At 70.8% G+C, this 55,912-nt stretch carries 54 protein-coding genes and 1 riboswitch (1 of these 55 running past the window's edge); of the genes, 20 read left to right on the top strand and 34 right to left on the bottom strand.

All coding sequences use genetic code 11. The features are described from left to right. From ACFY0P_RS39275 to ACFY0P_RS39255, 5 genes are all read right to left on the bottom strand, one after another. Window positions 1–1,824, bottom strand: the 5' portion of a protein-coding gene (locus ACFY0P_RS39275; protein ID WP_388924722.1) for an AAA family ATPase. 1,212 nt of this gene lie to the left of the window's left edge; the window shows 1,824 of its 3,036 coding nt (coding positions 1–1,824); its start codon is at window positions 1,822–1,824; the stop codon falls past the left edge of the window. Window positions 1,825–1,985: 161 nt separating this feature from the next. Then, on the bottom strand, window positions 1,986–2,189 hold the full coding sequence (locus tag ACFY0P_RS39270; RefSeq protein WP_388924719.1) for a hypothetical protein: 204 nt from the start codon (window positions 2,187–2,189) through the stop codon (window positions 1,986–1,988). A 207-nt stretch (window positions 2,190–2,396) separates the two neighbouring features. After that, window positions 2,397–3,053, bottom strand: coding sequence for a hypothetical protein (locus tag ACFY0P_RS39265; RefSeq protein WP_388924715.1), 657 nt, complete (start codon window positions 3,051–3,053; stop codon window positions 2,397–2,399). 35 nt (window positions 3,054–3,088) lie between these two features. After that, window positions 3,089–3,664: a GNAT family N-acetyltransferase gene (locus ACFY0P_RS39260; RefSeq protein WP_388924712.1), complete on the bottom strand. Its 576-nt coding sequence runs from the start codon at window positions 3,662–3,664 to the stop codon at window positions 3,089–3,091. A gap of 101 nt (window positions 3,665–3,765) precedes the next feature. Then, window positions 3,766–4,092 carry a hypothetical protein gene (locus tag ACFY0P_RS39255; RefSeq protein ID WP_388924709.1) on the bottom strand — a complete coding sequence of 109 codons (327 nt, stop codon included), beginning with the start codon at window positions 4,090–4,092 and terminating at the stop codon, window positions 3,766–3,768. Window positions 4,093–4,278: 186 nt separating this feature from the next. Here ACFY0P_RS39255 and ACFY0P_RS39250 point away from each other — a divergent pair, with 186 nt between their 5' ends. Beyond that, entirely contained in the window at window positions 4,279–5,088 is an 810-nt protein-coding gene (locus tag ACFY0P_RS39250) for a methyltransferase domain-containing protein (protein ID WP_388924707.1), read from the top strand. Between the two features lie 56 nt (window positions 5,089–5,144). Here ACFY0P_RS39250 and gatB read toward each other — a convergent pair whose 3' ends face one another. The 6 genes from gatB to ACFY0P_RS39220 form a co-directional block, all read right to left on the bottom strand. Next, entirely contained in the window at window positions 5,145–6,659 is a 1,515-nt protein-coding gene (gene gatB, locus ACFY0P_RS39245) for an Asp-tRNA(Asn)/Glu-tRNA(Gln) amidotransferase subunit GatB (protein WP_388924704.1), read from the bottom strand. A 15-nt stretch (window positions 6,660–6,674) separates the two neighbouring features. After that, the gene (locus ACFY0P_RS39240; protein WP_123973960.1) at window positions 6,675–6,917 is read right to left on the bottom strand and encodes a hypothetical protein; all 243 of its coding nucleotides are present in this window, start codon (window positions 6,915–6,917) and stop codon (window positions 6,675–6,677) included. Further along, the gene (gatA, locus tag ACFY0P_RS39235) at window positions 6,914–8,407 is read right to left on the bottom strand and encodes an Asp-tRNA(Asn)/Glu-tRNA(Gln) amidotransferase subunit GatA (protein ID WP_388924701.1); all 1,494 of its coding nucleotides are present in this window, start codon (window positions 8,405–8,407) and stop codon (window positions 6,914–6,916) included. Before gatA ends, ACFY0P_RS39240 begins: the two co-directional genes overlap by 4 nt. A 6-nt stretch (window positions 8,408–8,413) precedes the next feature. Continuing rightward, window positions 8,414–8,710 carry an Asp-tRNA(Asn)/Glu-tRNA(Gln) amidotransferase subunit GatC gene (gatC, locus tag ACFY0P_RS39230; RefSeq protein WP_007384860.1) on the bottom strand — a complete coding sequence of 99 codons (297 nt, stop codon included), beginning with the start codon at window positions 8,708–8,710 and terminating at the stop codon, window positions 8,414–8,416. Between the two features lie 253 nt (window positions 8,711–8,963). Next, on the bottom strand, window positions 8,964–9,455 hold the full coding sequence (locus ACFY0P_RS39225; RefSeq protein ID WP_388924698.1) for a cupin domain-containing protein: 492 nt from the start codon (window positions 9,453–9,455) through the stop codon (window positions 8,964–8,966). 38 nt (window positions 9,456–9,493) lie between these two features. Then, complete coding sequence (locus ACFY0P_RS39220; protein WP_388924695.1) at window positions 9,494–9,865, bottom strand: DUF4267 domain-containing protein; 372 nt, start codon at window positions 9,863–9,865, stop codon at window positions 9,494–9,496. Between the two features lie 96 nt (window positions 9,866–9,961). On the opposite strand from ACFY0P_RS39220, the gene ACFY0P_RS39215 reads away from it, so the two are divergent. Next, complete coding sequence (locus tag ACFY0P_RS39215; protein ID WP_388924692.1) at window positions 9,962–10,540, top strand: TetR/AcrR family transcriptional regulator; 579 nt, start codon at window positions 9,962–9,964, stop codon at window positions 10,538–10,540. A 177-nt stretch (window positions 10,541–10,717) separates the two neighbouring features. On the opposite strand, the gene ACFY0P_RS39210 is transcribed toward ACFY0P_RS39215, so the two are convergent. The 5 genes from ACFY0P_RS39210 to ACFY0P_RS39190 form a co-directional block, all read right to left on the bottom strand. After that, a complete protein-coding gene (locus ACFY0P_RS39210) occupies window positions 10,718–12,949 on the bottom strand; it encodes a putative bifunctional diguanylate cyclase/phosphodiesterase (RefSeq protein WP_388924689.1) in 2,232 nt (743 codons plus the stop codon). Between the two features lie 212 nt (window positions 12,950–13,161). Continuing rightward, complete coding sequence (ligA, locus tag ACFY0P_RS39205; protein WP_388924686.1) at window positions 13,162–15,357, bottom strand: NAD-dependent DNA ligase LigA; 2,196 nt, start codon at window positions 15,355–15,357, stop codon at window positions 13,162–13,164. Between the two features lie 13 nt (window positions 15,358–15,370). Next, the gene (locus ACFY0P_RS39200) at window positions 15,371–16,372 is read right to left on the bottom strand and encodes a methionine synthase (RefSeq protein WP_388924683.1); all 1,002 of its coding nucleotides are present in this window, start codon (window positions 16,370–16,372) and stop codon (window positions 15,371–15,373) included. Between the two features lie 9 nt (window positions 16,373–16,381). Continuing rightward, entirely contained in the window at window positions 16,382–18,925 is a 2,544-nt protein-coding gene (locus ACFY0P_RS39195) for an ATP-binding protein (RefSeq protein ID WP_388924938.1), read from the bottom strand. Continuing rightward, window positions 18,849–19,337, bottom strand: coding sequence for a winged helix-turn-helix domain-containing protein (locus ACFY0P_RS39190; protein WP_388924680.1), 489 nt, complete (start codon window positions 19,335–19,337; stop codon window positions 18,849–18,851). Before ACFY0P_RS39190 ends, ACFY0P_RS39195 begins: the two co-directional genes overlap by 77 nt. A 229-nt stretch (window positions 19,338–19,566) precedes the next feature. Between ACFY0P_RS39190 and ACFY0P_RS39185 the strand changes: the two genes are divergently transcribed. The 3 genes from ACFY0P_RS39185 to ACFY0P_RS39175 all read left to right on the top strand — a co-directional run bounded on the left by ACFY0P_RS39185 (window position 19,567) and on the right by ACFY0P_RS39175 (window position 23,042). Further along, complete coding sequence (locus ACFY0P_RS39185; RefSeq protein WP_388924677.1) at window positions 19,567–20,364, top strand: helix-turn-helix domain-containing protein; 798 nt, start codon at window positions 19,567–19,569, stop codon at window positions 20,362–20,364. A 130-nt stretch (window positions 20,365–20,494) separates the two neighbouring features. Continuing rightward, window positions 20,495–21,661: a cytochrome P450 gene (locus ACFY0P_RS39180; protein WP_388924674.1), complete on the top strand. Its 1,167-nt coding sequence runs from the start codon at window positions 20,495–20,497 to the stop codon at window positions 21,659–21,661. Window positions 21,662–21,818: 157 nt separating this feature from the next. Then, window positions 21,819–23,042, top strand: a complete 1,224-nt coding sequence (locus ACFY0P_RS39175; RefSeq protein ID WP_388924671.1) for a cytochrome P450 — start codon at window positions 21,819–21,821, stop codon at window positions 23,040–23,042. Between the two features lie 15 nt (window positions 23,043–23,057). Here the strand turns inward: ACFY0P_RS39175 and ACFY0P_RS39170 are convergent, their stop codons facing one another. Continuing rightward, window positions 23,058–23,756, bottom strand: a complete 699-nt coding sequence (locus ACFY0P_RS39170; RefSeq protein ID WP_388924668.1) for an SDR family oxidoreductase — start codon at window positions 23,754–23,756, stop codon at window positions 23,058–23,060. A gap of 16 nt (window positions 23,757–23,772) precedes the next feature. After that, entirely contained in the window at window positions 23,773–24,312 is a 540-nt protein-coding gene (locus tag ACFY0P_RS39165) for a TIGR00730 family Rossman fold protein (protein WP_388924665.1), read from the bottom strand. A 159-nt stretch (window positions 24,313–24,471) separates the two neighbouring features. Here ACFY0P_RS39165 and ACFY0P_RS39160 point away from each other — a divergent pair, with 159 nt between their 5' ends. Continuing rightward, the gene (locus ACFY0P_RS39160; protein ID WP_388924662.1) at window positions 24,472–24,798 is read left to right on the top strand and encodes a DUF427 domain-containing protein; all 327 of its coding nucleotides are present in this window, start codon (window positions 24,472–24,474) and stop codon (window positions 24,796–24,798) included. Here ACFY0P_RS39160 and mnmA read toward each other — a convergent pair. Next, entirely contained in the window at window positions 24,774–25,910 is a 1,137-nt protein-coding gene (gene mnmA, locus ACFY0P_RS39155) for a tRNA 2-thiouridine(34) synthase MnmA (RefSeq protein ID WP_388924659.1), read from the bottom strand. The two genes, ACFY0P_RS39160 and mnmA, sit on opposite strands and share 25 nt — an antisense overlap. Before the next feature lie 60 nt (window positions 25,911–25,970). Between mnmA and ACFY0P_RS39150 the strand changes: the two genes are divergently transcribed. Then, window positions 25,971–26,633: an N-acetylmuramoyl-L-alanine amidase gene (locus tag ACFY0P_RS39150; RefSeq protein ID WP_388924656.1), complete on the top strand. Its 663-nt coding sequence runs from the start codon at window positions 25,971–25,973 to the stop codon at window positions 26,631–26,633. Window positions 26,634–26,856: 223 nt separating this feature from the next. Next, window positions 26,857–28,488, top strand: a complete 1,632-nt coding sequence (locus ACFY0P_RS39145) for a multicopper oxidase family protein (RefSeq protein WP_388924653.1) — start codon at window positions 26,857–26,859, stop codon at window positions 28,486–28,488. Between the two features lie 282 nt (window positions 28,489–28,770). Here ACFY0P_RS39145 and ACFY0P_RS39140 read toward each other — a convergent pair whose 3' ends face one another. The 3 genes from ACFY0P_RS39140 to ACFY0P_RS39130 form a co-directional block, all read right to left on the bottom strand. Beyond that, window positions 28,771–29,934 (bottom strand): cysteine desulfurase family protein, encoded by a 1,164-nt coding sequence (locus ACFY0P_RS39140; protein ID WP_388924650.1) that lies wholly within the window; start codon window positions 29,932–29,934, stop codon window positions 28,771–28,773. 140 nt (window positions 29,935–30,074) lie between these two features. After that, window positions 30,075–30,347, bottom strand: coding sequence for a DUF4190 domain-containing protein (locus ACFY0P_RS39135; RefSeq protein ID WP_388924935.1), 273 nt, complete (start codon window positions 30,345–30,347; stop codon window positions 30,075–30,077). A gap of 35 nt (window positions 30,348–30,382) precedes the next feature. Beyond that, complete coding sequence (locus tag ACFY0P_RS39130) at window positions 30,383–30,550, bottom strand: hypothetical protein (RefSeq protein ID WP_388924648.1); 168 nt, start codon at window positions 30,548–30,550, stop codon at window positions 30,383–30,385. Between the two features lie 120 nt (window positions 30,551–30,670). On the opposite strand from ACFY0P_RS39130, the gene ACFY0P_RS39125 reads away from it, so the two are divergent. After that, on the top strand, window positions 30,671–31,300 hold the full coding sequence (locus tag ACFY0P_RS39125) for a TetR family transcriptional regulator (protein ID WP_388924645.1): 630 nt from the start codon (window positions 30,671–30,673) through the stop codon (window positions 31,298–31,300). Window positions 31,301–31,370: 70 nt separating this feature from the next. Here the strand turns inward: ACFY0P_RS39125 and ACFY0P_RS39120 are convergent, their stop codons facing one another. Beyond that, window positions 31,371–31,742, bottom strand: coding sequence for a hypothetical protein (locus ACFY0P_RS39120; protein WP_388924642.1), 372 nt, complete (start codon window positions 31,740–31,742; stop codon window positions 31,371–31,373). 234 nt (window positions 31,743–31,976) lie between these two features. Then, window positions 31,977–32,828: a thioesterase family protein gene (locus tag ACFY0P_RS39115; RefSeq protein WP_388924639.1), complete on the bottom strand. Its 852-nt coding sequence runs from the start codon at window positions 32,826–32,828 to the stop codon at window positions 31,977–31,979. Between the two features lie 165 nt (window positions 32,829–32,993). Between ACFY0P_RS39115 and ACFY0P_RS39110 the strand changes: the two genes are divergently transcribed. Beyond that, complete coding sequence (locus ACFY0P_RS39110) at window positions 32,994–34,217, top strand: alpha/beta hydrolase (protein WP_388924637.1); 1,224 nt, start codon at window positions 32,994–32,996, stop codon at window positions 34,215–34,217. Here ACFY0P_RS39110 and ACFY0P_RS39105 read toward each other — a convergent pair. The 10 genes from ACFY0P_RS39105 to ACFY0P_RS39060 form a co-directional block, all read right to left on the bottom strand. Then, a complete protein-coding gene (locus tag ACFY0P_RS39105) occupies window positions 34,126–34,785 on the bottom strand; it encodes a trimeric intracellular cation channel family protein (RefSeq protein ID WP_388924634.1) in 660 nt (219 codons plus the stop codon). The two genes, ACFY0P_RS39110 and ACFY0P_RS39105, sit on opposite strands and share 92 nt — an antisense overlap. 47 nt (window positions 34,786–34,832) lie before the next feature. Beyond that, window positions 34,833–36,224, bottom strand: a complete 1,392-nt coding sequence (locus ACFY0P_RS39100; protein WP_388924631.1) for a M1 family metallopeptidase — start codon at window positions 36,222–36,224, stop codon at window positions 34,833–34,835. Window positions 36,225–36,324: 100 nt separating this feature from the next. After that, entirely contained in the window at window positions 36,325–37,740 is a 1,416-nt protein-coding gene (locus tag ACFY0P_RS39095; RefSeq protein ID WP_388924627.1) for an ABC transporter ATP-binding protein, read from the bottom strand. Then, window positions 37,737–38,828 (bottom strand): ABC transporter ATP-binding protein, encoded by a 1,092-nt coding sequence (locus ACFY0P_RS39090; protein ID WP_388924624.1) that lies wholly within the window; start codon window positions 38,826–38,828, stop codon window positions 37,737–37,739. Before ACFY0P_RS39090 ends, ACFY0P_RS39095 begins: the two co-directional genes overlap by 4 nt. Then, complete coding sequence (locus ACFY0P_RS39085) at window positions 38,825–39,832, bottom strand: ABC transporter permease (protein WP_388924621.1); 1,008 nt, start codon at window positions 39,830–39,832, stop codon at window positions 38,825–38,827. Before ACFY0P_RS39085 ends, ACFY0P_RS39090 begins: the two co-directional genes overlap by 4 nt. Window positions 39,833–39,904: 72 nt before the next feature. Then, entirely contained in the window at window positions 39,905–41,680 is a 1,776-nt protein-coding gene (locus tag ACFY0P_RS39080; RefSeq protein ID WP_388924618.1) for an ABC transporter substrate-binding protein, read from the bottom strand. A gap of 37 nt (window positions 41,681–41,717) precedes the next feature. Then, window positions 41,718–42,716 carry an ABC transporter permease gene (locus ACFY0P_RS39075; protein ID WP_388924615.1) on the bottom strand — a complete coding sequence of 333 codons (999 nt, stop codon included), beginning with the start codon at window positions 42,714–42,716 and terminating at the stop codon, window positions 41,718–41,720. Between the two features lie 357 nt (window positions 42,717–43,073). Next, window positions 43,074–43,871 (bottom strand): enhanced serine sensitivity protein SseB C-terminal domain-containing protein, encoded by a 798-nt coding sequence (locus ACFY0P_RS39070; protein ID WP_388924612.1) that lies wholly within the window; start codon window positions 43,869–43,871, stop codon window positions 43,074–43,076. Window positions 43,872–44,068: 197 nt separating this feature from the next. After that, complete coding sequence (locus ACFY0P_RS39065; protein ID WP_388924609.1) at window positions 44,069–44,860, bottom strand: enhanced serine sensitivity protein SseB; 792 nt, start codon at window positions 44,858–44,860, stop codon at window positions 44,069–44,071. A gap of 131 nt (window positions 44,861–44,991) precedes the next feature. Next, complete coding sequence (locus ACFY0P_RS39060) at window positions 44,992–45,666, bottom strand: AAA family ATPase (RefSeq protein ID WP_388924932.1); 675 nt, start codon at window positions 45,664–45,666, stop codon at window positions 44,992–44,994. A gap of 183 nt (window positions 45,667–45,849) precedes the next feature. Continuing rightward, a riboswitch (glycine riboswitch) is annotated at window positions 45,850–45,947 on the top strand. A 158-nt stretch (window positions 45,948–46,105) separates the two neighbouring features. Between ACFY0P_RS39060 and gcvT the strand changes: the two genes are divergently transcribed. The 10 genes from gcvT to ACFY0P_RS39010 all read left to right on the top strand — a co-directional run bounded on the left by gcvT (window position 46,106) and on the right by ACFY0P_RS39010 (window position 55,395). Continuing rightward, window positions 46,106–47,233, top strand: coding sequence for a glycine cleavage system aminomethyltransferase GcvT (gene gcvT / locus ACFY0P_RS39055; RefSeq protein WP_388924606.1), 1,128 nt, complete (start codon window positions 46,106–46,108; stop codon window positions 47,231–47,233). Window positions 47,234–47,356: 123 nt separating this feature from the next. Beyond that, window positions 47,357–47,734 carry a glycine cleavage system protein GcvH gene (gene gcvH, locus ACFY0P_RS39050; RefSeq protein WP_388924603.1) on the top strand — a complete coding sequence of 126 codons (378 nt, stop codon included), beginning with the start codon at window positions 47,357–47,359 and terminating at the stop codon, window positions 47,732–47,734. A gap of 39 nt (window positions 47,735–47,773) precedes the next feature. Further along, complete coding sequence (glyA, locus tag ACFY0P_RS39045) at window positions 47,774–49,036, top strand: serine hydroxymethyltransferase (RefSeq protein ID WP_388924600.1); 1,263 nt, start codon at window positions 47,774–47,776, stop codon at window positions 49,034–49,036. 56 nt (window positions 49,037–49,092) lie between these two features. Further along, window positions 49,093–50,460 (top strand): L-serine ammonia-lyase, encoded by a 1,368-nt coding sequence (locus ACFY0P_RS39040; protein ID WP_388924597.1) that lies wholly within the window; start codon window positions 49,093–49,095, stop codon window positions 50,458–50,460. 387 nt (window positions 50,461–50,847) lie between these two features. Continuing rightward, complete coding sequence (locus ACFY0P_RS39035; protein ID WP_388924594.1) at window positions 50,848–51,336, top strand: hypothetical protein; 489 nt, start codon at window positions 50,848–50,850, stop codon at window positions 51,334–51,336. After that, window positions 51,270–51,557 carry a nucleotidyl transferase AbiEii/AbiGii toxin family protein gene (locus ACFY0P_RS39030; protein ID WP_388924929.1) on the top strand — a complete coding sequence of 96 codons (288 nt, stop codon included), beginning with the start codon at window positions 51,270–51,272 and terminating at the stop codon, window positions 51,555–51,557. The genes ACFY0P_RS39035 and ACFY0P_RS39030 overlap by 67 nt, the downstream gene beginning before the upstream one ends. Before the next feature lie 37 nt (window positions 51,558–51,594). After that, window positions 51,595–51,837, top strand: a complete 243-nt coding sequence (locus ACFY0P_RS39025) for a type II toxin-antitoxin system VapB family antitoxin (protein WP_293996899.1) — start codon at window positions 51,595–51,597, stop codon at window positions 51,835–51,837. Then, entirely contained in the window at window positions 51,837–52,256 is a 420-nt protein-coding gene (locus tag ACFY0P_RS39020; protein WP_388924590.1) for a PIN domain nuclease, read from the top strand. The genes ACFY0P_RS39025 and ACFY0P_RS39020 overlap by 1 nt, the downstream gene beginning before the upstream one ends. A gap of 497 nt (window positions 52,257–52,753) precedes the next feature. Continuing rightward, window positions 52,754–54,550: an SGNH/GDSL hydrolase family protein gene (locus ACFY0P_RS39015; RefSeq protein ID WP_388924587.1), complete on the top strand. Its 1,797-nt coding sequence runs from the start codon at window positions 52,754–52,756 to the stop codon at window positions 54,548–54,550. A gap of 152 nt (window positions 54,551–54,702) precedes the next feature. Continuing rightward, window positions 54,703–55,395 (top strand): hypothetical protein, encoded by a 693-nt coding sequence (locus ACFY0P_RS39010; RefSeq protein ID WP_388924584.1) that lies wholly within the window; start codon window positions 54,703–54,705, stop codon window positions 55,393–55,395. The last annotated feature ends 517 nt before the right edge of the window (window positions 55,396–55,912 follow it).

Below are 55,912 nucleotides of genomic sequence, written 5' to 3'. Positions count from 1 at the left end.
CTCCGCGAGGCCGTTCTCGACGTCACCCGCGTCGACCGTGAGGCAGCCGAGGGTGACGCGCGCGTTGAGCTCGATCTCCCGGGCACCCACCATCCGCGCGTACTGCACGGCCCGTTCGGCGGCGGCGAAGGCCTCGGGGCCCGGTCGGTGCAGCATCGACCAGGTGGCGGCGTTGGCCAGCACGTCGGCGTGCACCTCGGAGGGCGGCAGGCCGTGCACCAGGTCCTGGGCGGTGGCGAGCTCCTGCCAGCCGTCGCCGCGGGCGAGACCCTGGACCAGCCGGGAGCGCTGCACCCAGAACCAGGCGGCACGCTGCGGGTCGTGCTCGTCCTGGAGGATCCGCAGCGCCTTCTTGGTGATCTTCAGGGCGCGTTCGCGCTCCCCGCAGAAACGGCCGGCGACGGCCGCCTCCGCCATCAGGTCGAGATAGCGCAGCGGGGTGGTGGCGGGATCGCAGCCGCAGGGAGGGTAGACGTCGGTGTAGTCGACGGGGCGCAGGGCCGCGCGGACCTCCTCGGGGGCGGTGTCCCACAGCTCCATCGCCCGCTCCAGGAGCCGCAGTTGCTCGCTGTAGGCGTGCCGGCGGCGGGCCACGACGGAGGCGTCGAGGACGGCCGGCAGGGCCTTGGCCGGGTCGTGGGCCTGGTACCAGTAGCTGGCCAGACGGGTCACGCGCGCGTCGGCCGACACCAGCTGGGGGTCGGCCTCCAGCGCCTCGGCGTAGCGGCGGTTGAGCCGGGAACGCTCGCCGGGCAGCAGGTCGTCGGCGACGGCCTCGCGGACCAGGGAGTGCCGGAAGCGGTAGCCGTCGCCGGCGGGAGTGGCGGTGAGGAGGTTGGCGCCGACGGCGGCCCGCAGCGCCTCGATGAGGTCGTCCTCGGCGAGCTGGGCGACGGCGGCGAGCAGCCGGTACTCGACGGTGGAGCCGCCCTCTGCGACGATCCGGGCCACCCGCTGGGCGCTCTCGGGCAGCGCCTCGACCCGGACCAGGAGCAGGTCGCGCAGTGAGTCCGTGAGCCCGGTGCAGCAGCCCTCGGCTGCGGCCACCGCGAGTTCCTCGACGAAGAAGGCGTTGCCGTCGGAGCGTTCGAAGATCTCGTCGACCTGGGCGGGATCGGGTTCGGCGGCGAGGATGCCGGCGATCTGGCGGCCGACCTCCTCGTGGCTGAATCGGGCGAGTTCGAGGCGGCGGACGGTGCGCAGCCGGTCGAGTTCGGCGAGCAGGGGGCGCAGCGGATGGCGACGGTGGATGTCGTCGGAGCGGTAGGTGGCGAGGACGACGAGCCTGCCGGTGCGCAGGGTGCGCAGCAGGTAGGCGAGGAGGTGGCGGGTGGAGGCGTCGGCCCAGTGCAGGTCCTCCAGGGCGACGACCACCGTGCGCTCGGCGGCGACCCGCTCGAGGAGACGGGCGGTGAGTTCGAAGAGGCGGGCCATGCCCTGTTCGTCGTGGCGGCCGGAGGTGGCCTCGCCGAGTTCGGGCAGCAGCCGGGCCAGCTCGTCCTCCTGGCCGGCGGCGGCCGCGGCCAGCTCGTCGGGCAGGGCGGCCCGCAGCGCGCGCAGGGCGGTGGAGAAGGGGGCGAACGGCAGCCCGTCGGCGCCGATCTCCACGCAGCCGCCCAGGGCGACGACCGCGCCTCGGCGGCAGGCGGCCGTGGCGAACTCCTCGACCAGCCGGGTCTTGCCGACGCCGGCCTCGCCGCCGAGCAGCAGCGCCTGCGGCTCGGCGGCCGAGGCACGCTCGAGCGCGTCGTCGAGTGTGTCCAACTCGTCGCTGCGGCCTACGAACACGGGACTCACGGACCTGGTTTCCACAGGCCAGAGCATCGCATGGGGCCCGGAGCCCACGGCAGCGGTTTTCCACAGCTCCGGTGCGCTTGTCGTACCGGTGGACGGCAGCGCGGGAAGCCGGTGGCCCACCCCCGTAGGGCCACCGGCTTCCCCGTTCCCGGTCGCCGGGCGGTCGGTGCCGCCCGGCCGCCTCGTGTTCACGCGGCGCGCGGGAGCCGGCGCCGGCCACGGCGGCCGGTATGGGCCTCCTGTGCCGTCGTGGCGTCTCCCGTCACCGCGCCGTCCCGGGCGTCGCGGCGTGCGGCCCGGCGGGAGCGGACGGCCTCGCGGACGAGACGGGCGTCCTCGGCCTGCCGGCGCAGTTCGGCGGAACGGATCCGGTGGAGTTCGTACTCGAACATGTCGGGTTCCCTTGTGAGAGTGGGTGGTTGGGCTTCGCTTTCCGCGATGCCTCCACCTTCGTCTCCCAGGGGGGTGCGCCACATCGGGAGAGTTCCGCATCTTCGCGGGGCCGCCCGGCCCCGGACGCGCGTAAGGGGCCTCAGACCGCCCGTAAGGTGCTTACGGACGCCCTAAGGCCCCTTCTGACCTGGGCCGTCGCAGTCGGCTCAGCTGGTCGACGGCAGTCCGAGGAGTGCGTCGGAGTACTTGAGGACGGCCAGCAGCAGGCCGATGACGCCGAGCGCGACACCCGCCCAGGCGACCGACTTGATCCACGGCGCCTGCGGCTTGCCGGGGGCACCGAAGGCGGGCCGGGCCAGCACCACGACGCCGGTGAGCAGCGCGGCCAGCGCGAACAGACCCGCCCACAGCGCGGTGGTCGCCCACGCGTCGCCGTACACCTCCTTGACCTGCTTGGCGACGCTCGCGGTCGACGACGTCTGGAGCTGGCCGACGAGGGTCTCGCGGGCGGCGGCCACCGTACCGATCCAGCCGCCCGTGAGGGAGACCAGGCCGAGCGCGACGGAGACGACGGCACCGGCACCCTGGCCGACGCCGGACGGCCCCTCGGCCTCGGCCAGGTCCCCGGCGAGGTCGGCGTCGTCCACCAAGTCCTCAGCGTCCTGCGCGTCCTCCGCGTCGAGGTCGGCGTCCGTGCTGTCGGCGGCCTCGGTACCGGCGGCCGCCGCCTCCGGCTCGGCCCCGGCCTCGGTGGCGGACTCCGACACGTCGTCGGCGCTCTTGGTGACGCTCACCTTCTCCTCGTCGGTCGTGGCTTCGGCGCCCGTCTCGGCACCGGTCTCGTCAGCTGTCTTGGTTCCCATGTCCGGCACCGTACGGATCCTGTCTGAGAGGCGTCTTAATGATCGTTCTCTACGGCACGCGCGCGTGCTTCACGCCATTCCGGGGCGAGGATCGACCACACCTCCAGGTCGTGCCGTAGGCCACCATAGGGGTGCGCCTGCCGGCGTACGCCATCGCGGGTCATCCCCAGCCGCCGGGCGACGTTCAGGCTGGGCTCGTTGCCCGAGGCGGCGACCCACTCGATCCGGTGGATGCCGCGCTGCTCGACCGCGAAGTCGAGCAGTACCCGCATCGCGCGCGTGACGAGTCCGCGCCCGGTGCCGGCCGGCTCCAGCCAGCAGCCGACCTCGGCGTTCCCGTGTTCGGCGTCGAAGTTCAGGAAGAGCACCCCGCCGACGAGCGTGCCCTCCAGCCACAGGCCGTGCAGGGAGCCGGTGTCGGCGGCGCGCATGTCGGCGTACCGCTGGAGCATGGCCCGCGCGGCGGGCACGTCCGTCTCCTTGGAGCCGAAGGAGATGAACTGACCGATGAACTCCCGCCCGCGTTCCAGGTGGGCCAGGAACTCCTCGGCGTGCCAGGGCTCCAGTGGGCGCAGTTCGGCGCCGTCGTCACCCAGGGATATCGCGTACATCGTGTCTCTCCACTTCCACCGCGTTCTCGGCCGGGCCCGTCGACCCTCTCATGCGCGGCGCGCCACTCGGCGCGGCTCGATACCGGTCCGGGGCGGGCGCGTCAGTCGAACTGGTCTCCGAGAGCCATGACCATGACCCCCAGGATCATCAGCCAGAGAGCCCAGCGGGTACGGCCCCGGGACCCGAGCGCCGCCGCGAACACGCACACGGCGGATCCGGAGCCGTAGGCGGACGGCACCAGGGCGGGCACGCCCCCGCCCACTCTCATCAGCGAGGCGGTGAGCCCCATCAGGGCCAGCAGCACCCCGGTCACGGTGGCGGTCCAGCGGGCCCGACGGGCGTCCTCGTAGAGGTCCTCGTCCTCGTCGTCCGCGGACTCCACCCCGGTTATCTCGGGTTCGGCGTCGGATTCGGCGTGTGCGGTCATGGCGGGCGAGCGTAGTACCCGCACCTGAGGAAATCGGCTGCGGACCAGGTGGACAACTGCTAGCTTCCGCTGGTCAGCCCTGACCGGCCCCTCGCCGGCGACCGAAGCGGGTGCATTGTTTGACGGTCCGAATGAGCTCCTACGCATCGCCCTTCACTACGAAGATCACAAGGAGCCCGTTCAGCCATGTCCGACGCCATCTCTCCCGCACCGTCGAAGGACGCCTCTCTCACTGACCGCCTGACCCTCCCCCGGTACCCGCTCAGCAGCGCCTACGACGCCCGCTGGGCCGTCGAGAACCAGATGGGCCCGCACGCCCTGTGGCTGCTGGAATGGCTGGTCCCCGCCCTCGGCCTGGACACCCTGCGCCCCTGCGCGCGCGTGCTCGACCTGGGCTGCGGCCGGGCGATGACCTCGATCTTCCTGGCCAGGGAGTTCCACGCGCAGGTCACCGCCGCGGACCTGTGGATCAGGCCCGACGACAACGCCCGGCGCATCGCCGAGGCGGGGTTCGCCGACCGGGTGCAGCCCGTGCACGTCGAAGCGCACGACCTGCCCTTCGCCGAGGGCGGCTTCGACGCGATCGTCTCGGTCGACGCGTACCAGTACTTCGGCACCGCCGACCTCTATCTGCCCACGCTCACCCGGCTGCTGAAGCCCGGCGGGCGGATCGGGATCGTCGTGCCCGCGGTGCGCGAGGAGCTGGACGGCGCCGAGCCGCCCGAGCACCTGAAGGCGCACTGGGACCCCGGTTTCTGGGCGTTCCACTCCGTCGGCTGGTGGCACCGCCACTGGACCCGCAGCGGGGCCGTGCAGGTCGAGGCCGCCGACTGGCTGGAGGACGGCTGGCGCGACTGGCTGCTGTGGAGCGAGGTGTGCGCCGCGGAGAGCCCGGACCCGGAGATGGCCCGGATGGCCCGGGAGTCGGTGGAGCTGGTGAAGGCGGACCAGGGGCAGCTGCTCGGCTTCGCCCGGATCGTGGGCCGCCGCCGCTGACGCGGTACGGCCCCGGAGGCGCTGCCTCCGGGGCCGTACCAGGTGCGTGCTGCCGCTCAGCCCTCGCTGACGCCCAGCTTCTCCAGGATCAGCTCCTTGACGCGGGCCGCGTCGGCCTGGCCGCGGGTCGCCTTCATGACCGCGCCGACCAGGGCACCGGCCGCGGCCACCTTGCCGCCGCGGATCTTGTCGGCGACGCCCGGGTTGCCGGCGATGGCCTCCTCGACGGCGGCGGTCAGCGCGCCCTCGTCGGAGACGACCTTCAGACCGCGCTTGTCGACGACCTCGTCCGGGGTGCCCTCGCCCGCGAGGACGCCCTCGATGACCTGCCGGGCCAGCTTGTCGTTCAGGTCGCCCTTCGAGACCAGCTCGGTGACCCGGGCGACCTGCGCCGGGGTGATCGCCAGCTCGTCCAGCGAGGTGCCCGACTCGTTGGCGCTGCGCGCCAGTTCGCCCATCCACCACTTGCGGGCGGAGGCCGCGTCGGCCCCGGCGTCGATGGTGGCGACGATCAGGTCCAGCGCGCCGGCGTTGATGATCGCCTGCATCTCCACCGCGGAGACGCCCCACTCGGCGAGCAGCCGGTTGCGGCGCGCCAGCGGCATCTCCGGCAGCGCGGCGCGGATCTCCTCGACCCATTCGCGCGAGGGCGCCACGGGGACCAGGTCGGGCTCCGGGAAGTACCGGTAGTCCTCGGCCTCCTCCTTCACGCGGCCCGAGGTCGTCGACCCGGTGTCCTCGTGGAAGTGCCGGGTCTCCTGGACGATCGTGCCGCCGGAGGACAGCACCGCCGCGTGCCGCATGATCTCGAAGCGGGCCGCACGCTCCACGGACCGCAGCGAGTTCACGTTCTTGGTCTCGGAACGCGTGCCGAACTTGTCCGTGCCGTTCGGGCGCAGCGACAGGTTCACGTCGCAGCGCATCTGCCCCATCTCCATGCGGGCTTCCGACACGCCCAGCGCCCGGATGAGCTCGCGCAGCTCACGGACGTACGCCCGCGCGACCTCGGGGGCCCGCTCGCCCGCGCCCTCGATCGGCTTGGTGACGATCTCGATGAGCGGGATGCCCGCGCGGTTGTAGTCGAGCAGGGAGTGGGACGCGCCGTGGATACGGCCGGTGGCGCCGCCGACGTGCGTCGACTTGCCGGTGTCCTCCTCCATGTGGGCGCGCTCGATCTCCACGCGGAAGGACTCCCCGTCCTCCAGCTGCACGTCGAGGTAGCCGTTGAAGGCGATCGGCTCGTCGTACTGGGAGGTCTGGAAGTTCTTCGGCATGTCCGGATAGAAGTAGTTCTTCCGGGCGAAGCGGCACCACTCGGCGATCTCGCAGTTCAGCGCGAGGCCGATCTTGATCGCGGACTCGACGCCGGTCGCGTTGACGACCGGGAGCGCGCCGGGCAGGCCGAGGCAGGTCGGGCAGGTCTGCGAGTTGGGCTCGGCGCCCAGCTCGGTCGAACAGCCGCAGAACATCTTGGTCCTGGTGCCGAGTTCGACATGGACCTCGAGGCCCATGACGGGGTCGTAGGACGCCAGCGCGTCCTCGTACGACACCAGGTCGATCGTGGTGGTCACGGTGAAACTTCCCTCTCAGCCCAGCAGGACGTCGTCGTCGCCCAGCCGCTTCAGCTCGCGGTAGAGGATGGCGAGGCCGGTGACGATCGCGACGGCGGACACGGTGGCGTCGATGAGCCGGAGCGTGTCGTGCTCGGCGCGGGCCTTCTTGATCTGCTTGGCGACACCGACCGCGCCGAACGCGGTGGTGGCCATGGACAGGTACGTACCGGACTTCGACTTCTTGAAGCCCTTGGCCTTCGACAGTGCGTTGCTCACAGCGACGGTGCCTCCTCAAGGAGCGGGTGGCCCCACTTTTCCACGAAGGCGGCCTCGACGGCGGCGCCGACCTTGTAAAGGCGGTCGTCCTTCAGCGCCGGCGCGATGATCTGCAGGCCCACCGGGAGGTTGTCCTCCGGGGCGAGACCACAGGGCAGCGACATCGCCGCGTTGCCCGCGAGGTTCGTCGGGATGGTGCACAGGTCGGCCAGGTACATCGCCATCGGGTCGTCGGCGCGCTCGCCGATCGGGAAGGCGGTGGTCGGCGTCGTCGGGGAGACGATCACGTCGACCTGCTCGAAGGCCTTCTCGAAGTCGCGCGTGATGAGCGTGCGGACCTTCTGGGCGGAGCCGTAGTACGCGTCGTAGTAGCCGCTGGACAGCGCGTAGGTGCCGAGCATGATGCGGCGCTTGACCTCGGGCCCGAAGCCCGCCTCACGGGTGATCGACGTGACCTCCTCGGCCGAGTGCGAGCCGTCGTCACCCGTCCGCAGGCCGTAGCGCAGGCCGTCGAAGCGGGCGAGGTTGCTCGAGCACTCGCTGGGCGCGATGAGGTAGTACGCCGACAGCGCGAGGTCGAAGGACGGGCAGTCCAGCTCGACGATCTCGGCGCCCAGCTCCTTCAGCAGCGCGACGGACTCGTCGAACCGCTGGATGACACCGGCCTGGTAGCCCTCGCCGCGGAACTGCTTGACCACGCCGACGCGCATGCCCTCGACGCTGCCGTTGCGGGCGGCCTCGACGACCGGCGGCACGGGCGCGTCGATGGACGTGGAGTCCATCGGGTCGTGCCCGGCGATGACCTCGTGCAGGAGGGCCGCGTCCAGGACCGTGCGGGCGCACGGCCCGCCCTGGTCCAGGGAGCTGGAGAAGGCGACCATGCCGTACCGGGACACCGCGCCGTACGTCGGCTTCACGCCGACCGTGCCGGTGACGGCGGCCGGCTGACGGATGGAGCCGCCGGTGTCGGTGCCGATGGCGAGCGGCGCCTGGAAGGAGGCGAGGGCTGCGGACGAGCCGCCTCCGGAGCCACCGGGGATCTTGGTCAGGTCCCACGGGTTGCCGGTGGGCCCGTACGCGCTGTTCTCCGTGCTCGACCCCATGGCGAACTCGTCCATGTTGGTCTTGCCGAGGATGACCACGTCGGCGGCCTTCAGCCGCTTGGTGAGGGTGGCGTCGTACGGCGGGATCCACCCCTCCAGGATCTTCGAACCGACGGTCGTGGGAATGCCCTCGGTGGTGAAGATGTCCTTGAGCGCGAGCGGTACGCCGGCGAGCGGGCCGAGCTTCTCGCCCCGGGCCCTCTTCTCGTCGACGGCACGGGCCTGCGCCAGGGCGCCCTCACGGTCGACGTGCAGGAAGGCGTGCACCTTCTCGTCGACGGCCTCGATCCGGGCCAGGTGGGCCTCGGTGACCTCGACGGCCGTGAGCTCGCCGGCGGCGATCTTCTCGGCGATCTCGGCGGCGCCGAGCTTGATGATGTCCGTCATGGCTGTCTAGTCCTCCCCCAGGATCTGCGGCACCTTGAAACGCTGCTGCTCCTGGGCCGGGGCGCCGGAGAGCGCCTGCTCGGGGGTGAGCGAGGGACGGACCTCGTCCGCGCGCATGACGTTCGTCAGCGGCAGCGGGTGCGAGGTCGGCGGTACGTCTTGGTCGGCGACCTCGCTGACGCGGGCGACCGCGCCGATGATGTCGTCCAGCTGGCCGGCGAAGTGTTCGAGTTCTTCGGGCTTCAGCTCCAGACGCGCCAGCCGGGCGAGGTGGGCGACCTCCTCGCGCGTGATGCCAGGCATGCAGCGTTCCTCTGGGGTGAGTGTGGGTGGTTTGGAGCGGGGTGCTGGCGTCACCTTTCCGCCGTCCGCCCGACGGGCGGGCCTCGCGGCGTCTGGTGCGTGCGATCGCAAGGCGCCGGAGCACCCTCGTGGCGGAGCCACGTGGGCGATTCGGCAACGCGGCGAGCGCGCGTGCCAGGCGTCGCGAGGCAGGCGGAAAGGTGACGCCAGTGCCCAATCCTATGGGGCGGGGCCGCGTACCCGTTAAACGGTTTCAGTGGCGGGTGTCCCAGGCCTCGCTCCGCAGGTAGTGGTTGTCGTACAGCTCCTGCACCTCCAGGAGGCTCTCCAGGGTGGCCTCGCCCAGTCGCAGGCGCTGCAGGTGGCGGAAGTACTCGAAGCGCTCCACGCCGGGTGTGATGACGATGAGTATGTCGGCGGTACTGCCGGGGACCGCCGCGAAGGCGTGCGGTCTGCCGGGCGGGACGACGACCAGGTCACCGGGTCCGGCGGTGACGACGTCGTCGCCGGAGAGCACGTCGGCGGCTCCGCCGAGCAGGTAGAACATCTCGGCGGAGTTGCGGTGCAGATGCGGCACGGCGCCGTCGGCGCCCTCCCCCAGCGTGACGCGCACGGTGGAGAGCGCACCGCCGGTGGCACTGCTGTCGGCGAGCAGCCTGACGCCGACCGGGTCACCGCCGACGACCTCGGCGTCGGCCTCCCGCACGATCACGGACTCGTCGAACTTCGGCACGAACAACGACATTTCAGTACCCCCTGTTGATGACGACGTGTCGCGGGCGGTCAGACGAGGAACAGCAGGGCGGCGCTGATCAGTACAACGATCGCGGTGGCGAAGTGGATCCCGTAGGCGACCGCCTTCGCCCCGCCGTTCCGGAGCACGGTCACCGTGTCCCCGAACGGTATGAGTGCCACGCACAGCATGAACCAGGCCTCGGCGTGCGCACCGGCGAAGGCCAGCAGCGCGAGCCCCACGACCCCGAACGTGCCGTCCCTGAGGCCCTTGACCGTGAGGTAGGCGCCGGCGTCGCCCGTCGGGTCGGCGGGGACGCCGTAGCCGGCGGCGGCGGGCCGCGGCTGGAACAGGAACCGGTAGCCGAGGAACAGGCAGAACAGGTCGAGCAGGACGGCGAGCGTGTAGGCGGTGACGGTCATCGTGGCCCCCTGTTGATTGTTTTCTAGCAGCGCTAGTACTGATAGCGAAGCTAGCAGAGCATCGACAGATTGGCTAGCACTGCTAGAATCCGGAGCATGTCGATTCAGAACCGCCGGGAACGCGAACGGGCAGAGCGCGAGCAGCTGATCGTCTCGGCCGCCCGCGAACTCGCCGAGACGGAGGGCTGGGACGCGGTGACGACCCGTCGCCTGGCCGCCGAGATCGAGTACAGCCAGCCGGTCCTCTACAGCCACTTCAAGGGCAAGGACGCGATCATGGCGGCGGTGGCCGTCCAGGGCTGCGCGGACCTGGCGGAGGAGCTACGGGCGGCACACGCGTCGGCGACGGGCACCCGGGAGGCACTGGCCGCGGTGGCGACCACGTACACGTCGTTCGCGCGCCGCCGCCCGGCCCTCTACGACGCGATGTTCACCCACCTGGTGGACCTCCCGTTCGCCACCCCCGAGGCCCCTGAGCCGCTGCAGGCGGCCTTCGGCGAGATCCTGCGGGCGGTCGAGCCGATCACCGGCGACGGCGAGAACGCGGGCGCCCTGACCGAGACCTTCTGGGCAGCCCTGCACGGCCTGGTGACCCTGATGCGCAGCGGCCGCCTCCCGGAAGAGGCCCACGAAACGAGGCTGGCGCTACTGGTCGCCCACTTCGTCACTCCGTGAGGGGCCAGCCCCCTGCTTCTGCTTTTTGCTTTCAGGGGCGCTGGGGGTACCCCCGGCCGAAGGCTGGGCGAGGAACTGCGCGACCAGCCACAACGCACCCGCAGCCGCCATACGACCGCACCCCCACGGCAGACGCTCACCTCTTGAGAAGCGGTGAACGGGCGGCCGGGTGGGCGGCTATTCGGCGGCCGGCAACGCCGCCCGCGGCCGCTGCCACCCCCGCGACCCCCGCGCCAGCAGCCACGCCGTGGTCTCCTCCGGCGGCATCGCCGCCGCCACCAGCCACCCCTGCACGGCGTCACACCCGAGGTCCCGCAGCCGCTCCCACGTCTCGTCGTCCTCCACGCCCTCCGCGACCACCAGCAGCCCGAGCGAATGCGCGAGGTCGACCGTGCAGCGCACGATCTCCGCGTCCTCGTTGTCGACCGCCAGCCGGGCCACGAAGGACCGGTCGATCTTGAGCTCGCTCACCGGCAGCCGCCGCAGGTGCACGAGCGACGAGTACCCGGTGCCGAAGTCGTCGAGCGACATCTTCACGCCGTGCCCGTTCAGCCCCGCGAGGGTGTCGGCGGCCCGCTGCGGGTCCTCGAGGAGCACATGCTCGGTTATCTCCAGCTGCAGCGCCCCGGCCGGCACCCCGTGCCGCGCCAGCCGCGCCGCCACCAGGCCGGCGAACCCCGGCGTGTGGACGTCCCGCGGCGAGACGTTGACCGCCACCGGCACCCGCAACCCCTGCGCCCGCCACTCGGCGACCTGCCCGAGCGCGGTCTCCAGCACGTACTCCGTCAGATGGGGCATCAGCCCGGAGGACTCGGCGATCGCTATGAACTCGTCCGGCGGCACCTTCCCCCGCTCGGGGTGCACCCACCGCACCAGCGCCTCAAGACCGGCCACCTGGCCGTCGAAGCGCACCTTCGGCTGGTAGTGCAGCTGCACCTCGTGGGCGTCCAGGGCGCGCCGCAGATCGCCCAGCAGGCCCAGCCGGTCGGGAGTGTTGGAGTCCCGCTTGGACTCGTACACCTCGACGCCGGTACGGTCCCGTTTGGCCTGGTACATCGCCACGTCCGCCCGGCGCAGCAGCCCCTCCGCGTCGAGCGCGTGGTCGGGGAAGACGGCGACACCCGCGCTGGCCTCCAGGACGAGGGTGAGCCCGTCGAGGTCGAGCGGGGAGGAGAGGGCCGTGACGAGGCCGCGGGCCACCCGGGTGGCCGAGGTCGTGGAATCGGCGACCGGGAGTAAGACCGCGAACTCGTCCCCGCCGAGCCGGGCCGCCTCCGCACCGCGCGGCAGCGCGGCCCGCAGCCGGTCGGCTATCTGGAGGAGCAGCCGGTCACCGGCGAGATGACCGAGTGTGTCATTGACCGAACGGAACCGGTCGAGGTCGATCAGCATGAGGGCGGAGCGGGCGCCGATGCGTTCGGCGTCGTCGAGGGCGGTCCAGATCCGCTCGAGCAGCCACTGCCGGTTGGGCAGTCCGGTCAGCGGGTCGCGCAGCTGCTCCTCGGCGCGGGCCCGGGCTATCCACAGGGTGGAGTCGAGGGCGACCAGCGGGATGGAGAACAGCGGGAGCAGCAGCGGCTGGGCGACGGCGACCACGCAGATCAGCGGGGCGATGCCGAGCAGGGCGACGGCGACCAGGCCCTGGCGCATCAGGGCGGTGCGGGCGACGGTGGGCAGGCCGCCGCCGCGCGGTGCGTGCAGGTACCAGAGCAGGGCCCGGGTGACGAGGAGGTAGGCGACCGCGACGAGCACGACCTCTGGGGCGGTGGCGACGCTCCAGCTGCCCGGGTTCCAGGGCGACTCGACGGTCGGGACACGTCCGAACACGAGAAGTACCAGCGCACCGGCCCCGATGCCGAGGATGTCCACCGCGCCGTGCAGGACACCCTGCCGCCAGCGGTGGCGCCTGGCTATGCCGACCAGGACGACGACGGTGAGGCTGACCATGCCGGCCGGCACCCAGCCGTACAGCAGGAGGACGGCGAGGGTGAGGGCGGCGCCGGAACCGGTGCCGCCCCACCAGCGGGCGCGGCCGAGCAGGACGAGGTGGCCGACGATGATGCCGGTCAGCACCGCCATCGACCAGCCGACCGTGCCGGACGGGAAGAGGGCGTGGTCGTCGGAGAACGCGCGGTAGAAACCGGCGCCGAGGACGAACGCGGCGGCCGCGACGACTCCGGCGGGCAGCGCGGGCCAGGACAGGTGCCGTTCGTGATCGGTGCCGGCCAGGTCGGGTGGTGGTTCGACGGCGGCCAGCGGCAGCGGGTCACGCGCGTCCGCCGCGACGCTCACCGCCGGCACGCCGGGGCGCCGCTCGCCTCGCACCGTCCACCGGCTCCCCCGCCACGCGCCCGCCCGGCGGCGCAGCGGCAGCCGCGCGCCCGTGGCGGCGCTCTCGGTCGGTTCCATTCCCGTCCCTCTCACAGCCGGCGGTGCCCACGCCATGCGGTCCGTGCCCTGCCGGAGCACGGGAATGCTCCGACCGAGCTGGGCACGGCAGGTGCACGTCTCAACAGTAGGCCGCAGAAGGCTTCCACGGGCAGCGGTCGTCGACGGTTGCCCGATTGCGCCCCGGCCACCCGTATGCATCTGATATGCGCCGAACGGGTGGCCTTCAACCGCTACTCCCCGGTCGGAAGGGCGACTTCGGCCGCCGCGTCCGGTCCCTGCTCCAAAAGGACGACAAATCCGTCCTCGTTCAGAACGGGAACCTTCAACTGCGTCGCCTTGTCGTACTTCGATCCGGGGTTGTCGCCCACGACCACGAACGCGGTCTTCTTCGACACCGAGCCGGTCACCTTGGCTCCGCGGCTCTGCAGTGCGTCCTTGGCGCCGTCCCGGGTGTAGTGCTCCAGGGTTCCGGTCACGACGACGGTGAGGCCCTCCAGGGGACGCGGTCCCTCGTCCTCTCCGGTGGACTCGTCCTCCAGCGGGACTCCAGCGGCCTTCCACTTTCGGATGATCTCGCGGTGCCACTCCTCGGCGAACCACTCCTTGAGCGCGGTCGCGATGATGCCGCCGACGCCGTCGATGTTCGACAGCTCCTCCTCGGTGGCCTGCTCGATGCGGTCGATGGAGCGGAACTCTCGGGCCAGTGCCTGGGCGGCGACCGGTCCGACGTGCCGGATGGACAGGCCGTTGAGGAAGCGGGCGAGCGGGCGGGTCTTCGCCTCCTCGATGTGCTGGAGCAGCGCGAGGGTGTTCTTCTTGGGCTCGCCCTTCTGGTTGGCGAAGACCGTGACGACCTTCTCCTCGCCCGTCTTGGGATCCCGCTTGGGCAGCCCGCTGTCCGGGTCCAGGACGTACGCCTTGATGGGCAGCAGCTTCTCGACGGTGAGGTCGAACACGTCGCCCTCGTCCACCAGCGGTGGGTCGGCGGGCTCCAGCGGCCGGGTGAGGGCGGCCGCCGCCACCGCGCCGAAGTTCTCGATGTCCAGGCACTCGCGGCCTGCGAGATAGGAGACGCGCTCTCTCAACTGGGCCGGGCAGGTACGGGCGTTGGGGCACCGCAGATCGATGTCGCCCTCCTTCATGGCCCGCAGCGGCGTCCCGCACTCGGGGCACTCGGCCGGCATCACGAACTCCCGCTCGCTGCCGTCCCGCAGGTCGACGACCGGGCCGAGGATCTCCGGGATGACGTCACCGGCCTTGCGCAGCACCACGGTGTCGCCGATCAGCACGCCCTTGGCCTTGACGACCTCCTGGTTGTGCAGGGTGGCGAACTCCACCTCGCTGCCCGCCACGGTGACCGGCTCGACCTGGGCGTACGGCGTGACGCGACCGGTGCGGCCGACGCCCACCTTGATGTCGATCAGCTTGGTGTTGACCTCCTCCGGCGCGTACTTGTACGCGATCGCCCACCGGGGGGCGCGGGCCGTCGAGCCGAGGCGCCCCTGGAGCCGGATCTCGTCCAGCTTGACCACGACGCCGTCGATCTCGTGCGCCACGGAGTGCCGGTTCTCGCCGTAGTAGGCGATGAACTCCCGTACCCCGTCGAGGTCGTCGACCACCCTGTTGTGCGGGGAGGTCGGCAGGCCCCAGGTCTTCAGCAGGTCGTACGCCTCGGAGAGCCGGTTCAGGCCCTCGAAGCCCGCCAGGGCGCCGATGCCGTGGACGACCATGTGCAGCGGGCGGGTGGCGGTGACCCGCGGGTCCTTCTGGCGCAGTGAACCGGCCGCCGCGTTGCGCGGGTTGGCGAACGGCTTGTCACCGGCCGCGACCAGGCGTTCGTTGAGCTCGGCGAACTTCTCCATCGGGAAGTAGACCTCGCCGCGGATCTCGACCAGGTCGGGGACGCGCTCGCCCTGCAACCGGTCCGGGATCTCCGCGATCGTACGGACGTTGGGCGTGATGTCCTCGCCGGTGCGGCCGTCGCCGCGGGTGGCCGCGCGGGTGAGGCGGCCGTGCTCGTAGGTGAGGTTGACGGCGAGGCCGTCGACCTTGAGCTCGCAGAGGAAGTGGTACTCCTGGTCGCCCAGTTCCCGGTGGATCCGGTCGGCCCAGGCGGCCAGGTCGTCGTCGTTGAACGTGTTGTCCAGCGACAGCATCCGCTCGCGGTGCTCGACCGCCGTGAACTCCGTCTCGTACGCCCCCGCGACCTTCTGGGTCGGCGAGTCGGGCGTGCGCAGCTCGGGGTGCTCGTCCTCCAGCGCCTCCAGCGTCTTGAGGAGCTTGTCGAACTCCGCGTCGCTGATGACGGGAGCGTCCTTCACGTAGTACCGGAAGCGGTGCTCCTCGATCTGCTCAGCGAGCCGCGCGTGCTTCTCCCGTGCCTCGGCGGGCACTGCCGTCTCCGCCTGCTGCTTGTCGCCGGCCACCGTGTTCCTCCCGTTACTCTGGGTTGTCCGCGAGTGATCTCGCCGCCCGGACGCAGTGGGCGAGCGCCTGCCGGGCGTACGCGGGGGAAGCGCCCGCCAGCCCGCACGCCGGGGTGACCGTGACGGACTCCGCGAGAAGCCCCGGTCGCAGCCCCAGCCTGCGCCACAGCGTCCTGACACCCATGACGCTACCGGCAGGGTCTGACAATGCCGTGTCCGTGCCCGGCACGACACCGGCGAACAGCCGGGTACCCGCCTCCACCGCCTCACCGATCACGTCGTCGTCACGTTCGGTGAGGAGCGAGAAGTCGAAGGAGACGGCGGCCGCTCCGGCGCGGCGCAGCAGGGCGAAGGGGACGTCGGGGGCGCAGGAGTGGACGGCGACCGGGCCGTCGGCGTGCACGCCGATCACGTCGCGCAGGGTGGACTCGACGATCTGGCGGTCGACCGCGCGGTGGGTGCGGTAACCGGAGGCGGTCTTCACCTGGCCGCGCAGTACGGCGGTGAGGGACGGCTCGTCGAGCTGGAGCACCAGGCGGGCGCCGGGGATGCGGTGCCGCATCTCGGCCAGATGCAGCCGCAGACCCTCGGCGAGGGAGGCGGCCAGGTCACGGCAGGCACCGGGGTCGGAGAGGGCGGACTCGCCGTTGCGCAGCTCCAGGGCGGCGGCGAGCGTCCAGGGACCGACCGCCTGGACCTTCAGCGGGCCCGCGTAGTCCTGGGTGAACTCCTCCAGCGCGTCCAGGTCCTGGCCCAGCCAGGACCTGGCCCGCCGGGTGTCCCGGCCCGGCCGGTCGCCGAGCCGCCAGCCGCTGGGCTCCACGCGCGCGTACAGCTCGACGAGCAGGCCCGCGGTGCGGCCGATCATGTCGGCGCCGGGGCCGCGGGCGGGCAGCTCCGGCAGGAAGGGGAAGTCCTCGAAGCTGCCGGTCGCGGTTTTGGCGGCCTCGCGGGCGTCGGTGCCGGGGAGCGAGCCGACGCCTGTGGCAGGGCCGAAGTCGGAGATTGCGTTCACGTGAGGAGCCTAAGCGGGGCGGGCGGTGCCGTGTGCGGCGGTGCGGGTGCGGATCTTGGTGCGCAGTGCCTGGGCCTCCGGCAGGCCCAGCTCGTCGAACAGGTCAAGGGCCCGGCGCCAGGCGTCGAGCGCGGGGCCGGGGGTGCCCGCCGCCTCGTGGGTGTCGCCGAGATAGGTGAGGCCGACGGCCTCGCTGCGGAGGTCGCCCGTCTGGCGGAAGAGGGCGAGGGCCCGGTCGTAGCACTCCACGGCGGTGGTGTGGCGGCCCAGGTGCCGGTGGATGTAGCCGAGGCTGTCCCAGGTGTGCGCCTGGCCGCTCAGGTCGCCCGTCGCCTGGACGAGCGGCAGCGCCCGCCGGCAGTGCTCGAGTGCCTCGCCCAGCTCGCCGAGTTCGGCGAGGTACCAGCCGATGTCGTTGAGGGCGACCGCCTGGCCGCCGCGGTCGTGGGCGAGCCGGAAGTGTTCGAGCGAGCGGCGCGCGTACTGCAGTGCCTCCCGGGCCGAGCCGTGCGCCCAGGCCGTCTTGGCCAGGTTCTGGCAGGTGCGCGCCTGGCCGGGGTGGTTGTCCAGGCGCCGGAAGAGGCCGAGGGCACGGGTGAGGTGGTGCCGGGCGCCGAGGGCGTCCCGGAGCTGGAAGCGGGCCAGGCCCAGGCCGCGGTGGGCGGCGGCCTGCCCGGCCAGGTCGTCGTGGTGCTCGGCCGCGCGCAGGGCGACGGTGTGGACGTCGGTGAGGGCCTGCCAGTTGGCCTGGCGTTCGAGGAACGTGGTCAGGGTCGCGGCCAGCTGCCAGGTGTGGGCGTCCGGGCCCGGGGCCGGGAGCTCCACGGCCGACAGCAGCACGGACTGTTCGGCGATCAGCCAGGCCAGCGCCTCGTCGTAGCCGGCCAACGGGCGTGGCAGCGCCCCGGGTTCGGCCGGGGCGAGGGTCATCGGGTGGCGGCGCCGGGTCAGCAGGGCGTCGGCCGCGTACGCCGTGTGCAGGTAGTGGTCCCGGACCCGGCGGCTCGCGGCCCGTACCGCGCGTGCGTCGTCGTGCTCGGCGGCCAGTTCGGCGGTGTAGGCCCGCAGCAGGTCGTGGCAGGTGTAGCGGCCGGGGGTGTGCTCGGTCAGCAGGTGGGCCGCGGCCAGTTCGGCCACCGGCGCCCGCACCCGGCCCACCCCCGTGCCGGCCAGGGCGGCGAGGGAGGCCAGGTCGGCGTCGGGACCGGGATGCAGGCCGAGGAACCGGAAGAGCCGGGCCGCCGCCGGGCCGAGCGTGCGGTACGACCAGTCGAAGACCGTGCGTACCGCGGTGGCCGGGTCGCCGGTGTCCAGGGGGTCCAGGATCCGCTCGGCGGTGCGCAGCTCCTCGGCGAAACCGGCCGCCGGCACGTCGGGGCGGGCGGCGACGCGGGCGGCGACGACCGCGAGGGCGAGCGGCAGCCCGGCACACCGTACGACGATCTCGTCGACCGCGGCGGCGTCGGCGGCCACCCGGGCGGCGCCCAGCCGGGCGGCGAGCAGTTCGCGGCTCTCCTCGGCACCGAGCAGGTCGAGGGCGAGCAGCCGGGCGCCCTCCGCCGCCGCGAGTCCGGTCAGCGGGGCGCGGCTGGTCACCAGGGCCAGACAGCCCGGCGCGCCGGGGAGCAGCGGCCGTGCCTGGCCGGCGTCGCGGGCGTTGTCGAGGACCACCAGGATCCGGCGGCCGGACAGCAGGCTGCGGTACAGGCCGACCTGGGCGTCGGGCGACTCCGGCACCCGGGCGGCGGGCACCCCGAGCGCCTCCAGGAATCCGCGCAGGGCACGGTCCGGAGGGAGCGGCGCGCCGCTCGGGTCGTAGCCGCGCAGGTTCACGTACAACTGCCCGTCGGGGAAGGCCGGGCGCGCCTGCCGGGCCCAGTGCACGGCCAGCGCGGTCTTGCCGACGCCGCCCATGCCCGACAGCGCGGACACCCCGGCCGTCGCCGGATGCCGTCCCAGGTCCGCCAGCAGTGCGTCCAGTCGGGCGAGTTCGTCGACGCGACCGACGAAACCGGCCGTGCCCGGCGGGAGTTGGGCGGGTGCGGTGTACGGGGTGCCGTCACCCGCGGGCGCGGGCCGCGGTTCTGCCACAAGGTGTCCGGCCGGGACCCGGTCGGCGGGGGTGACGGGGGTCGGTCGTACGGCCGCGGGGGCGGCGCCCGCCGGGTGGTCGCGGGCGGACGAGGGGGCGGAGGCCGCCGGGTGGTCGCGGGCGGACGAGGGGGCGGAGGCCGCGGGGTGGTCCCGGAGGATCCGCCGGTGCAGTTCCCACAGCCGGCGGCCGGGTTCCGTGCCGAGCTCCTCCACCAGACGCTCGCGGGTCCGGGCGTAGCAGCGCAGCGCCTCGCCGCTGTCACCGGCCGCGTGCAGGGCCCGCATGAGGGCCTCCGCCAGAGGTTCCGTCAGCGGGTACTCGCCGAGCAGGTCGGTCAACTGGCCGACGACGGCCGCCGGATCACCGCTGCCGATCTCGATGTCAGCGAGCCGTACGGCGGCGTCCACGCGCTGCCGCCGCCAGGTCTCGCGCATCCGGGCGGGCCAGGTCCCGGGCAGTCCCGCGAAGGGCTCGCCGCGCCACAGGGCGAGCGCCTCGCGCAGGTGCGCGGCACGGGTGCGGCCGGGCAGCGCGGCGTCGCGGGCGGTCGCGGGCGGTCGCGGCCAGGCGCTGGAAGCGGTGCAGGTCGACGCGGTCGGGGTCGAGGTCCAGCTGGTAACCGCCGGCGCGGCGCAGCACCGGTAATCGCCCCTCGCCGCTGCCGTCCAGGCGTTCCGCCAGCCGCCGGATGCGGGCGACGTGCGCGTACAGGGCGCGGCGGGCGCCCGCCGGCGGATCGGCGCCCCAGACCCGGTCGACGAGCGCCTCGACCGGTACGGGCCGGCCGACGTCCACGGCCAACGCAGCGAGAACCGCTCGGCGTTGGGGCGGCCCGAGATCGGCCGGCGCCTCGCGCACGAGCACTTCCACCGGTCCGAACAGACACAATCGCAGCATTGCGCGCACCCCCGTCCGCCCTGCTTTCACAGTCTCCTCACATGCGTGGGCTGGGCGACAACCTTTCGGCAAAGAATCGGCCCATGCGCGCGCCCCACCCTGGTCCGGGCGGTGCCGCGCCGGTTCGTCGGCGTGTCGCGCCCGCCACCGCGCCCCGGTCCGGCACCGGACGGGGCCCACACGTGACCACGGGGGTAGACACGTGCACCGATCGGAGAGGGCGACCGCGACCGCCTCGGCACCGCCACGGACGGGACCGCCGGCCCCGGCGCCCCCGACCGGCCCCGGCGGGCCGCTGTCCGGGGCGGCCGGGCGTGGCGTCCTGGAAGGGGCCTTCGCGTTGCTGTACGCCGTGCAGCAGGAGCAGGACGCCGGGGTGACCGCGCTGGCCGAGGTGTGCGGGCTGCCCAAGACGACCGCGTACCGGCTGCTGGACCAGCTGGCGGAACTGGGCGCCGTGGAACGCAGTGCGGGCCGCTACCGCATCGGACCGGGCATGTTCCGGCTGGGCCACGGCTGGCAGCCGTACCCGGGGCTGCGGCCGGCCGCCCGGCGGCCGCTGCGGCGGCTGACGGCCGTCACCGGGGCGACGGCGGCCCTCGCCGTGCTGCACCGGGGGCAGACGCTGGTGCTGGACTGGACGGTGCCCGCGGACGCGCCGTGCCCGCTGCCCGACGACCGGCCGGTCTGGCCCTGGTACACGGCGGCCGGCAAGGTCCTGGCCGCCTGGGCCCGCCCCGGTCCGGCGCCCGGCCCGGGGCCCCGGAGCTGGCCGGACGAGGCCGCGCGGATCCGCGCGGCCGGGGCCGCCTACGACCACGAGGAGGTGCTGGAGGGGGTGTGCTGCGCCGCCGTACCGGTGGCCGCGGCGGACGGCGTCCCGGTGGCGGCGCTGTGCGTGCTGACCGGCCCCGGCCACCACCTGGAGCGCCTCGCCGACACGGCCCGTCGCGCGGCGTCGGCCGTCACGGCGGGGCTCGGCCGCCACCGCTCACCCTGACCGACGCCCCGCACGTTCCGCTCAACGGCACAGCGGGCGACAGGGCGTGGCCCGCTCCGCAGTCTGGGTCCGTCGGCCGAGACACCCCGCGTCGCTGACCACGCCCCGCCACCGCTCAGGGAGGACACCCATGACGCCGTCGCCGCAACGTCCCACGCCCGCCGACGAACTGTCGCTGCTGAAGGCGGAGTTCGAGGGCGGGTCGGACGTGTGGCGCTCGGCGCTGGGCGGCGCGGTGTGCGTGGTCGACCCCGAGGTGGTGCGGGCGGTCATGGGCAACCGGCACGGCGTCGTCGCGGAGACCTCCGACTTCTACCACCACCGGCACGGCGTCTTCGGGCCGCGCTCGGCACAGGTCACGATCGGCCGCGCGGCCCGGAGCCTGATACAACGTCATCTCCACGACCGCCGGGCCGAGCTGCCGGGGCTGATCGCCGAGCGGCTGGCACCGCGCAGCGAGTGGCCGGACGCCGGCAACCTGCTCGTCCTGCGGCATCTGCGCGATGTGCTGCTGCACCCGGACGCCCCGCCCCACCTGCACCGGACGGTGGACGCGATCGTCACCCGCGCGGTGCTCGCGGGCGCCAGGCAGCGCCGCTCCGCCCCCTCCCGGCTGCTGTTCCGGCGCCGAGCGCTGCACGCCCTGCACACGGAAGTACGGGCGAGGCAGCGGGCGGCACGGCCGCTCGACCACCCGGCCGGGCCGCGCGACCTCCTCGACGTCGTCGTCGGCGGGGGCGGCCCGGCGGCGGCTCCGGACGAACTCGTGGAGGTCTACCTGTCGTTCCTGTTCGCCACGGCCGGTTCGATCGGTTTCGCGCTCGGCTGGTCGGTCCTGTTGCTGGGCACCCACCCGGACCGGGCCGCGGCGGACCCGGGCCGGACCGTCCGCGAGGCACTGCGGCTGTGGCCGGTGGCGTGGCTGTTCGCCCGCACCCCGAGCCGCGCTCAGGAGCTGGGCGGCACACCGGTCACGCCCCGGGACCGGCTGATGGTGTGCAGCTACCTGGTGCACCGGCACCCCGGGTACTGGGAGCGGCCCGACGAGTTCGTCCCGGAGCGCTGGGCCGAGGGCGCGCCCGACGGGGCGTACCTGCCCTTCGGTCTCGGTCCGCACACCTGTGCCGGCGCGACCGTCACCGTACGGCTGCTGGAGGACCTCGTCGGCCTCCTCACCCGTGACTGGCGGGTGTCGGTCACCCCTGACTGCGGCGGGCCCCAGGTGGGTCCGGCGCTGGCTCCGCCGCGGTTCACCGCGGTGCTGAGCCGTCCCGACGGCTGCCTGGAGAGGAGGTGAACGACCATGCGCGCGCTGTACCTCAAGACGAAGTCGGTCCTCAACGTCCGACGCACCTACGGGCAGTTCTGGTACCTGTACCACCACATCTGACCGGCCCGCGCGGGGAGGCGACAGCCGGTCGGCTCCCCGCGCTCCCACGAGGGGAACGCTCACGATGACCACCCCGCAGCACCCCGAGGACTTCCTGAGCGCGCTGCGGCTGCGCAGTGCCCAGGAGGACGGGATCTTCTGGGTCGACGACCAGCGGCTCGGGGTCTTCGAGCCGGAGGCGGCCCGCCGGGTCAGCGCCGTCAACTGGCACCGGTACGTCATGCACGACCGGCTGGTCGACATGGTGCGCCGGCGGCGCAGCCCCGAGATGCGGTGGAGCCGGATCCGCTCCGCGTGGATGACCCGGCTGCACGCGCTCGCGACAGCGGAGCAGCACGGTCTGCTGATCGAGCGCATGGAGCGGGTGCTGGACGCGCGGACCGGGCAGGACACCGACCTGACCATGCTGATGCAGGACGTGGCACTGCGGTCGCTGCTGCCCGTCGCGCTCGGCGGGCTCACCGGCGCCGAGGCGGATCTGGTGCGCCGGGACCTGGAGATGAAGCTGGCACGGCTGGTGTCGCCCGCGCCCGGCGGCGTCCTGCACCACCTGCGGCACATCGCCGTCCAGGTGCGGGCCGGGCTGGTGGTGCGCCGGGTCCTTCGGCAGCGCGCCCGTGGCCGGCGCGGCCGCGAGCCGGACCTCGCCGACCCGTTCGTGGACCTGCTGCCGGAGCTCGGCATGGACCGCGCGCTGGACGTCGTGACCACCGTCCTCACCGCCATCGGCGGTCCGCCCGGCACCGCCGCCGCGAGCGTGCTGTACGAGTTCGTCCGGCAGCCGGAGTGGCGGCGCCGGCTCGAAGCGGAGCTGGGCGCGGTGGACCCGGTGGAGTTCCGTGCGGCGCCCACCAGGGCGGCCCCGGTCACCCACCGGTTCGTGAAGGAGGTGCTGCGGATGTGGAGCCCGCCGCTGCTGCTGGTGCGCCGCTCCACGTTCGCGTTCGACCTGGGGGCGACCCGGCTGGAGCCGGGGCACTGGTACCTGCTGAGCCCGCACCTGATCCACCGTGACGAGCGGGTGTGGAAGCAGCCCGACGTCTTCGACCCGGACCGCTTCCTGCCGGGCGCGCCGCACGGGCCCGCCGACCGGAGCTGTTACGTGCCGTTCGGCTGGGCGCCGAAGAAGTGCATCGGCGCGAACATCGCGGTCGTGCAGCTGATGGCCCTGTGCCACCTGCTGTGCACCCGCTACCGGCTGACCGTGGCGGATCCGGAGGCGGTCACGATGGCCCTGCGGTTCGCGCCGGTGCCGGAGAACTTTCACGGGCGGCTGGTGCTGCGGTGAGCGGTCCGGCCGGTGTCAGCCGGAGAACGGGCCGGGGCGCACCGTGAGGTCGTTGATCTCCGCGTCCCTCGGCAGGTCCAGGGCGGTGAGGATCGTGATCGCCACCGATTCCGGGTCGATCCAGCGCGCCGGGTCGTACTCCTTGCCCTCCTGCTGGTGGACCTTCGCCTGCATCGGGCTCGCCGTGCGGCCCGGGTAGACCGAGGTGACGCGGACGCCGTTGCCGTGCTCCTCTGCGCGCAGGGAGTCGGCGAGGGCCTTCAGGCCGTGTTTGGAGGCCGCGTACGCCGACCAGCCCGCGTGCGCGTTGAGTCCCGCGCCGGAGTTCACGAACAGCACGTGGCCGCGGGCGGCGCGGAGTTGGGGCAGGAAGTGCCGGGTCAGCTCGGCGGGTGCGATCAGGTTGACGTTGAGCTGGTGGCGCCAGGACTTCGGGGTCAGCTCGCCGACCTCGCCCAGGTCGACGACGCCCGCGATGTGCAGCAGCGAGTCCACCCGGTCCGGGAGGGTCTGGTGGGAGAAGGCCCAGGAGAGCTTGTCCGGGTCCGCCAGGTCGCCGACCAGGGTGCGGGCGCCGGGGAACCCGGCGGCCAGTTCCTTCGCGCGGCCCGCGTCGCGCGCGTGCAGTACGACGTCGTCCCCGCGCGCGTGCAGCCGGCGGGCCACGGCGGCGCCGATGCCGGAACCGGCGCCGGTGATCACATGAGTTGCCATGGGGGCCATGCTCGCATCAGCCGGTGCCGTGCTCCGTCTCCAGGTGGGCGAGGGCCTCGGCGGGTTCGTCCGCGAAGAACATCAGCTCCGCCAGGGGGCGGGGCAGGAAGCCCTCCGCCTCCATGCGGTGGAACTGTTCCTTCAGGCCGTCGTAGAAGCCGGCGGTGTTGAGCAGGACGACGGGCTTGTCGGTGCGGCCGTGCTTCTTCAGCTCCAGGATCTCGGTGGCCTCGTCGAGCGTGCCGGTGCCGCCGACCATGATGACCACGGCGTCGGCCTTCTCCAGGAGCAGTCGCTTGCGCTCGGCGAGGTCGGCCGCGACGACCATCTCGTCGGCGCCGGGGCGGGCCTTGTTGGCGAGGAAGCCGACGGAGACGCCGATCAGCTTTCCGCCGGCTTCCTGGACGCCGTCGGCGACGACCTTCATGAGGCCGACGTTGGAGCCGCCCCAGACGAGGGAGTGGCCGCCCTTGCCGATGAGTTTCGCGAAGTCGCGGGCGGGGCGGGTGTAGCGGTCGTCGAGATCTGCCGCGGAGAGGAAGACACAGATTCGCATGACGTCAGGGTATGCATGCGTTGTGTGGCGGGTGCGGGTGCGTGGGGCTGGTCGCGCAGTTCGTCCCCCAGCCTTCGGCCGGGGGTACCCCCAGCGCCCCTGTAGGGGTGCTTCACCGAGCGTCGGGAACAAGTGGGCGTCCGCGAGCGTCACCCCTGTATGGCCTCTGGACACACGATCACCATCGAGCAGTCCCAGCAGCACGTCCGTGTCACGCACGGGGACCTGGTCCTCGCCGAGAGTGACCGGCCCCTCGTCCTGCGGGAGACCGGATCACCCGTGCGCTACTACATCCCCGCCGAGGACGTCCGCCTGGACCTCCTCACACCCTCCGAGACGCACACCGTCTGCCCCTTCAAGGGGACCGCCTCCTACTGGTCCCTGCCGGACGCGCCGGACCTGGTCTGGGCGTATCCCGAGCCGAAGGCGGACGTCGCCCAGATCAAGGACCACCTCTGCTTCTACGAGGTGGACGTCACCGGCTGAGGCCGGACCGTCGAGGCGATCGTCGCCGAGCCGACGACGCGGGTGTCGTCGTACAGGACGATCGCCTGGCCGGGCGCGACGCCGCGGACCGGCTCGGTGAACGTGACGTGCAGTTCGCCGTCGACCAGCTCGGCGCTCACCTCGGTCTCGCCGCCGTGGGCGCGGAGCTGGGCGGTGTAGACGCCGGGGGCGGTGGGGGCGGTGCCGCACCAGCGGGGCTTGATCGCGGTGAGGCCGGTGACGTCGAGGGCGGCGGCCGGGCCGACCGTGACCGTGTTGTCCACCGGTGAGATGTCGAGGACGTAGCGGGGCTTGCCGTCGGCGGCGGGGTGGCCGATGCGCAGGCCCTTGCGCTGGCCGATGGTGAAGCCGTACGCGCCCTCGTGGGTGCCGACCTTGGTGCCGGACTCGTCGACGATGTCGCCCTCGGCCTTGCCGAGCCGCTTCGCGAGGAAGCCCTGGGTGTCGCCGTCGGCGATGAAGCAGATGTCGTGCGAGTCGGGCTTCTTGGCGACCGCGAGGCCCCGGCGCTCGGCCTCGGCGCGGATCTCGTCCTTGGTGGTGAGGGTGTCGCCGAGCGGGAAGAGGGCGTGGGCGAGCTGCCGCTCGTCCAGGACACCGAGGACGTACGACTGGTCCTTCGCCATGTCGGAGGCGCGGTGCAGCTCGCGGGAGCCGTCGGGGAGCGTCACGATCTTCGCGTAGTGGCCGGTGCAGACGGCGTCGAAGCCGAGCGCGAGGGCCTTGTCGAGCAGGGCCGCGAACTTGATCTTCTCGTTGCAGCGCAGGCACGGGTTGGGGGTGCGGCCTGCCTCGTACTCGGCGACGAAGTCCTCGACGACGTCCTCGCGGAAGCGGTCGGCGAGGTCCCAGACGTAGAACGGGATGCCGATGACGTCGGCGGCGCGGCGGGCGTCGCGGGAGTCCTCGATGGTGCAACAGCCCCGGGCGCCCGTACGGAAGGACTGCGGGTTCGCGGAGAGCGCGAGGTGGACGCCGGTGACGTCGTGGCCGGCCTCGGCCGCGCGGGCGGCGGCGACGGCGGAGTCCACGCCGCCCGACATGGCGGCGAGGACGCGGAGGGGGCGGGAGCGCTGCGGGGTGTCAGTCATAGCCCCTCCAGGGTAAGGGGACGCGGGAACCGGGGCCCGCGAGTATCCGTTGGAGATCGCATGGGGGCGAATCAGAGCGTGGCGGGTGACGGTGACCGCAGGCTCGGGCGGCGGGCACTGCTGGTCGGCGGGGCGGCGGCCGCCGCGGGCACGGTGGCGCTGACCAGGGACGAGCTGGCGCGGCTGTACTGGCGGCTGCCGGGGGTGCGCAAGGCGCGGGTGGCGGGCGCGGTGGACTTCAGGGGCGCGCGCTGGGTGGCGGCGTCCCCGGCGAACTACCGGACGGCGGACCGGCCGTCCGACTACCCGATCGACCGGGTGGTCATCCATGTCACCCAGGGCGGCTACGCGAGCGCGGTGAAGGCCTTCCAGGACCCGGCGCACGAGGCGGCGGCCCACTACATCGTGCGCAAGGACGGGCGGATCACCCAGCTGGTCCGCGAGCTGGACGTGGCCTTCCACGCGGGGAACAGGTCGTACAACGAGCGGAGCGTCGGGATCGAGCACGAGGGGTTCGTGGACCGCCCGGAGGACTTCACCGCCGCGATGTACGCGGCTTCGGCGCGGCTGACGGCCGCGATATGCCGGCGGTACGGCATGGCCGTGGACCGCGAGCACGTGATCGGTCATGTGGAGGTGCCGGGGACGGATCACACCGACCCGGGGAAGCACTGGGACTGGGGTCGTTACATGGGACTTGTTCGACGCGTCGGACAGGCCTGACCACCGGTTCCGCCTGTGACTCAATCGTTATCCTGTGCCTGTGCTGCACGCCGTCTGTGTCCGTTGCGTCCCGCACCCGGGCCGCGAGCTGCGCCTGCTCAACTCGGCGTTTTTTCAAGGGAGTTAAGTATTACCAGCGTCCACGGCCGCCTCACAGTCGCCCAGGTTCGCTCCTAACTTCGCCTCAGATTTCACACAGTCCCCAGGTCAAACATCCGGGGCCATGACCCACACCACAGATCCCGCCTTCGAGGCGGACAGCAACGAAGAGCAGGTCACTGGCGGCAGGCGGCGGCGCGCCAAGGGGGCGGACCACGCCAAGGGCGAGCACACCAAGGCCGAGCGCACCAAGGACGCCGAGCACTCCAAGGAAGGAACGGCCAAGCGCGGCAAGGGCGTTCACCGGCGGAAGTTCCTCGGAGGCATGGCCGGCGTCGGTCTGGGCGCCGTCGCGGCGGCCGGCTCCACCTTCGCCCTGCTGACCGACGCGAACGGCAACAAGGCGGGCGCGGCGACCAACACCGCGACCCTGTCCATCCCCGACCTCCTGGAGGGCACCACCTCCGACAGCACCACCACCTTCACCCTGGAGGCGAAGACCGGCAGCGCCGAGGTGCTCAGCGGTGTCACCAGCACCACCGCGGGCTACAACCAGTCCTTCCTCGGCCCGACCATGAAGTGGACCAAGGGCAACACGAACGTACTCAACATCACCAACAGCCTGGGCGAGGACACCACGGTCCACTTCCACGGCGCGCACGTCCCGGCCAAGATGGACGGCGGTCCGCAGGTCGCCTTCTCCGACGGGGAGACCTGGTCGCCGACCTTCACGGTCAAGGACGACCCGATGACGCTCTGGTACCACCCGCACGCGCTGGGCACCACGGCGAAGCAGGCGGTGCACGGCCTGGCCGGCATGATCATCGTCGACGACAGCTCCAACACCACCAGCGCCGATCTGCCCAGCACCTACGGCACGGACGACATCCCGCTGATCTTCCAGTGCCTGGCCGTGGACAGCTCCGGCGACATCAAGTACGACCTCACCGGCTACCTCAGCAGCGGCCTGAGCTACCCGCTGCTGGTCAACGGCACCAACGTCGACGACACCACCCTCACCTTCACCGCGACCAAGACCCGGACCCGGTTCCGGCTGCTCAACGCCTCGCCGTCGGACATCATCACCATCCAGCGCAGCGACGGCGGCACGATGACCCAGATCGCCACCGACCAGGGTTACCTGTCCGAGGCGGCGGACGTGACCACGATCCGGCTGGTGGCCGGCGCCCGCGCCGAGATGGTCATGGATATGTCGGACGACGTCACCCTCCAGGCGGTCATCACCACCGGCTGGGTGCGCGGCGGCAGCGGCACGTACGACTTCCTGGCTGTCACCGCGAGCGGCACCGACACCCCGTCCGACCTGCCCAGCTCGCTGCGGACCATCGACCGGTACGACACCAGCGACTTCACCGCGCGGACCATCACCCTCGGCCAGTCCGGTGCGACGATGCTGATCAACGGCTCGGCCGGCACGAGCATGTCCTCGATGGCCATGATCAGCACCACGCTGGGGTCCAAGGAGATCTGGACGATCAAGAACAGCACGCAGTTGGAGCACTCGTTCCACCTGCACGACGTGCCGTACCAGCTGATCTCCATCAACGGCGAGGATCCGACCGGCGTCGAACTCGGCTGGTACGACACCTACGAGGTGGTCGGCGGCGGCTCCATCGAGATCGCCATGGAGTTCACGGACTTCTCCGACGACACGTACATGTACATGCTCCACTGCCATCTGCTGCAGCACGAGGACGAGGGCATGATGGCGTCCCTCATGGTGACGGACAGCTAGTGGCCGCCCGGGCCTCCTGAGCAGGCTGCCGCCGGCAGTGGAAGTGCCGGCGGCAGCCGTTCTCGAGGTTCCGGTCACCGGCAGGTCCCCCGCCTTCCGGGGCAGCGGCACCTTCGGCACGGTCGCGCACTGCGCGGGCAGGTCGGCGGTGCTCGGCCTGACCCGGCAGCTCGCCGTGGCGGGCGGACCGTCGCTCCTGGATCCGCTCCTTCACCGAGCGCAGCGCCCGGACCGTCGCCCCCGCGATCAGTGCGGAGGCGGGGCTGCCGCGAGCACCGGTCGTCAGGACAGGCCGGCGGCGCGCCCCCGCTCCACCGCCGGGCCGATCACCTTGGCGACCGCCTCGACGTCGGCCTGGGTGGAGGTGTGACCGAGCGAGAAGCGCAGGGTGCCGCGGGCCAGGTCCGGGTCGGTGCCGGTGGCCAGCAGGACATGGCTCGGCTGGGCGACCCCGGCGGTGCACGCGGAGCCCGTCGAGCACTCGATGCCCTGGGCGTCGAGCAGCAGGAGCAACGAGTCGCCCTCGCAGCCGGGGAAGGTGAAGTGCGCGTTGGCGGGCAGGCGATCCACCGGGTCGCCGCCGAGGATCGCGTTCGGTACGGCCGTACGGACGGCGTCGATCAGCGCGTCGCGCAGGGCGCCGATCTCCCGGGCGAACCACTCGCGGCGCTCGGCGGCGAGCCGTGCCGCCACCGCGAACGAGGCGATCGCCGGGACGTCGAGGGTGCCGGAGCGGACGTGCCGCTCCTGGCCGCCGCCGTGCAGGACCGGTACGGGGGTGTACTCACGGCCGAGGAGCAGGGCGCCGATGCCGTACGGGCCGCCGACCTTGTGGCCTGAGACGGTCATCGCGGCGAGGCCGGAGGAGCCGAAGTCCACCGGGACCTGGCCGAAGGCCTGGACCGCGTCGGCGTGCAGCGGGATGCCGAACTCGTTCGTCACGGCGGCGAGTTCGCGGACCGGCAGGATCGTGCCGATCTCGTTGTTGGCCCACATGACGGTGGCGAGGGCCACGTCGTCGGGGTTGCGGTCGATCGCCTCGCGCAGCGCCTCCGGGTGGACCCGGCCGTAGGTGTCGACGGGGAGGTACTCCACCGTCGCGCCCTCGTGCTCGCCGAGCCAGTGGACGGTGTCCAGGACCGCGTGGTGTTCGACGGGGCTGGCGAGGACCCGGGTGCGGGCCGGGTCGGCGTCGCGGCGGGACCAGTAGAGGCCCTTGACCGCGAGGTTGTCGGCCTCGGTGCCGCCGGAGGTGAGGACGACCTCGCTGGGGCGGGCGCCGAGCGCTTCCGCGAGGGTCTCCCGGGATTCCTCGACCGTGCGGCGGGCCTTGCGGCCGGAGGCGTGCAGGGAGGACGCGTTGCCGGTGACGCGGAGGGCGGCGGTGAGTGCTTCCACCGCTTCCGGGAGCATCGGGGTCGTGGCTGCGTGGTCGAGGTAGGCCATGGTGGGGTCGATTCTACGGGGGGCGGGGTTAGGGTCGCCTAGCCGCCGTAGGTGGCCTGTGCCGGGGGGCGGGTGCCGGTGGTCCGTGGCTGGTCGCGCAGTTCCCCGCGCCCCTTGGGGCGCGCTGTCCTGAACCCCGCTTACAGGCTCCAGGAGATTGTGTTCGACGCCGCCATCGCGATCGCCAGGACCGCCAGGTCCGCCACGCCCAGGGCCAGGCCCAGGTATGCGCGGCCCTTGCGGGCCGTGCCGCGCCAGAGGGAGACCAGGGCCAGGATGATCGCGATCGGGCCCAGGAACAGGTTCAGGACCAGGAGGCCGAGCAGGCCGAGGATGAAGGACGCCACTGCCATGCCGTCGGCGTCACGGGTGCGGGTCTGCGGGCGGGGGGTGGCGGGGGCGGTGAGTTGCATCATGCTCAGCTCCTCAAGTGAGCGGGGACGGGAGGTCAGTTGGTCGAGGTGTGGCGGCGACGGGCGAGGCGCTCGCGGAGTGCGAAGACGGCCAGCCAGACGACGATCACGGTGGCGAGGCCTGCGGTGACGTCGAGCGGCGCGTGGGCCACGGTGCCCAGCACCACGCCGAGCAGCATGAGTGCGGCGACGAGGAACAGCATGGGTTCGATCCCCCTCCGTTACATTTGGGTGAACGGTTGTAGTAACAGTTGTTCACTGACTTCGAGTCTAGCAACTCGCACGGCTTTTCAATTCCGGAGAACAGTTGTTAACTGGATGACATGAGTCACACCCTCGGCATCCGACAGGCCCAGAAGCAGAAGACCCGCCAGGCCTTCCTGGACGCGGCGCTCGCCCTGCTGGAGGAGCAGAGCCTGAGCAGCCTGGGACTGCGCGAGGTCACCCGGGCCGTCGGCGTCGCCCCGACCGCCTTCTACCGGCACTTCCGCTCCACCGCCGACCTCGGCGTGGCCCTCGTCGACGAGGCGCTCGGCAGCCTGCATCCGATGGTCCGCACGACGGTCGCCACGGCCGGCGCGGAGCGCATCACCCGGGCCGTGCAGCTGATCGCCGACCACGTGGCCGCACACCCGGCGCACGTCCGGTTCATCGCCAGGGAGCGGCACGGCGGGGTGCAGCCGGTGCGGGAGGCGATCCGGGCCCAGCTCGCCCGGTTCGCCGAGGAGGTCAAGACCGAGCTGGCCAAGGACCCCGAGGCCGAGGGATGGAACGACGACGACCTGCTGATGCTCGCCCACCTCTACGTGGACCAGATGCTCATCACCGCCTCCCTGTTCCTGGAGACCCTGGAGTCCCCGGAGCCCTCGGAGGCGGAGCGGCAGCGCGTCGTCCACGTCGCCACCCGGCAACTGCGGCTGATCAGCCTCGGCCGGCAGCACTGGCTGGACTAGCCGGCAGGCAGCACACAGGGGCGGCGCATCCGCTCCCGGACGCGCCGCCCCTGTCGTACGACCCCCGCGGTCAGCTCTTCGTCGCCTGCGCGGTCGGTGCGCCGCTGGGCGCCGCGCCGCCGGGACCGCCCTGGCCCCCACCGCAGCCGCCCATGCCGCCGCCGGGGCCGCCCTGCCCGCCCTGGCCGCCGGCGCCCGGACCACCGCTGGGCATGCCGGTGGGGGTGCCCGTCGGCTTGACGGTGGAGTTGCCGGTCGGCGCGCCGCTGGGCCTGCCCGACGCGTTGCCGGTGGGCATGCCGGACGGAGCCTGACAGGACTGCGACTGACCGGAGTTGCCGCTGCCGGACGACGACGAGTCGTCCGAGCCGCCGCACGCGGTCAGCAGCAGCGGGGACAGCGCGAGCAGGGCCACGGCGGGGACGAGACGTACACGCTTCATGAGAGACAACTCCATTGAGGATGAGGGAGTCCTGAGGAGTGGCACTCAATCAACGGTGCTTAAGGCCTTCTTGGGCCCGCACTGTTCGCCGCCTGTCAACGAGGTAAAGCGCTCCCCAAGAGACAGCGCTGACCTGGCAGTTCGCTCCGAGTCGGCGCCTACTCGCCGGTACACGCCCGTGACAGAACGAGGTTCCGGCTGTCGAAACGGTGACGCGCCGGTTCGGGCCCGGGATCAGCCGAGCCGGACCCGGGCCAGCTGGCGGGACTGGGCGACCAGGCGGTCCGCACTGTCCCAGACCTCGGCGTCCTCCTCCAGGAAGCCGCCGGCCAGGTTGCGGGTGGTGATGGAGACGCGCAGCGGGCCCGGGGCGGGCCGGTGCCGGACGTGGACCGTGAGTTCGACCGTCGGGACCCAGCCCTTGAGGCCGATCTCGAACGCGGTCGGCGGCAGCGCGTCCACCGCCAGCAGCAGGGAGAGCGGGTCGGCGTCACGGCCGTCCGCGAGGCCGAACCATGAGCGCATCTCGCCCTTGCCGGAAGGCGCCCCGAGGGCCCAGCCGAGGGTGGCCGGGTCCAGCTTGAGCATCAGGCGCTCGGTGATGGCGGAGCTGCCGTCGACCGGGGCCGGACCGTCTTCCGGGCCGAAGCAGTGCTCCATGGGCGGGAAGGCGGGCGGGGTCGCCGTCGTGCGGACGTCGTCGGGGAGGGCGGTGAGGTCGCCGTAGGAGGCGAGGACGCGGATGCGTTCGACCTCGTTGCCCTCCTCGTCGTACTGGAAGAGCGAGGCCTGGCCGGTGGAGAGGGTGCGGCCGGTGCGGACGGTGTCCGTGCGGATCACCGCGGGTCCCGGCTGGGACGCGGTCAGGTAGTGCGCGGAGACGGTGAACGGGTCCGGGTGCGGCAGCGTGTCCGCGAGCGCCCGGCCGAGCACGGCAAGGAGGTAGCCGCCGTTCACGGCACTGATGATGGTCCAGCCGGCCGAGAGGTCGATGTCATAGACGCCGGGAGCGCGCCGGGTGACCGCGGTGTCGCGGTCGAACTCGCTGTCACCGATCACGGCCCGCGTGGATGCTGCTTCTGGCATGCCTGAACAGTACAAGAAGTGATTACTAAGCGGTAGCTTTTGTGATCCATGCACCAGCGGCCCGTCCAGTAAGGGATCCCTCTACCGAGTGAGGTTCCGGCAATTTCTAGGTAAGTGTCCGGACACGTCCGTAACCCGGGGCCCGTGATTCCCCTCTATGGGGACATGAGCCTCACCGGGACTCCGTTCCTCTACACGACCATCGTCCTGTCGGTCGTCGCCCTCATACTGCCGCTCCTCCTGTGGTCGCGGATGCGGGGGCCCAAGGCCGTGCGTACCGCGGCCCGGGTCCTGATGCTGCTGTTCGCCCAGGCCACGGCGGTGACGCTGATCTTCGTGCTGGTCAACAACGAGAACAACCTGTACGACAACTGGGCCGACCTCCTCGGTACCGGCAACCACGTCCAGCAGGCCGCGAACCTCGGCCAGGACGGTACCGGCGGTATAGCGCTGAAAACGCTGCCCAAGGTGAAGCAGTCCTTCACCGCAGCCAGCGGACCGGGCATGCGCGGAGTGCGGGTCACCCAGCTCAAGGGCCGGATCTCCGGGGTGAACGCCGAGGTCTACGTGTGGCTGCCGCCCCAGTACAACGAGCCGAAGTACAGGAACCACAGGTTCCCGGTCGTGGAGCTGCTGCCGGGCTACCCCGGCTCGGCCAAGGCCTGGTTCGGCTCGATGAAGGTGACCGCCCAGCTGGAACCGCTGATGAGGAGCGGCAGGGTCGCGCCCTTCATCCTGGTCGCGCCGCGCACCAATCTGCTGGCCGGCGTGGACACCGGCTGCGCCAACATCCCGGGGACGGTCAACGCCGACAGCTGGCTGAGCATCGACGTCCCGAAGATGGTGACCGACAACTTCCGGGCCGCCCCCGCCCCGGCGAACTGGGCCACCGCCGGCTACTCGGCGGGCGCGCACTGCGCGGTGAAGCTGGCCGTCGCCCACCCGGACCGCTACCGGGCCGCGGTGAGCCTGTCCGGCTACAACGACCCGATCGGCGAGCGCAACTCGCTCGCCGCGCAGAGCGTGCCCCTGCGCGAGCAGAACAACCCCTACCTGCTGCTGCGGAAGGCGGTCAGCCCGCCCCGGATCGCCCTCTACCTCTCCGGCGAGTCCGGCGACGGCTACCAGGCCGGGGTGGCGCTCGAACAGATCGCCAAGGCGCCGACCACCGTGCACGTGGTGTACCTGCCGCGCAGCGACGGCGGCCACAACATGGCCCTGTGGCGGCCCCAGGTGACGACCGTGTTCGAGTGGCTCACGGTGAACATGGGCCAGAGCCACGCCGGCGGCCGTTCCACTACTCCTCTCGAACCGTCGAGCGTCGGTTCCACGCACGCGGCGCTCGCCAGTGGTACCGCATCGCGAGCAGGCGCAGTACGAAAGCGGTGACGACCGCGAGCCCGCTGGTGAACGGGTTCAGCGCGTCGTAACGGATGCACAGCACCACCGTCGTTGCCCCGACGATCGCCGGGACCGCGTACAGGTCGCGGTCCCAGCGCAGCAGCGAGGGAACCTCGTTGGCGAGCACGTCCCGGAGCACGCCACCGCCGACCGCGGTGGCGAGCCCGAGGGCGGCGGAGGCGGTGAGGTTGAGGCCGTAGGAGTACGCCTTGGTGGTGCCGCTGACGGCGAACAGGCCGAGGCCGGCCGCGTCGAAGACCAGGACCGCCGACTGGATGCGCTCGACGTGCGGGTGCAGGAAGAACACCACCAGCGCGGCGATGAGCGGGGTCATGAAGTACCCCAGGTCCGTGAAGGCGGCCGGGGGCACCGCCCCGATGATCACGTCCCGGAAGATCCCCCCGCCCAGCGCGGTGACCTCGGCCATCACTCCGATGCCGAAGACGTCGAAGTTCTTGCGGACGGCCAGCAGCGCGCCGGAGATGGCGAACACGAAGATGCCGATGACGTCGAGCGTGTGCTGGACGGAGGGAGAGAAGAGTTGCTGGAGCTGCACCCTGACATTGTGTCCTGTCAGGGTGCATGAACCTTACAAACCCAGGCCTACAGGGCGGGTTTCCCTGTGGTGAACAGCCAGGTCTGGAAGAGGTCGTCCAGCTGCTGCCCGCTGACCTTCTCCGCGAGGCGGATGAAGTCGGCGGTGTCGGCGTTTCCGTAGCGGTGCAGCTTCGTCCAGGCCGGGAGCAGCTTGAAGAACGCCGTGTCGCCGATCCGTTCGCGCAGCATCTGCAGGGTCATCGCGCCACGCTGGTAGACGGCCGAGGCGAACATGGTGTCGCGCTGCGGGTCGGCGACGGTGATCTGCCAGAAGGGGTTGTCGGCGGCCCGGGAGTTGTAGCCGGCGAGGAACGAGTCGTGGGCGGACCTGGTGCCCTGGTGCTCCGCCCACAGCCACTGCGCGTAGGTGGCGAAGCCCTCGTTGAGCCAGATGTCCTTCCACTGCGCCACGCTCACCGAGTCGCCGAACCACTGGTGGGCCAGCTCGTGCACGATCGTCGTCTCGCTGCGCACCGCCGAGTAGGCCGGCTTGCTCTGCACCTCCAGCGAGAACCCCGCCTCCGGCATGTCGTCGACGATGGCCCCGGTCTCCTCGAAGGGGTACGGCCCGAAGACCTGCGACCAGTAGTCGGTGGCGGCGGCGGTGACGGCGTAGACGTCGACGTTGTTGCTGTTCGCGAGGACCGGGTCGATGGCGACGTAGATCGGGGTGCCGGCGGGGGTCTTCCCGGTCCGCACGTCGAACTTCCCGATGGTGGCGGTGGCGAGGTACGTCGCCATGGGCCTGCCCTCGTGCCAGTGGGTGTACGTCGAGCCGCCCTTGTCGTACGTCGAGACCAGCCGGCCGTTGGAGACGCCGGTCAGGCCCTGGGGCGCCTTGATCCGGATGTCGTAGGTGGCCTTGTCCGAGGGATGGTCGCTGGACGGGAACCAGGTGGAGGCGGCGTTGGGTTCACAGGCGACGAAGACGCCGTCGGCGGTCTTCATCCAGCCGTAGTCGGAGCCGAACACGATGGGGCCGTTGAGGGGCACGGGTATCCCGCCGTAGGTGACGGAGACGGTGAAGTCACGGCCCTTGCGGAGCGCGTCCCGCGGGGTGACGGTGATCTCGTCGCCGGTGCGCGTGAACTGGGCGCGTCTGCCGTCGACTTCGACCTTCGTGACCTCCAGCTTCTGGAGGTCGAGGTCGAAGGAGGAGAGGTTCTGGGTGGCGCGGGCGGTGAGGGTGGTACGGCCGTCGAGGCGGCCGGTGTCCGGGGCGTAGGCCACGTCGAGGTCGTAGTGGCGGGCGTCGAAGCCGCCGTTGCCGAGCTGGGGGAAGTAGGGGTCGCCGATGCCGTCGGCGCCCGGGGTGGGGGCGGGGGCGGCGGCTAAGACGAAGGAGGCGGCTGCCGCGGTCGCGACAGCCGCCAGACGTGCCGAACGGGAGAGGCGCATGAGTCGTCCCTTTCGAGCGTGCCGGTCAGTGGACGGACACGGTCGACTCTGCGCTCTCCCGTTAAGACATGTACATGACTTTGCAAAGTCGTGTCATGGGCTACTTGTCGGTTGACTCCTGTGACGCCTCTGACCCGGCGGTGGCGTCACCGGCCGCGGACTTCCCGGCGGCCTCGGCCACCGGCTCCTCGACGGCCTCGGCTTCGGCCACCGGCTCCTCGGCAACCTCGGCCTCGGCTTCGGTCGCTGCGTCGACTTCGGTCTCGGCTTCGGCTTCGGCCTCTGCCTCTGCCTCGGTCTCTGCCTCGCCCTCGGCCTCTGCCTCGCCCTCGGCAGCGTCCGTGGTCGCGGCCTCCGTGGCCTCGGCCGGCTCCGCCGACTCCTCCAGGACCGCCTCGCCCACCAGCTCCGAGGCCTCCTTCGCCGCGGTCAGCAGAACGGTGTCCTGCGGGGCCTGGTCGGCGAAGTTCTCCGGGTGGTGGCACGCCACCCGCTGGCCCGGACGGAGTTCGAGGAGCAGCGGCTCCGTCGTCCTGCAGATCTCCGTCGCCTTCCAGCACCGGGTGTGGAAGCGGCAACCGGACGGCGGGGCGATCGGCGACGGCACGTCACCGCGGAGCAGGATGCGCTCGCTCTTCTGCCCGCGCCGCTTCGGGTCCGGGACCGGCACCGCCGACATCAGCGCCTTGGTGTACGGGTGCATCGGCGACTCGTACAGCTTGGTGCTGTCGGCGAGTTCGACGATCTTGCCGAGGTACATCACCGCGACCCGGTCCGAGACGTGCCGGACGACGGAGAGGTCGTGGGCGATGATCACGTAGGTCAGGCCCAGCTCCTCCTGGAGGTCGTCCATGAGGTTGACGACCTGCGCCTGGATCGAGACGTCCAGGGCGGAGACGGGCTCGTCGGCCACCACCAGCTTCGGCTTCAGGGCGAGCGCGCGGGCGATGCCGATGCGCTGGCGCTGACCGCCGGAGAACTCGTGCGGGTAGCGGTTGTAGTGCTCGGGGCTCAGACCCACCAGCTCCAGGAGGCGCTGGACCTCCTTCTTGACCCCGCCCTCCGGCTCCACGCCCTGCAGCCGGAACGGCGCGGAGACGATCGAGCCGATGGTGTGCCGCGGGTTCAGGGAGCCGTACGGGTCCTGGAAGATCATCTGGATGTCGCGGCGCAGCGGGCGCATCTTCGCGGTGGACAGGTGCGTGATGTCCTGCCCCTCGAAGGTGACCTTGCCGCCGGTCGGGTCCTGGAGCCGGGTGATGACCCGGCCCATGGTCGACTTGCCGCAGCCCGACTCGCCGACCACGCCCAGGGTCTCGCCCTTGCGCACCTCGAAGTCGATGCCGTCGACGGCCTTCACCGCGCCGACCTGGCGCTGCAGGATGCCCTTCTTGATCGGGAAGTGCTTCTCCAGGCCCTCGACCTTCAGCAGCACCTCCCGGTCTCCGGAGGCCTTCTCGGGAGCCGACACCTGCTGCGGGATGACGGCGTCATCGGTCTTCTTCGTGTCGCTCACAGCTTCGGCGCAATCTCTTCGGTCCAGATCCGCGTGCGGTCCTCGGCCGAGAGGTGGCAGGCGGACCAGTGGCCGCCGTCGACCAGCTCCAGCTCGGGGCGGACCGTGCGGGTGACGTTCCCCTTGGGGAGGTCCGCGTACGGGCAGCGCGGGTGGAAGGCGCAGCCCGAGGGGACGTTGATGAGGCTCGGCGGCTGGCCCTTGACCGGGATGAGCCGGTCGGAGGTCTCCCGGTCGATGCGCGGCATCGAACCCAGCAGGCCCCAGGTGTAGGGGTGCTGCGGCTTCTCGAAGATCTCGTCGACCGGGCCGCGCTCCACGCACCTGCCGCCGTACATCACCAGGACGTCGTCGGCGATCTCGGCCACCACACCCAGGTCGTGGGTGATGAGGACGACCGCGGAGCCGAACTCCTTCTGCAGGTCGCGGATCAGGTCGAGGATCTGCGCCTGGACGGTGACGTCGAGCGCGGTGGTCGGCTCGTCCGCGATGAGCAGCTCGGGGTTGTTGACCAGGGCCATGGCGATCATGGCGCGCTGGCGCATACCGCCGGAGAACTCGTGCGGGTAGCCGTCGACACGCTTGGCGGGCTCGGGGATGCCGACCCGGTCGAGCATCTCGATGGCGCGGGTGCGGGCGACCTTCTTGCTGACGTTGTGGTGCACCCGGTACGCCTCGACGATCTGGTCGCCGACCTTGTAGTACGGGTGCATCGCGGACAACGGGTCCTGGAAGATCATCGCCATCTCGCGGCCACGGAGCCGGCGCACCTCGTCCGGGGACGCGTTCACCAGCTCCTTGCCGCCGAGCCAGATCTCGCCGGACATCTGCACGTTCTTGCCGCGGGCGCCGAGCCGGTGCAGGCCCATGATGGCGAGCGAGGTCACGGACTTGCCGGAGCCCGACTCACCCACGATGGAGAGGGTCTTGCCCTTCTCCAGCGAGAAGCTGAGGCCGTCGACGGACTTGACGATGCCGTCGTCCGTCGGGAAGTGCACCTTGAGGTCGCGGACTTCGAGGAAGGCGTCGGACGGCGCGGCCGGCGTGGGCTCGCCCACGGCGGCGCCGGTCTTGGAGAGTTCGGTCACGAGAGCCTCACCCGCGGGTCGGCGGCCGCGTAGAGCAGGTCCACCAGGAGATTTGCGATCACGACGAAGAAGGCGGCGAGCAGGGTCACGCCGAGGATCGGGGGCAGGTCGTTGTCGTCGATGGCCTGCACCGCGTACTGGCCGACACCGTGCAGCGAGAACACGGTCTCGGTGATCACCGCGCCGCCCAGCAGCAGACCGAGGTCCATGCCGAAGACGGTGATGATCGGGGTGAGCGCGGCGCGCAGTCCGTGCCGGACGACGACCTTGCGCTCGCGCAGGCCCTTCGCGCGGGCCGTGCGGATGTAGTCCTCGTTCATCGTCTCCAGCATGCCCGAGCGGGTGAGCCGCGCGTAGATGGCCGAGTACAGAAGAGCGAGCGAGCACCAGGCGGGGATGAGGGTGTTGGCCCACTGCGCCGGGTTCTCGGTCAACGGGACGTACGTTCTGCCGAAGATCGGCCACTGGTAGGTGAAGAGCAGGATCGCCAGGTTGCCCGTGAAGAACATGGGCAGCGAGACGCCGGCGAGGGCCACACCCATGAAGGTGCGGTCGAAGAAGGAGCGGGGCTTCAGCGCGGAGACCACGCCGATCGCCACGCCCGAGACCAGCCACAGCACGGCCGCGCCGAGGGCCAGCGACAGGGTCACCGGCATCCGGGAGGTCAGCTGCGGCCAGACGGCCTGGTGGGTCTTGAAGGAGTAGCCGAAGCACGGTGCGTCACAGTGCACCGTGGTGGGGCCCAGGTCGTAGGTGGCGCCGGAGACGATCCCCTTGATGAAGTGCCAGTACTGGACGTAGACGGGCTGGTCCAGACCGAGGTTGTGCTTGACCGCGGCGATGTCCGCCTTCGACGGGCTCTTGCCGATGTACTGCTGCGCCAGCTGATCAGCGGTCTGCCCGGCCAGCCGCGGCAGCACGAAGAAGATGGCGAAGGTGACCGCGGAGACGACCAGCAGCAGGATCACCGCTGCGACCGTCCGACGGAGGATGTACGAGATCACGGGGATCGGCGCTGGTGCCCGCGGGCCTCACGGCCCGCGGGCACCAATGCCTTCACCTGCCTTCCGGGGCTGCTACTTCGACGCGACGCCGATGTTGAGGTAGTCGTACTGGCCGCTGAAGGCCGCCGTGGAGACCAGGTTGGTGAAGGTGGTCGGGCGGGCCAGCAGGACCTTGAAGTAGGTCAACGGCACGAGGGCGGCGTCGTCCATGGTCTGCTTGTCGATCTGCGTGTAGATGCTGTTGCGCTCGGTGTCGTCCTGCGTACCGATCGCCTTGGCCAGCAGAGCGTTGACCGTCTTGTTGTCGTACTGCGACAGGTTGGTGTTACCGGACTGGCTGATCGCCTGGCCGTTCAGGATCTGCTGCAGGAAGCCGTAGCCGGACGGCCAGTCGGCACCCCACTGCATCATGATCAGGCCGACGTTCTGCTTGTTGTCGAACTTCGGCACACCGGCGTAGTCGGTGAAGTACTTGCCCGACGGGTACTGCTTGAGGGTGGCGTTGATGCCCACCTTCTTCAGCGAGTTGATGATCGCCGTGGCGGCGTCGATCTCCTGCGGGCGGTCCGAGCGGGCCGTGAGGTTGGTGTTGATCGACGTCTTGCCGCAGGCCTTCAGCTGCTCCTTGGCCTTGGCGACGTCACCCTTGTTGCCGGTGGTGGCGTAGACGTCCGCCTTCGTGTAGCCCGGGATGTCCGGGGGCAGCACGGTGGAGGCGATGTCACCGCGGATCGGGCCGCCCTCGGCGGTCTGCACCGAAACCTTGTCGATCGCGTACTCGACGGCCTTGCGGCAGGCGACGTTGTCGAACGGCTTCAGCTTGGTGTTGATCGCCATGTAGACCAGACGGCCACCGTAGGTGTTGTCCGTGTTGGCCTTCTTGCTGGCGTCGGTGAGCACCTGGGCCTGCGTGGCGGCCTGGACACCCGTGCCGCCGAGGTCGATCGCGTCGCCGGCCTGGACGTCCTTGTCGATCGTCTCGGCGTTGACCTTCAGGTTGACGACGATCTTGTCCGGCAGCTGCTTGCGCAGCGGGTCGGTCTTCGGGTCCCAGTTCTTGTTGCGGACCAGCACGACCTGCTTGCCGTCCTGGTAGCTCTGGAACTGGTACGAGCCCGAGGACACGATGTTCTTGACGTAGTCGACGCCGTTGTCCTTGGCCTGCGGCACCGGGGCCGTCTGCGGGGCCGAGACCAGGTAGTCGAACTCCTGGAAGGCCTGCTTCAGGTGGAAGACGATCGTGGTGTCGTCCGGGGTCTCGATGGACGCGAGGCCCTTGGCGCTCTTGTCCTTGTAGGGACCCTTGTACTTGTCGCCGCCGACCAGGAACTGCTGGAAGTAGTTCGGGCCGAGGGAGAGCACGTCACGCGCGAAGTTGGAGCGCTCGACGGCGTACTTGACGTCCTTGGACGTGATCGCCGTGCCGTCCTGGTACTTCAGGCCCGAACGCAGCTTGTACGTCCAGGTCTTGCCGCCGTCGCTCGGGACGCCCTTGCTCGCGGCGAGGTCCGGGACCAGGGTGTTGCCCTTGGAACCGGGGCCGGGCTGGAACGTCATCAGCGGGCGGGCGTAGAGCCGGCTGAAGTTGTACATGTACGCGTAGTACGTGTTACCGGGGTCGAACGAGTCCGGGACGTCGGACAGCTCGTAGGTGACCGTCCCGCCCTTCTTGTCGGACGCGTTGACGACACCCTTGGTAGCGGCGTTGGCCGCGGCGGAGCTACCGCCGCCGTTGCCGTCCTTGTTGTCATCGGCCTTGCTGCACCCTGCAACCAGCAGGGTGGCGGAGCCGATGGCCGCGATCGCGGCCAGCGCTGACCTTCGCATGATGGGCGGGTTCCCCTCCATTGTCGGAAACTTTTCGGGCTCTCGGTGACAGCAGGCGTCAGCGGCTGCGCGGGTCGAGAGCGTCGCGGAGACCGTCACCGAGCAGGTTGAACGCCAGCACGGTCACGAAGATGGCAAGGCCGGGCACGATCATGTACTCGGGATCGACCTGGTAGTACGTCACCGCTTCGCGGAGCATTCCGCCCCAGGACGCCTGCGGGGGCTGGATGCCGACGCCGAGGAAGCTGAGGGACGCCTCGAAGAGGATGTTGGTCGGGATCAGCAGGGTCGAGTAGACGATGATCGGGCCGACCAGGTTGGGCATCAGCTCGCGGAACAGGATGTACGGGCCCTTGGCACCCATGCCGCGGGAGGCGTCGACGAACTCGCGCTCCCGCAGGGCCAGGGTCTGGCCGCGCACGATCCGGCCCAGGTAGGGCCAGTTGAAGAAGCCGATGACGAAGATGAGCACGCTCAGGTGCAGCGGCAGTCCGTTGAGGCCGAACGCGCCGCCCTGGAGGGTGGCGGAGATGGCGATGGCGAACAGCAGGAGGGGGAAGGCCAGGAAGGTGTCCATCAGGCGGCTGATGACCGAGTCGACCCGGCCGCCGTAGTAGCCCGCGACGACGCCCATGATCGCGCCGATCACGTTGGACAGGATCGTCGAGCCGAAGGCGACGACCAGCGACACCCAGGAGCCCTCCAGGATGCGGGTGGCGATGTCACGGCCGAACTTCGGGTCCACGCCCAGCGGGTGGTCGAGGCTCATGCCGCCCCAGCCGCCGTTGGGCAGCGAGGTGTTGGCGTCGATCAGCTCCTGGTGGAAGGCGTTGGGGTCGAGACCGAGCAGGGCCTGGATGGGGCGGGCGAGGATCGCGACGAGAATCAGCAGAACGACAACGATGCCGCCGGCCACGGCGACCCTGTCCTTCTTGAACCGGGTCCAGGCGATCTGCCCGAGGGAACGACCCTCGATCTGCCCCTTACCGGCACCCTCCAGCACAGCCTCCGGCTGTGCCTCGGCTGCCGCCCCGGTGGTCTCGATCGGTGCGGTCACGGTGAGCGACCCCTCTCGCCGGCGGTGACCGGCCTACGCCAGCCGCGGATTGCGGCTTTGTCGACTTGCTCGATCACGAGGTTTAAACCAACCTCATGTCTGACTGGCGAGTCTTCAGCGTCGTCGCGATCACCCGCCAGATCTGGCGAAGAAAGTATGCGCAACCGTGATGCAGTCCGAGGGATTCCGTTATCCGAACAGTGGGTAACGCCCCTCGGACGCGGGTCAGTTGGGACATAACGCCGAATTCGGTCGGAACGGAACGTTCCGGCGTCATCTACGCGCGGAGAAATGTGTTCGTTACGTAAATCTTGTGAACCCCTACCGACCGGCCCGAGGCAAGAGCGCCCCGTCGCGTCAGTAACCACCCTGGGCCGGCGGATACCCGTACCCCGTCGCCGGGGCGGGCGGCAGTGCCGCGTGGGCCTCGCGGTCGTAGAACGGCCGTGCCGTCGCCCGCATCCACATCACGACCGGGTCGTACTCGTCGGTCATCGCGACCGTCGACACCGGCAGCCCGTCCGGCACCGCCCCGATCGACTGCTGCATCATGCCCCGCACCGAGTCCACGGCCGACGGCGAGGTGTCGTAGACGTCCAGGCCGATCGCGAGGTACGGCGCCCCGAGGGCCGGCTGCACCCAGGCGCGGCGCAGTGAGCGCACCGCGGGGGTGCGGTGGGCGTTCTGCGTGAGCAGGGCGTAGAACTGGGGGATCTCGATGGCCGGTTCGGTCAGCCGCAGCGGTCCGGCCGGCTGGCGGTCCAGGCCGGTGGCGATGCGGCGCAGGTCCAGCCAGGGGATGCCGACGCCGCCGCCCGGGGCGTGCGGGTTGAGCCAGAGGCCGAAGTGGTCGGGGTAGAGCGTGCGGGCCACGTCGATGCCGTCGACCACCTCGTACGAGCGGTTCCAGCCGCTCGCGGAGAGCTCCTGGGCCGAGGTCACGCAGGGGGCGTAGCCGTGGCCGTCGACCTCCATGTTCCCGTACTGGGCGTCGGGGGAGCCGGCCTGGCCGTGCCAGAGCAGCATCCAGATCTGGCCGGAGGAGGGCGTGGCGAGGGCGCGGAGGAGTGCCTCGTAGGCGTCGTAGCGCCCGGGGGTTACCTGGCGCAGCATGTGCTCGACCTGTCCGGTCGCCGCGGTGCCGCTGGCGCTCACGTGTTACCGCCCCTTCATCTGGTGCCCCGCGTCTGGAGGGCGCCCCGCGTTTGGAGACAGCTTATGCGCCCGGGGGGCGGGGGCCGATTGTCCGTCGGCGGGTGCGCGTAGTCGGTGGCTGGTCGCGCGGTTCCTCCCCCAGCCTTCGGCCGGGGTATACCCCCAGCGCCCCTTGGTCGGCTGCCCTGGGGGCGTTTCTAGTGACCGTACTGATAGAAGGGGCGCACGTTCTCCCGCATCCAGTGCCCGACCGGGTCGTCCGCGACGTCCAGCAGGACCAGGTTCACCGGCCACCTCACCGGGGCCCGGCCCAGCGCCTTGCCCAGGGCCTCCAGGGGCAGGGCGCGCAGGTCGCCCTCCCACTGGGAGAGTTCGACGCCCACGAACATCACCGGGTCCGCCATCTCGATCGCGGCGAGGCAGCGGCGGGCCGTGGCGACGACGCCGATCGCCGCGAACTCCGCCGACGCCGCGGCCAGGAAGTCCATCGGGTCGTCCTGCCAGTCCGGTTCGAAGAGGCGGACCCGGCCGCCGGAGGCGGGGCCGTCCAGTTCGGTGCGGCCGGCCCGGCAGAGCTGGGCCACCGCCTCCGGAGGCAGCGGGACCCCGACCACTCCCCCGGGGTTCACGGCGATGCCGACCTGCGGGGGCAGCCCGCGGGCGAACTCGACCGCCGGGGCGATGGTGTACGACAGGTGGGAGCCGGCCACCAGGCGGAACTGCTCCTCGGAGCTGAAGACCGGCACGTACACCTGGCCCGCGATCTCCGTCGTGGGCAGGTCCAGCGGGCCGCTGTGCGGGCCGCCGCCCTCGGGCAGCGGGATCCACAGGAAACTCCGGCCCAGTACCTCGATGAGCCGGCCCGCCGCCGCGGGCACGCCGAGGGAGGCCGAAAGGACCTCCTCCAGTTCGTTGCCGGGCCACCCGCCGTGCGGGTGGGGGTGCGCCTGTGCCGGGAAGTCCGCGGGAATGTCCGCCGGGAAGTCCATCTGCCTACCGCCTGCTGGAAACCGCTGCTGAGGCTGGAAAGGCTAGCGGGTGACACCGACAAAGCCACCCCACCAGCCGGTTCGGGCCGCGAAAGGCGGCCCCGGCGACCGCGGTCCCGGCGACCGCGGTCTCAGCGCGCGAAGGCGATCCGGCGCAGGACGTCCGCCGCCTCCCGGTCCAGGAGGACCGCCGAGCCGACGCCCTCGGGCAGTTTCCCGCTCTCCGCCGCGCGCAGCAGCCGCCCGGCCGCCCTGCGGTGGCGCAGGAAGGCGTACCGGGAGACGCCCCGGCCGCGCTCGCGCTGGCCGTCCCGTGCCGTGCCCGGCGTGACGTCGAGGAGCAGCAGGTGCAGGGTGCCGCCGCGGCGGCGGGCCTCCCGGGCCAGCCAGTCGCGCACCCAGGCCTGGGTCCCGCAGTCGTGCACGACCACGCCCTCGCCGGAACGCAGGGCCCGGCGCAGCCCCGCGTAGTGGGCGAGGCGGACCAGCGGGCGGTAGACGGCGTACGGCAGGAGACGGGCCAGCCGGGCGTCCCAGCGGTCGCGGGTGTCCTGGGAGTCGATGCGGATGCCCTGGACGGTGCGGTGCATCAGGGTGGACTTGCCGCTGCCGGGCAGCCCGGTGACCACGACCAGGTCACGGGGGCCGAAGAGGAGGCCGTGCGGGCTGTGTCCGGCACGGTCGCGCAGGTCGCGGACGACCGGTGCTGGGAGTTCGCCGCACCGCTCGCGGGCCGGGGCCGCGGGCTGCCGTGGCAGGGCGAGGCCCGTCGTCGTCGCGTATGCCCTGGTCCTTGTCACCGTGATCGTCCTCCCTGGGGGTTCAGGAAAGGTTCTCCCCACTTAACGTAAAGAGAAGGTAATGCACGAGGTCTCGCGGTTCGGTCCGCTTCCTGCCACAGGCCCGTCACAGAACGGAGGGGCAGGTCCGGCCTGCCACGGCCCCGGGCGGCGTGCAATGATGTGCGCGCCAACTGCATACCGGCCGCTTGAATCCGCGCGGGAGAGTCCCCAGCCAGCTTCGCTGGGGCGCCGAAGGAGCAAGTCCCTCCCTTGAATCTCTCAGGCCCCGTTACCGCGCGGGCGAGGCACATCTGAAAAGCGGGCCGCTGTGTCAGTGGCTCCACCCAAGGTGCAAGCCGTGACCACATCCGTGGTCAGGGCGAACCTCTCAGGTTCCGATGACAGATGGGGAGGACAGCCCTCGCCTGTCATGCCCTTGGGACCTTCGGGAGACGACCGACCGATGAGCAGTACCGATTCCGCCGCACCCCGCCGTACCGCGCTCGATGCCCTGCACCGCTCGCTCGGCGCGACCATGACCGACTTCGCCGGCTGGGACATGCCCCTGCGCTACGGCTCCGAGCGCGACGAGCACGTCGCGGTACGGACGAAGGCAGGGCTCTTCGACCTCTCCCACATGGGCGAGATCACCGTGACCGGCCCCCAGGCCGCCGCCCTGCTCAACCACGCCCTGGTCGGCAACATCGCCTCCGTGGGCGTGGGCCGGGCCCGCTACACCATGATCTGCCGGGCCGACGGCGGCATCCTGGACGACCTGATCGTCTACCGGCTGGCCGAGACCGAGTACCTGGTCGTCGCCAACGCCTCCAACGCCCAGGTCGTCCTCGACGCGCTCGTGGAGCGTTCCGCCGGGTTCGACGCCGAGGTGCGCGACGACCGGGACGCGTACGCGCTGATCGCCGTCCAGGGGCCCGAGTCGCCCGGGATCCTGAAGTCGCTCACCGACGCCGACCTGGACGGGCTGAAGTACTACGCCGGGCTGCCCGGCACCGTCGCCGGCGTCCCGGCCCTGATCGCGCGCACCGGCTACACCGGTGAGGACGGCTTCGAGCTGTTCGTGAAGCCGGAGCACGCCGTGGAGCTGTGGCAGGCGCTGACCAAGGCGGGCGAGGGCGTCGGCCTGGTGCCGTGCGGGCTGTCCTGCCGGGACACGCTGCGGCTCGAAGCGGGCATGCCGCTGTACGGGCACGAGCTCACCACCTCCCTCACCCCCTTCGACGCCGGGCTCGGCCGGGTGGTGAAGTTCGAGAAGGAGGGCGACTTCGTGGGCCGCGCGGCGCTCGCCGAGGCCGCCGCCCGTGCGGAGCAGAACCCGCCGCGGGTGCTCGTCGGCCTGGTCGCCGAGGGCCGCCGGGTCCCGCGCGCCGGATACCCCGTGGTCGCCGGCGGCGAGGTGATCGGCGAGGTCACCTCGGGCGCCCCCTCCCCGACCCTGGGCAGGCCGATCGCCATGGCGTACGTCGACGCGGCGCACTCGGCGCCGGGCACGGCGGGCGTCGGCGTCGACATCCGGGGCAGTCACGAGCCGTACGAGGTCGTGCCGCTGCCGTTCTACAAGCGCCGGAAGTGACCGCCCCCACGGGCGTCGGCAGCAGCCACCGGGCGTGACCTGGCGCACATCGCCGCTGGTCACGCACGTTCCCAGCAGTCCCCCTTCCACCAGCACTCCCCCGCGTACAGGAGAATTCAGGCCATGAGCAACCCCCAGCAGCTGCGTTACAGCAAGGAGCACGAGTGGCTGACGGCCGCCGAGGACGGCGTGGCGACGGTCGGCATCACGGAGCACGCGGCCAACGCGCTCGGTGACGTCGTCTTCGTCCAGCTCCCGGCGGTCGGCGACACGGTGACCGCGGGCGACTCCTGCGGCGAGCTGGAGTCGACCAAGTCGGTGTCCGACCTGTACGCGCCGGTCACCGGTGAGATCACCGCGGTCAACGAGGACGTCGTCGACGACCCGTCCCTGGTGAACTCGGCCCCCTTCGAGGGCGGCTGGCTGTTCAAGGTGCGCGTCACGGACGAGCCGGGCGACCTGCTCTCCGCCGACGAGTACACCGCCTTCACCGCCGGCTGAGAGCCGCCGCAGACCCCGGCCTAGGAGTCGTAGAAACAGATGTCCGTTCTGAACACGCCCCTGCACGAGCTCGACCCCGAGGTAGCCGCCGCGGTCGACGCCGAGCTGGTGCGCCAGCAGTCCACCCTGGAGATGATCGCCTCGGAGAACTTCGCTCCGCTGGCGGTCATGGAGGCGCAGGGCTCGGTCCTCACCAACAAGTACGCCGAGGGCTACCCGGGCCGCCGCTACTACGGCGGCTGCGAGCACGTCGACGTCACCGAGCAGATCGCCATCGACCGGGTGAAGGAACTGTTCGGCGCCGAGTACGCCAACGTGCAGCCGCACTCCGGTGCCTCCGCCAACCAGGCGGCCCTGTTCGCGCTGGCCCAGCCCGGCGACACCATCCTGGGCCTGGACCTCGCCCACGGCGGCCACCTGACCCACGGCATGCGGCTGAACTTCTCCGGCAAGCAGTTCGACGTGGTCGCCTACCACGTGGACGACTCCGGTCTGGTCGACATGGCCGAGGTGGAGCGGCTCGCCAAGGAGCACCGGCCGAAGGTGATCATCGCGGGCTGGTCGGCGTACCCGCGGCAGCTGGACTTCGCGGAGTTCCGGCGGATCGCCGACGAGGTCGAGGCGTACCTGTGGGTCGACATGGCCCACTTCGCCGGCCTGGTGGCGGCGGGGCTGCACCCGAACCCGGTCCCCTACGCCGACGTGGTCACCTCCACCACCCACAAGACCCTCGGCGGTCCCCGCGGCGGCATCATCCTGGCCCGCAAGGACTTCGCGAAGAAGCTGAACTCGTCCGTCTTCCCGGGCTTCCAGGGCGGTCCCCTGGAGCACGTGATCGCGGCGAAGGCGGTCTCCTTCAAGGTCGCGGCGAGCGAGGACTTCAAGGAGCGCCAGCGTCGTACGGTGGAGGGTGCGCGGATCCTGGCGGAGCGGCTCACCGCCGCCGACGCCCGGGAGGCCGGCGTGAACGTCCTGTCCGGCGGCACGGACGTGCACCTGATCCTCGTCGACCTGCGCGAGTCCGAGCTGGACGGGCAGCAGGCCGAGGACCGTCTCCACGAGGTCGGCATCACGGTCAACCGCAACGCCGTCCCGAACGACCCGCGGCCGCCGATGGTCACCTCGGGTCTGCGGATCGGCACCCCGGCGCTGGCCACCCGCGGCTTCACGGCCGAGGACTTCGCCGAGGTCGCGGACGTGATCGCCGAGACGCTGAAGCCGTCCTACGACGCCCAGGCGCTCAGGGCCCGGGTGGTGGCCCTGACCGACAGGCACCCGCTGTACCCCGGTCTCGACAAGTAGTTCCCCGGTGGGGGCACCCGATGGCGTGTGCCCCCACCCTGTTCGGAGGAGTTCCCGTGGCCATCTCGGTCTTCGACCTGTTCTCGATCGGCATCGGCCCGTCGAGCTCCCACACCGTCGGCCCGATGCGCGCGGCCCGTATGTTCGCCCGCCGGCTGCGCAACGAGGACCTGCTGGAGTCCGTCGCGTCGATACGCTCCGAGCTGTACGGCTCCCTCGGCGCGACCGGCCACGGCCACGGCACCCCGAAGGCGGTGCTGCTCGGCCTGGAGGGCGCCTCGCCGCGCACGGTGGACGTGGAGACGGCCGACGACCGGATCGAGACGATCAAGGCCACGAAGCGCCTGTCGCTGCTCGGCGAGCACGAGATCGCGTTCTCCTTCGACGACGACCTGAAGCTCCACCGCCGCAAGGCGCTCCCGTACCACGCGAACGGCATGACCCTGTGGGCGTACGACGCGCAGGGCGCCGAACTCCTCACCAAGACGTACTACTCGGTCGGCGGCGGGTTCGTCGTCGACGAGGACGCGGTCGGCGCGGATCGCATCGTGCTGGACGACACGGTCCTGAAGTACCCCTTCCGCACGGGCGACGAGCTGCTGCGCCTGACGAAGGACACGGGTCTGTCGATCTCCGCGCTGATGCTGGAGAACGAGCGGGCCTGGCGCACCGAGGACGAGATCCGCGCGGGCCTGCTGGACATCTGGCGGGTGATGCAGGCGTGCGTCTCGCGCGGTATGACCCGGGAGGGCATCCTGCCGGGCGGGCTGCGGGTGAAACGCCGGGCCGCCGTGACCGCCCGCCAGCTGCGGGCCGAGGGCGACCCGCTGGCGCACGCGATGGAGTGGATCACGCTCTACGCGATGGCCGTGAACGAGGAGAACGCGGCGGGCGGCCGGGTGGTCACCGCCCCCACGAACGGCGCCGCGGGCATCATCCCGGCGGTCCTGCACTACTACATCAACTTCGTCCCGGGCGCCGACGAGGACGGCGTGGTCCGCTTCCTCCTCGCCGCCGGCGCGATCGGCATGCTCTTCAAGGAGAACGCGTCCATCTCCGGCGCCGAGGTCGGCTGCCAGGGCGAGGTCGGCTCGGCCTGCTCGATGGCGGCGGGCGCGCTCGCCGAGGTCCTCGGCGGCTCCCCCGAACAGGTGGAGAACGCGGCCGAGATCGGCATGGAGCACAACCTCGGCCTCACCTGCGACCCGGTCGGCGGCCTGGTCCAGATCCCCTGCATCGAGCGCAACGGCATGGCCGCGGTCAAGGCGGTCACGGCGGCCCGCATGGCCATGCGCGGCGACGGCTCCCACAAGGTGTCCCTGGACAAGGTCATCAAGACCATGAAGGACACCGGCGCCGACATGAGCGTCAAGTACAAGGAGACGGCCCGGGGCGGGCTCGCGGTGAACATCATCGAGTGCTAGGGAACGGGCCCTGAGCAGCTCGTTCGTTACTTTCGGTGCTGTCGGGGCCTTCCCTGCTTACGTGGCGGAACGTCCCCGAGAAGTCCCTGGGACAGGCTTGAAAGTCCCCGGGAAGTCCCCATAAAAGTAGCTCTTGACCTGCAGTTTCGCGGCACGTGATCAATACCGGATGCGCCGCCCACCCACCACTGGACGCATCAGCTCGAACCCCTGAGTCCGCCTGAGGGTTCTCATTCGATAGATGCTGCGGAAAACTCACGTCTGGAACAGCGGCTGGCCGGCCTCTCCCCCACATTCACGACGGGGCAGGCGCGTCAGGACCGTGCCCTCCCCCGCGATCTGGCGCACTTGGCCACAGAAGCGCGGACAGACGAACTGTCCCGCGCGATGTACCGCCGGGCAGACGCCCCGGAAACGGCGCACTCGGATCTGCTGGCCGCGTGCGCACGGGCCCCTCGCGCCGTCGTATGCGGTGAATCCGTCCTGGCCCTGCATGAGCTGATCGACGACATCCCCGCAGCAGTACACATCGCCGTGCCGCGCGGTACATGCCGCCCGACGATTTCCTTCCCGCCGACCGTCGTGGCGCAGCACGCCGCAAAGACCTTCGACCTCGGTCTCGAACGGTTCGAAGCAGCCCCAGGAGAGACCATCCCCATGTACAAAGCAGCCCGCAGCGTCGTCGACGCGATGCGCCACCGCAGCCGCCTCGGCGAGACCCTCGCCCTGTCCGCGCTCGGCCGCTACCTGCGCCGGAGCAAACGCGGCGGGGTCAGCGAACTCCAGCACATCGCAGGCGTTCATCGCCCCTGGGCCGGGAGCACTTCGTCCTCAAGGGCGACCTGCTGCTCGCCCAGTTCGGCGCACGTCGAATGACCCGCGACATCGACATCCTCGGCCGCTCGTCCCCAGGCACAGAAACCGAAATCATCCGCAGGGTCACGGCCATCGCAGATCGACGACGGCGTCGCATTCGGTCCCACGACACTCAAGACGGTCCCCATCCGCGAGGAGGACGAGGCCGACCAGGTTCCACGACCGAGACGACGGACCCAGCCAGGGCACGCCATACGATATCGCTTCTCGTGCAAATCTGATATCATTTGGTGGTTCTGATCACGCGAGGAGGCCAGTATGGCGAGGACAGTAATCGACCTCGACGAGACCATGGTCGCCGAGGCCATGCGCATCTTCGGCACCAAGACGAAAGCCCAGGCCGTACGCCTCGCCATGGAGGACGCCGTCAAACGGCACCTGCGACAGGAGGGCTTCGACGCCATGGACGCCGGCGACTTCGACTTCAGCGAGATCATCGAGAGCACCGGCCCTCGGAACGCCGACGGAACCCTCAAGCGCGAAGGTGGCCGAGCCGCCTGATGCAGGACCGCTACCTGATCGACAAGTCCGCTCTGGCGCGCTGGACAAAACCCGGCGTCAGAGAGGTACTCAAGCCCCTCCACGAGCGCTACTTGCTCTCAGTCTGCCAACCCACCGAGTACGAGATGATCCACTCGGCCCGGGACACCGCCGAGGCAACGCGAATCAGTACCTGGCTGCGCGCCTTCGACTACCTGCACAGTGACGACCACACTTTCACTCGCGCCCTGGAGGTCCAGCGCCACGCTCTCAACGCAGGCTTCCACCGGGCACTGTCACTCCCCGACCTTCTCATCGCCGCCACAGCGGAGCTGAACCGGCTGACCGTACTCCACTACGACGGCGACTTCGACATGATCGCCTCCCTCACCGGCCAACCCACCGAGTGGGTCGTGGCACCAGGCAACGCCGACCGCTGAACGGTACTGAGACCACTGACTCCTACAGGGAGCGTGCCGGCCTCGGCATCGGCGATAGCGTGAGTGCCGAAGGCCCGGACTCCAGGCCACCGCCCGCCACCGCAGCTCGGCCCCCACTGACGCGAATTGAGGACCGGCCATACGCTGCGTGCTGGAGAGCGAGACATCCGGCCGGCCAGGAGGGGGACTGAGATGAGTGCACGCCGCAGGTCGTCGGTGCGGCAGTCTGTTCCGGGACGGGTCACGCCCGGAAGCAGCAGGGACCAATCGGCTGCCATCCTCGGCGGCGGGAGTCGGCGGCCCGCGAGGTGACGAACTTCGCCTTCGAGGCGACAGGGGCCGGGTCCATCGCCGCCCACCGCATCGGAACGGTGATCACCGGCCCGGTCACCCTCCTGTCGGCCGAGTTTGCTCAACGCGGCGCGTGACGTTCAGGCGCCGGGCGGGCTCACCAACCTGCCGCCTGTCCCGCTGTGTCTCGGTCGCACGGACACGCTGTGGCGCGTAGCGAACTCAAACCGCCCCTCGACACCTTCTGCAACTCCCACAACAGCTGCAACGCGGCCAACCCGCCGCACTGCCCTGACGCGGCCTGCTACGCCCAGTACTGGTGGCACGAGACCAACGCGACCTGGAAGAACTGCGCTGCCCCCGCAAACGCCTGCGGCAACGAGAGCATCAAGTACGCAACCCTGCGCGCGGAGCCGGGACGCGGATACCGCCTCCAGACCGGGGCCCCCGTCTGCTCAACCGCCGGGCTGCCGTCGCCCGCACTGATCGTCAACTCCATGCCCGACAACACCAACACCTACAGCGACTGCGGAACGACCGGCACCGACGCGGGCAGCTTCCAGTTCACGTTCTACGCCGACCCCAACGCGACCGGCCCAGGCCTCGGCCAGTACGACGCGAAGGCCGATCTGCACCAGGTCGGCGGTGGCTACAACGGTCACTTCTGGTTCGCCCACACCCGCGATACCGCCCATCTCGGCGGCGACAGCGGTTTGATGACCGTCAAAGGCACCTGGACACTCGACCAGAGCGTGTCGTGGGCCCGTGTCCTGGTGCACCTACCGGACACCGGGGCGCAGTCACGGCAGGCCGCCTATGTGATCGGCGGTTCCGACAGCACCTCACCACACAGGATCGTGGAGCAACGCGCGAGCCGCTGGGTCAGCCTTGGCGCCTTCCACTTCACCGGCACCCCCAGCGTCACCCTCACCAACGCCACCGACGACGGCACTGCAGACGAGGACGTCGCCTGGGACGCCGTCGCCTTCCAACCCTTGCCCGGCAAGCCGAACCACATGGTTGTCGCCATGGGCGACTCGTACTCGTCCGGCGAGGGAGCGTCGGAGGGAAACCAGGACTACTACCCGGAGACCAATTACCGCAACAAAGACGTTCGGGACGCCTGTCACCGTTCTCGTCAGGCTTGGTCGCGGCAGGCGACGATCCCCGGAGAGGCCCTGCCCACGGCGGATCTGGACGACTCGTGGAGCGCGCGGATGGATTATCACCTCATCGCCTGCTCCGGAGCCCGCACCTACAACGTACTAGGCGTGCCACAGAACAACGGCGGGGAGGTACCGCAGATCGACCAAGGCTATCTGGACACGAACACGACCCTGGTCACGATCTCCATCGGCGGTAACGACGCCCGGTTCGGCGACATCATCCAGAAATGCCTGCTGTCTTTCGGGGCGGGCAATTGCGGCGACAAGACATTCGACAGCAGCGACACGGACGGCAATGTCAGCGGGCGAGATCAGAAGTTCGTCGGTCAGACCCTGAAGACGGCTGTCCCAGGCATCATCAACGAACTCGTCCGCCCGGACATCGTCAAGACATTGATGACAATCCATAGCAAGGCGTCGTCCGCGAAGATCGTCCTCATGGGCTACCCGCCTCTCATCTCCGACAGCGGATCCTGCTTGAGGGTCGGCATCGGCACCGCCCAGCTCGGACTCTCAGCGGACTCCGCGAACTGGCTCAACGACACCGCTGGCACCCTGGCTGCGGCAATGAAGGGCGCCGTCGATGACGTGAACGAACAAGGCGTTCTGGCATGGTTCTCGAACCCGACGAACGACTTCGCAGGCAAGGGGGTGTGCGGAAACCCCGAACAGGTCCATGGCATCGTCAAGACCCTCACCACCTCAGACAACCCAGCCCTGGACTGGTCACTCCTGAACAAGTACGGATTGTCCGCCCAGTCGTTCCACCCCAAGGTCGGTGGAGCACGCCTGTACGCCAACTCGCTTGAGCGCACCATGGCAGGCATGGGCCTGTAGTCCGGTCGGTCATTCGTTCCGGGGCCGCCGTAAGCACGGCTGCCCCGGAACGGTCGTATGTAGGTACGGATACTCATGCACGGTCCATCCGTCCTGCCGGACAGTTGCAGCGAGCGCTCAGCGCGGCCACGGATACAAAAAAAGGGGAGAGCATGACAAGAGCTCACAAGACCGTGTGGGGCACGGTCGCCACCGTCGTCGTCTTAGCCCTCTCCGCCTGCTCGTCCCAGGGCCGCGCCGCGAGCCCGAAAGAAGTCCGCAAACTCGCGGGCAGCACCGAGGCGGTACAGGCTCGGCAGAAGACGGAGAGTCGCCTACGGGACGTGGTCCGCGCGTACGACGAGCACACCCCCCTCACCCTCGCCATCGTCGTCGTACGCGACACGTGCCTGGGAGGAAAAGGAAAACAGTGGTTCGACTCGAACGGCGACGACCAGTACAAGATCCGCTGTTCGATGTGGGTCACCGCGTACTACGGAGCCGACCAGAAACGAATCGTCCCCGTCCTCGACGGCGTACTCACCGCCGGCGACCGGACCGGGTCCATCATCCCGTTCACCCATGACACCTACGGGCAGTTCGTCGAGTACTACCGCGGTCACGGCGGTCATGGGGAAGTACCTGAGCTGTCCCTTCCTGATCACACTCTGTCCTGGGACCCCGTACGTGACCGCCGACCGGATCTGATGGTCAAGGAACCCGGCAAGTGCCCGACCGACGATCCACCGCTGACCCGATGTGTGCGGGAGCCGGACGCCGAGACGGTGGCCGCCATCCGCAAGCAGTACGGCATGGTGTTCAAACTCGATCTCGCCTCCCCCGAATACTACAAAGTGTCCAAATAAGACCACCACCGGTGAGGCCTCCGCCGGCCGAAGCCATCGCATGACGCCCGAGCATCAACCGCCCAGTCCCGCATGGCGTCTCACGCAGCATGGGATATGTTGCAATCAGCTCACGACGAGAAGTCCCCAAAAAGTCCCCGCCGTGATTCAAGGCTAGCCTCGGCATACCAAAACTGCAGGTCAACCCCATGATCGACAGCCGTCCACATGTACGTCAAGTACAAGGAGACAGCGCGCGGAGGGCTCGCGGTGAACATCATCGAGTGCTAGCGAAACAGGCCCTGACCAGTACGTTCGTGCCTTTCAGCGCTGTCAGGGCCTTCCCTGCTTACGCGGCGGAAAGTCCCCGGAAAGTCCCTGGGACAGACTTGAAAGTCCCCGGAAAGTCCCCAGGATGTCCCCATGAAAGGGACTCTTGACCTGGGGGTTCGCGGGGTAGCGGGCGGTGCGCTGTGTTCGTGTTCGAGTTGACCGTGAACTTCCCGGTACGCGTCGAAGTCGCCATTGACCCCGAAAG

This window comes from Streptomyces sp. NPDC001714, from assembly GCF_042892755.1.
In the GTDB taxonomy this organism is placed as follows: Bacteria; Actinomycetota; Actinomycetes; order Streptomycetales; family Streptomycetaceae; genus Streptomyces.
Note: the sequence above shows the minus strand (reverse complement) of the source record. Positions and strands in the feature narration are given on the sequence as shown.

What these genes read in the sequence shown, in the direction of transcription:
- ACFY0P_RS39270 (WP_388924719.1), bottom strand. Translation starts at nt 2,189, where the DNA reads ATGTTCGAGTACGAACTCCACCGGATCCGTTCCGCCGAACTGCGCCGG.
- ACFY0P_RS39265 (WP_388924715.1), bottom strand. Translation starts at nt 3,053, where the DNA reads ATGGGAACCAAGACAGCTGACGAGACCGGTGCCGAGACGGGCGCCGAA.
- ACFY0P_RS39260 (WP_388924712.1), bottom strand. Translation starts at nt 3,664, where the DNA reads ATGTACGCGATATCCCTGGGTGACGACGGCGCCGAACTGCGCCCACTG.
- ACFY0P_RS39255 (WP_388924709.1), bottom strand. Translation starts at nt 4,092, where the DNA reads ATGACCGCACACGCCGAATCCGACGCCGAACCCGAGATAACCGGGGTG.
- ACFY0P_RS39250 (WP_388924707.1), top strand. Translation starts at nt 4,279, where the DNA reads ATGTCCGACGCCATCTCTCCCGCACCGTCGAAGGACGCCTCTCTCACT.
- gatA (WP_388924701.1), bottom strand. Translation starts at nt 8,407, where the DNA reads ATGACGGACATCATCAAGCTCGGCGCCGCCGAGATCGCCGAGAAGATC.
- gatC (WP_007384860.1), bottom strand. Translation starts at nt 8,710, where the DNA reads ATGCCTGGCATCACGCGCGAGGAGGTCGCCCACCTCGCCCGGCTGGCG.
- ACFY0P_RS39225 (WP_388924698.1), bottom strand. Translation starts at nt 9,455, where the DNA reads ATGTCGTTGTTCGTGCCGAAGTTCGACGAGTCCGTGATCGTGCGGGAG.
- ACFY0P_RS39220 (WP_388924695.1), bottom strand. Translation starts at nt 9,865, where the DNA reads ATGACCGTCACCGCCTACACGCTCGCCGTCCTGCTCGACCTGTTCTGC.
- ACFY0P_RS39215 (WP_388924692.1), top strand. Translation starts at nt 9,962, where the DNA reads ATGTCGATTCAGAACCGCCGGGAACGCGAACGGGCAGAGCGCGAGCAG.
- ACFY0P_RS39210 (WP_388924689.1), bottom strand. Translation starts at nt 12,949, where the DNA reads ATGGAACCGACCGAGAGCGCCGCCACGGGCGCGCGGCTGCCGCTGCGC.
- ACFY0P_RS39180 (WP_388924674.1), top strand. Translation starts at nt 20,495, where the DNA reads ATGACGCCGTCGCCGCAACGTCCCACGCCCGCCGACGAACTGTCGCTG.
- ACFY0P_RS39175 (WP_388924671.1), top strand. Translation starts at nt 21,819, where the DNA reads ATGACCACCCCGCAGCACCCCGAGGACTTCCTGAGCGCGCTGCGGCTG.
- ACFY0P_RS39170 (WP_388924668.1), bottom strand. Translation starts at nt 23,756, where the DNA reads ATGGCAACTCATGTGATCACCGGCGCCGGTTCCGGCATCGGCGCCGCC.
- ACFY0P_RS39165 (WP_388924665.1), bottom strand. Translation starts at nt 24,312, where the DNA reads ATGCGAATCTGTGTCTTCCTCTCCGCGGCAGATCTCGACGACCGCTAC.
- ACFY0P_RS39160 (WP_388924662.1), top strand. Translation starts at nt 24,472, where the DNA reads ATGGCCTCTGGACACACGATCACCATCGAGCAGTCCCAGCAGCACGTC.
- mnmA (WP_388924659.1), bottom strand. Translation starts at nt 25,910, where the DNA reads ATGACTGACACCCCGCAGCGCTCCCGCCCCCTCCGCGTCCTCGCCGCC.
- ACFY0P_RS39150 (WP_388924656.1), top strand. Translation starts at nt 25,971, where the DNA reads ATGGGGGCGAATCAGAGCGTGGCGGGTGACGGTGACCGCAGGCTCGGG.
- ACFY0P_RS39145 (WP_388924653.1), top strand. Translation starts at nt 26,857, where the DNA reads ATGACCCACACCACAGATCCCGCCTTCGAGGCGGACAGCAACGAAGAG.
- ACFY0P_RS39140 (WP_388924650.1), bottom strand. Translation starts at nt 29,934, where the DNA reads ATGGCCTACCTCGACCACGCAGCCACGACCCCGATGCTCCCGGAAGCG.
- ACFY0P_RS39135 (WP_388924935.1), bottom strand. Translation starts at nt 30,347, where the DNA reads ATGCAACTCACCGCCCCCGCCACCCCCCGCCCGCAGACCCGCACCCGT.
- ACFY0P_RS39130 (WP_388924648.1), bottom strand. Translation starts at nt 30,550, where the DNA reads ATGCTGTTCCTCGTCGCCGCACTCATGCTGCTCGGCGTGGTGCTGGGC.
- ACFY0P_RS39125 (WP_388924645.1), top strand. Translation starts at nt 30,671, where the DNA reads ATGAGTCACACCCTCGGCATCCGACAGGCCCAGAAGCAGAAGACCCGC.
- ACFY0P_RS39120 (WP_388924642.1), bottom strand. Translation starts at nt 31,742, where the DNA reads ATGAAGCGTGTACGTCTCGTCCCCGCCGTGGCCCTGCTCGCGCTGTCC.
- ACFY0P_RS39115 (WP_388924639.1), bottom strand. Translation starts at nt 32,828, where the DNA reads ATGCCAGAAGCAGCATCCACGCGGGCCGTGATCGGTGACAGCGAGTTC.
- ACFY0P_RS39110 (WP_388924637.1), top strand. Translation starts at nt 32,994, where the DNA reads ATGAGCCTCACCGGGACTCCGTTCCTCTACACGACCATCGTCCTGTCG.
- ACFY0P_RS39100 (WP_388924631.1), bottom strand. Translation starts at nt 36,224, where the DNA reads ATGCGCCTCTCCCGTTCGGCACGTCTGGCGGCTGTCGCGACCGCGGCA.
- ACFY0P_RS39080 (WP_388924618.1), bottom strand. Translation starts at nt 41,680, where the DNA reads ATGGAGGGGAACCCGCCCATCATGCGAAGGTCAGCGCTGGCCGCGATC.
- ACFY0P_RS39065 (WP_388924609.1), bottom strand. Translation starts at nt 44,860, where the DNA reads ATGGACTTCCCGGCGGACATTCCCGCGGACTTCCCGGCACAGGCGCAC.
- gcvT (WP_388924606.1), top strand. Translation starts at nt 46,106, where the DNA reads ATGAGCAGTACCGATTCCGCCGCACCCCGCCGTACCGCGCTCGATGCC.
- gcvH (WP_388924603.1), top strand. Translation starts at nt 47,357, where the DNA reads ATGAGCAACCCCCAGCAGCTGCGTTACAGCAAGGAGCACGAGTGGCTG.
- glyA (WP_388924600.1), top strand. Translation starts at nt 47,774, where the DNA reads ATGTCCGTTCTGAACACGCCCCTGCACGAGCTCGACCCCGAGGTAGCC.
- ACFY0P_RS39035 (WP_388924594.1), top strand. Translation starts at nt 50,848, where the DNA reads ATGTACCGCCGGGCAGACGCCCCGGAAACGGCGCACTCGGATCTGCTG.
- ACFY0P_RS39025 (WP_293996899.1), top strand. Translation starts at nt 51,595, where the DNA reads ATGGCGAGGACAGTAATCGACCTCGACGAGACCATGGTCGCCGAGGCC.
- ACFY0P_RS39020 (WP_388924590.1), top strand. Translation starts at nt 51,837, where the DNA reads ATGCAGGACCGCTACCTGATCGACAAGTCCGCTCTGGCGCGCTGGACA.
- ACFY0P_RS39010 (WP_388924584.1), top strand. Translation starts at nt 54,703, where the DNA reads ATGACAAGAGCTCACAAGACCGTGTGGGGCACGGTCGCCACCGTCGTC.